This window comes from Streptomyces sp. TAA040 (genome assembly GCF_000424845.1).
Genome location: NZ_AUKR01000025.1, coordinates 1 through 56303 on the forward strand (window position 1 = coordinate 1; position 56303 = coordinate 56303).

The following is a 56303-nucleotide window of genomic DNA, read 5'->3' on the forward strand; positions in this document are numbered from 1 at the left end:
GGCCATCGAACGCGTCGACCAGTGCGAATCACCCGTCGGCGGCGTCTGGCCGAGCGTCCTGGCGACCAGGGCTTCGACCTGCTCGTCCGTGATCTTCCGCGGTGGCCCCGAGCGTGGCCGGTCCACCAGGCCCTCCAGTCGGTCCGCGGCGAACCGGGACCGCCACTTGCGCACCGTCTCCCGTGAAACGCCCAGGTCGTCCGCGACCCGCGCGTTCGGCAGGCCCCCCGCACACGCCAGCACGATCCGCGAACGCAGCACCAGCGCCTGCGACGCGGTCGGCCACGGCAGCTGTAGTTCTTGATCACGGTTGGTCGTGACGGTGGTGTCGTTGCTGGTGGCAGGCGGTCGCTACGGCTTGGTGATGGCGTCGCCAGGCGATCCAGTGCAGGACGTGCTCGCGGTCGCGGACGGGTGGCGGCAGCACGAGGGCTCGCAGGAGCCGGATGAGCTCGGGGCAGCTCAGCGGGACGAGCGCGGGCTCGTCCTCGGCGGCGTCGTGGACGGCGGTGGCCGTGAGGGCGAGGACGGCGGCGGCGATCAGGCAGAACAGTGACCAGCGCATCCAGGAGTTCCAGCAGGTCACCTGGCCCTGGTCGAGTCCGGTGAAGCCCTTGGCGAGTTGGAAGGTTTCCTCGATCCGCCACCTGCGACAGATGACTTCCACCAGCGTGCCGAGCGAGACGTCGCCGGGTGCCCAGCAGCGGAAGTAGGACACCTCACCGGTGTAGCGGTGCCGCCGCGCGACCAGCACACTCGTCCCGGGCTCCTTCTCGTTCCGGTTCTCGTCGGGAGCGTCGTCGGGGCGGACATCGAGCCAGGCCCAGTCGTACTCGCGGGTGCCCTTGGTGCCGTGTCCGGTCTGCCGGCGCATCCACTGCCCGGGCCGCACCTTATTGATCATTTTGCGGGCCTCCCACCGGCGTCCGGTCCCGTCGACGGGCCTGGTAGGTGGCGGCGATGCCAACGGTGTAGCCGAGCCCCAGCGCCCGGATGCCCCGGCGTAGTTCGCGCCCGCAGTACACCTCGTCGCCCGCGAACCAGCGGGCCTTGAGGCCGGCGGCGACCGCGTCCGTGACCATGGCCAGCGCCTGCTGCGGCTTCGTCGCGAAAGCGATCTCCTCCGGCACTCCGGCGACCTCGCGGCGTTCCTCGTCCGCAGCCCAGTCCGCCGGGAGATACAGGGCCCGATCGATGATCACCTTCGTCGTCGCGGTGACCGCCGCCAGGTGCACCGCCACCTGGCACAGTCCGACACCGCCGATTGCACCGGAGTATTGCCGGCCGGCGCCCACGCAGTCCGTGGACGACTTCGCATCCCCCGTCTCGTCCGCCACCAACACCACATCCTGACCGTCGAGTTCATCGATCACGAGGCAGGCGATCTCCTGCCGGGCCCCCTCATGGTCGAACCGGGCGCGCGAGAGCAGGTGCTGCAGCCGGTGCGGGCCCGGATGTCCCAGAACCTGCGCGAGCGTCCAGCAGTTCCGCGTGTCCACCTCCAGCAACAGCCCCGCGACCAACTCCGCCGCCGTCGCCCGGGCTTCACGTCGCGCGAAGCAGCCCGCGACCGCCCGCATCGCCCTCCCGAACGCCTCGCCCCACGCCCGCTCGGCTATCGTTGCTTCCACGGCCACCGCGCCTTGATACGTCGTCACAAACGTTCATGATCACGGTGGCCGTACTCATGCCCGCACCCACCCCGGCAACACACTGACCAGCACAGACGCTGGAACTACAGCTGCCGTGTCCGAGAGGGCCGGGAGGTGGGATTCCTCCCGGCTACTCGGCAGGTGAACACCTGCGAAGGGGCCTCGGCGACGAGCTCGGGCACGGTTTTGGCGCCGTGGGTGGCGATCCGGCGTCGCTCGCCGTCCTGTCCGGCTTCTTTGAGGATCCGGTACATCGTGCGCTCGGAGCAGTGGTAGCGGCCCTCGTCCAGTTCGCGGGCGTAGATCTGGGCCGGCGGCAGTTCGGCGTACTCGGTCGTGTTCATCAGCGCCAGCACCGCGGCCCGCTCGGCGGCCGACAGTGCGGTGACCGGGGCCGGCCGCGGTCGCTTGACTGCCGGCGGCTTGGGGTGCAGCCGTCGGTGGTGGGTCGCCCGGGAACGTCCGGTGATCCGGCAGGCGTCCACGATGCCCACCAGCGGCCTCAGGTCCTCGACCGCTGCGTGCAGGTGGCCGTCCAGGGCCTGGCTCAGTCCGCGCTCTTGGACAGTGACTGCAAGAGCGCGTGTGTTTTTCCCAGCACCTCCAGTGCTGCGTTCTTCTGGTCCACCTCCGTGCGCAGCCGCTCGTTCTCCCGCCGGAGCTTGGCGTTCTCGGCCTCGGCCGGGTGCTTCCTGGGACGGGCAGGGCTGGTGCGGTGGTCCGCCAGCTGCGCGAGTGCGCCGGTGTCACGGGCAGCACGCCACTCGATCACGTGCGAGTGGAACAGGCGCTCACGGCGCAGGATGGCGCCCTTCTCGCCGGTCGGCGCGGCGTCGTACTCGGCGACGATCCGCAGCTTGTACTCGGCGCTGAAGGTACGGCGCTTCGGCTTCGGCGCCGGATCGGCACCGGGACCGCTGGTGCTGGTCATACGGGTGATCTCCTGCTCGTTCTGTCCACCCAGGCTAACTGATCACGCCGGAACGTCTCACCCAACGATGTCAGGGAGGGGGCCGGGTCGGCATGTCCAGCTCGGCCGCGATGCGGTTGAGGGCGTCGACCAGTCCGTGGTGGCGGGCGCAGGTGGTGTCGTGCCCCCGGCCCGGCCGTACTGGCGAGACCCAGATCGGCCAGCCGTCCGGGGTGGCGATGACCTGCACGTTCCCGCCATGGTGCTTGTGTTTCCCGGACCACCACAGGTCCGCTCCGTTGGGGCCCGGGGCGGCGACGCGGTCGGTGCGGATGACCGTCCCGTCGAGGTTCAGATGCGTCAGCCCGGCTGCCTTCGCACGCTCCAGCGCGGTCGCGAGGTCCGGTGCGCCAGCGGCCAGGACGGCCAGTCCTTCGTGGAGGTAGCGGTAAGAGGTGGAGGCCGATAGACCGTTGTCACGGCCGAGTCTGTGGGCGTAGTAGGTGGAGGAGGCGATACTGCAGTCGTGCATGGTCAGCACACGGCAGATCGGCTCGACACCGCCGAAGCGGTCCCGGTACTCGTCGATGAACGCTACGAGCGCAGGTGTGGCCGGTCGAGCTCGGCCGCGAAGAAAGTCGACGCCGCCTTGAGGATCTCGTTCGCCCTCTTCAGCTCGGCGTTCTCCATCTTCAGACGCTTGATCTGCTCGGACTCCTCTGTGGTCGTCCCGGGCCGCTGACCAGAATCGATCTGGTCCCGGCGCACCCATGTGCGCACGGTTTCGGCGGTACCGATCCCGAGTTTGGAGGCGACCACCTTCATCGCGGCCCACTCGGTGTCGTAGTCGGGCCGCACCTCGGCGACCATGCGCACCGCTCGACGGCGCAGCTCAGCGGGATAGGGGGAGGGACGTGCCATGACTCGATCCTCTCAGGGAATCGAGCCTCCACCAACCACGGGGCGGTTCAACGCCCGGCACCGGGACCCGCTCAACAGGAATCGATGCCACCCGCTCGTTCGGCAGGTGACATCGCAGACGGCTGCCGGGACTGCGGGCGTCAACGTCGCGGACGGCAGATTCACCCTGGGCGGGGCCAGCGTATGGGGTTCAACGCGGGCTTTCGGCCATGGCGTCGGCGGGCAGGGGAGAGCTGGGAGGCGTGTGGGGTGGGAGTGGTCTGCGGTGGAGGGCGGAGCGTGACGGTGCGGCAAGGAATCCCCAGGGCGGTTCCGCAAACCTGCTCCTCAGGATTGACCGATCACACCCAATCATCACTGTACGAGATGCAAAGGATGCGTTGAGCTACCTAGGTGTTCGGCTCCGCCACGGCGCGCAGAGGTGCGGCCGGTCGGCGGTGCATTCCAGCAGCGTCGACTCCAAGGGGAAGAACCATGACCACACCCTCTGCCGCTCCGCTCCGCGTAGCCCTGGCCAACGGCAGCTTCGAGCAGCCCCCCGTGACCGGCTATGAGGTCCTGCCGGATGCCTCGCAGACGCAGGCGTCCAAGCGGGTCCCGGGCTGGCTCACCACCGCCTCCGACCACAAGATCGAGCTGTGGCAGTCTGGCTTCCAGGGTGTGCAGGCAGCCGACGGCGTCCAGTTCGCCGAGCTCAACGCGAACGAGGTATCCACGCTCTACCAGGACCTGCCGACCACCCCCGGCGCGAAGCTGTACTGGCGGCTGTACCATCGCGGCCGCGATGGGGACGACACCATGGCACTGGACATCGGTGCGCCGGGCTCCGAGGTGGAGCAGAGGCGCTTCACCGACGGCACCACCGCCTGGGGCTACTACACCGGCACCTACACCGTCCCGGCAGGCCAGACCCTGACGCGTTTCGCTTTCCGCTCCATCTCCGCCGCCGGCCGCAACGGCGCCATCGGCAACTTCCTGGACGGCATCTTCTTCGGCACCGCCCCCTACGTGGAACTCGCCAAAACCGTCATTCCCGCAGGGCCGGTGGAGGTGGGCGACGTCGTCACCTACCGCATCACCACCAAGAACGAAGGCGGCGGCGGGGCCGAGAACCTCATCCTGAGCGACGTCATCCCGCAGGGCGCGACGTACCTGTCCGGTTCCCTGCGCATCGTCGACGGCCCGAACGCCGGAGCGAAGAGCGACGCGCAAGGTGACGACCAAGCGTACTACGACGTCGCGGAGAACAAGGTCGTCTTCCATCTCGGCAACGGCGCTTCCGCCGTGGAGGGCGGCAGCCTGCCCAGCACTGAAACCCTGCCAGCAGGTACCACAGTGGAGTACCGGGCCGTCATCGACCGGGCCAGTGGCGGCAAGCAGATCAGCAACACTGCAACCGCTTCCTACGACAACCGACTCGGCGACACGCCGGAGCCCCTGGCATCCACCTCCAACGAAAAAGTCACACAGGTCAAGCCGGCCTCCGACCTGACCGTGACGAAGGCAGCTGACGCCACCACCGTCGCCGTCGGACAGACCGTGACCTACCGCATCACCGTCCACAACACCGGCCCGAACGACGCCACCGGCGTCACCGTCACCGACCAGCTCCCCGACGGCCTCACTTTCCTGTCCGCCGACGGCACAGGCGGAAGCTACGACCCGGCCACCGGGCAGTGGACCGTCGGTGACCTGGCCGACGGTGCCACGGCCACCCTCGCGCTGCGGGCCAAGGCCACCAAGGTCGGCCTGACCAGCAACACGGCCACCGCCACCAGCAACGAAAAGGACCCCGACACCACCAACAACGCCGACACCGTCACCGTCTGCGTCGAACCGGCCCCCTCCTGCTGCGACCCCTGCGCCACCCAGAAGTAGTCCAACCTTCCGACATCACCCGCCGGGATACCCCGGAAGCACCGCTCGTGCCCTCATGGTCGGGCCCACACGGCCCGACCATGAGGCCGACCGCAGGCCCGGCCGTGCTGCGTTCCCGCCCCGACCACGGTTGGTTAGCGCACCGCTGACGCCCGCAGGGCCGTGAGGCGACCGGTTGCCTCAGTACCGCCTGGGCCTCCTCACCAGCACGCGAAGCCGCCAGCTCATCGACCAACAGTGCAAACTCGGCGGCAAGCCCCTCTTCGGGCGGGCGGGATCGGACACTCGCACAGTCTAGTGTCTCGTGATCCTGTTCATGCCAGTTTGAGTCACTATCGAAGAGTTTCTTCGCGTTGGTCTGAAGGGGGCGCACCTCAGCGAGGACCTCCTCGGCGGGGAGTGTCCAACGACTGCCGGAGCCGGGTCTGGAACGGGTCTGTCCGGTGACCGGACAGACCCGAACGGGACGATGCCGAACAGTTGCCACATCGCCCGGCAGGGCGCCTTCTCAGGAGGGTGCGGATCCTTCTGGGGGAAGGTCGTTGACCAGGCGGCGTCGGCGCTGTCGAGGCCCCAGCGGGCGCCGGGGATGTCGAGGCGGTCGCCCGCGAGGTGGCGGCAGGCTCCCTCGACGGAGCCGGTCACGATCGGCCACCCGTTCTCCAGTGCGATGTCGTAGCGGAGCCGGGCGAGGTGCCCTGTCAGGTAGCGCACACAGGTGTCGACAGCCTCACGTTTGGAGCCGGTGAGCTGTTCTTTCCCGGCCCGTGTGGTCATCTCGCGGGTGATACGGGCGGTGTGTCCGTGCAGGATCGCGGTGAGTCTCTCCGCGGCGAAGGTCTCCGCGTCGTGGCTGCCGATCGGGTGGAAGGCGTGGGCGGCCGTCCAGATGTATTCCGCGACATGCACGAAGTCGATCAGGACGTGGATCGTCGCCTTGCGCCGCCGTGCCTCGGCTTCGATGAGGTCGAGTTGGTGACGGGCGCCGTCGACGAGGACGAGCCAGGGCCGGTGATGTCCCCGATCATGGTCGGCGGCCTGGGTGAACGCCTCAGTGATCACGTCGGCCGGGTCGTGGATGAGCGAGGCGGTGCACCACCGGTTGACGGCCTTCGGGCCGGGACTGGGGGTGCGCAGGCCGCTGCGGCCGCCCGGCGGGTGGATGGTGTCGTGCGGACGACGCTCGGCAGGGACGGTGTGGTGGACGCAGGCGATCGTCGCCATCCGTTTCCTGTTCGGTTTCTCGCCCGGTGCGAGCCGGGCCTGCCGGCCGCGGCGCTGCTTGGCCTCGGCGGCCCGCCGGGTGGCCTCGCGCAACGCTTCGGGCCGCATCACCACGCCCTTGCCGTCGACCTGGATGACCAGGGGCATGTCGCCGGTGCACGCGGGGGCGATCCTGTGGTGGTAGAAGGCGTCGACGTCGACGGCGGCCTCGACGACCAGGGATTCGGCCCGTCGCTTGCCCAGGACCTTCCCGCACCGGTCGGTGATCGCCGAGACGGCCTGCGCGAACGATCCACGGACCGCCTCGCGTGCCGCGAGGCGCTTGATGCCGTGGCTGTGCCGGCCACGCGGCAGCGACAACCGCACATCCGCAGGGTGCACATTGGCCCGCCCGCGGCTCCGCCAGGCGCACCGGGTCACGGTCACCTTGCCGAACAGGCAGGTCAGCTGCCGTTCGTGTCCCCGCTCGCGGTACGGTCGCCTCTCTCCGTCCGCGCCGAGGACCGGCTCCGATGGCGGGTGCCGCTCTTCGCGGACCGCGCGCAGACCGAGGTGGTCCTGGAAGAGACGGCGCAGGATCTCCCTTCCGTCGGCCTCGATCAGACGTTCCACCGCGGCGTGTTCCAGCTCGGCGGTCTCCCGCGCCGACAGCCGTGCTGCCAGCGACTTCACCGCCTCCATCGAGCAGGCGAACGGGTCGAGGACATCGTTGGTGCCGTAGCGTTCCATCCGGGCTCTTCTTCCTGATGTTCGTTTCGGTTCGCACCTACGAATGTAGGAAGAAGAGCCCCTTGAACACCGGGAGTTGCCCTACCTCACCGAGCCGGCCGCCGCCCGGTGGGCCGAGACGGTGAACTGCCCCGGCGCCTGTTCGGCCAGCCAGCCCCGCTCGACCGGCCGCTTCAGCTTCGACCGCGTCGCCTCGATCTTCGAGGTCTGGGCGGGCAGTCCGATCCTGGGCACGATCTGCTTCGCCTGCACCGCCCCCGGCGCGTCGACCACGTCCACGATGTCGCGGTAGACCGGCGGAAGATCCACGCTGGTCATCCCCTTCCGCCAGGCGGTCACGGTCTGCACCCCCACCGCCCGGCCCCCGCCCACCGGCTCGGTCTCCGCCGACGGCCGGGCCGCTTCGAGGGTCACTCCCTCGGCCGCGAGTTCCTCCAGCGTCTCCCGCGTCACCGTCAGCCGATCCAGCCGGCCCTGCTCGGCCTCCAGCCGAACGGTCAACCCGGCGATCCCCCGCTTGAGTTCCCCCACCCGCGACCGCACCGCCGCCTGGCGTTCCTCCAGCTCACCGATCAACGAGCCCATCCGGCACCGCCTCCTCTACCGCTACGGTAGAGAAACCGCCACCCCGCCCACACCCGGACCAGCGAAACCCCAGCTCAACCGTCCCTGGAAAGGATTCGCACCCGGATGAGTTCGGGAACGTCGTGCATACGCTCATGCTCCCGTGACTGCCGCCTCCCGGGCGGGAGGGACCGGTGGCGTGCGGTCGTCGGTCGTCGAACATGGCCGGGCCCCTCTTGGTCGCGTTCCAGGCGCGGCATCCGCGCGCGGGGCTCCCGCGCCTCGACAGCGGTCCAGTCGCCCGCCGTTGCCGGTAGGTGCACCGGCAGCGCGGCGCCGTGTTCCGGCTCCTCCTCCAGGTGCCGGGTCCTCGGCTCGTCCGCACCGTCGCGGTTCACTGCAGGGTCGTGCCGACCGCCTTGTGCGCGAGGTCTGGACAGCTTCCCGGGAGCGCGTTGTCATGCGCCGGCATCGCAACTCCCCCTCGGTGGTCGGCTGGATCGTCTTCAACGAGGGATGAGGCGAGTGGGACCGCGAGGAGGCCGGGCGTATCGCCGACTCGGCCAAGTCCGCGGACCCGCTCCGGGTGGTCAACGCCCACAGCAGTGTGCACTGCTGCAACTCGAAGGGTGGTTCCGGCAGGGGTGACCTCGTCGACCACCACGACTACAACCGCACCGACCCCGCCTGGCCCAACGAGAGGCGAGCGGCCATGGACGGTGAGCACTGCGGCTTCATGCTCCGCACATCGGGGCACATGTGGCCGGGGCTGCCGAACGTGATCTACAGCGGCATCGCCGTCAAGTAGGCGCTGCCCCTCAAGTACTCCGAGAACACGGAGAAGTACTACCTCGGCCAGGACGGCGCCGAGCTGGCCGGCTCGGGTCTGCACGCAGACCACCGCCCTGGAGAACGAGCTCAAACGGCCTCTACACGTACGACTGCCGGGACCTCAAGGTCGATCCGGCCCGGGAGCGCCAGATCGCCGCAAGATCATCACGGCCGGCGAGCGCGGCGATCTGACGGGCGGCGGATTCTGGTCCTTCGACGAGGGGTCCGGCACCACCGCGGAGGATGCCGTCCCGAAACCGCAGCCGTTGAGGCGCACGGCGGAACCACCTGGGTCGACGGCGCCAGCGGCAGCGCGCTGAAGTTCGACGGCCAGGGCCAGTCCGCGGAGACCGGCGGACCGGTGCTCGACACCACCAGCAACTACGCGACCGCGGTCAGCCAGGACATCCGGCGCCAGGCCGGCCCGTTCTACCCCCAGTACGGCCACGGAACCTTCGCCTTCACCACGCCCGGCTAAAACCGGGCCCGGCTGGAGACGACTCCTCGGACGGGCCGCTGGCACCACTTGGTCGGTGTGGGACGCCACGAGCGACGAGATCCGGCTCTACTCCGACGGTGATCCGGCGGCCAGGCCGCGGGCCGTGCCCAGTGGGACGGCGAGGCCACCGATCTACGGCACGGCTCAGTCGACGAGGTCCGCGCCGGCGACAGGGCGCTCACGGGCGAGGAGGTGAGCGCCCTCCACGAGGCCGAGAGGCCGTAATCGGCGTCGGGCACCGGGCGGCCCCGGTGGAAAACCCTTGGGTTCTTCCACCGGGGCCTCTCCGTCGGTCCGCGGCCTCGGGAGTCATCCCAGGAAACTCAACCGCACCTGACGGTGGGGATTGGAGATGTTGGTGTCCACCAGGCACACCGACTGCCAGGTGCCGAGCGCGAGCCGGCCGTCGACCACCGGCAACGTGGCGTGCGGCGGCACCAGAGCGGGCAGGACGTGGTCCCGGCCGTGGCCGGGGGTGCCATGGCGGTGCTGCCAGCGTTCGTCCGCGGGCAGCAAATCGCGGAGTGCCGCGAGCAGGTCGTCGTCGCTGCCGGAGCCGGTTTCCAGAATCGCGATCCCCGCAGTGGCGTGCGGTACGAAGACGTTCAGCAGTCCGTCGTGTCCCGCCGCCGCCTCGGCCAGGAAGGACTCGCAGTCGCGGGTCAGGTCGGCCACCACCTCCTTCGTACCGGTGGTGAGGTCGAGCAGACGGGCCCGGAGACGTTCGCTCATCGTTTTACCCTCTCCGCCGGCGCGCGGGAAGCTTCGCGCGCCGGTTGTGGTTGTGCCGTACATGAACAGTGCGCAGATCGTCATCATCGGTGCCGGGCAGGCCGGGCTGTCGGTCGCGTACCACCTGAGGCGGGTCGGCTACCCTCCCGGGCAGGAATTCGTCGTACTCGACCACGCGCCGGAGCCCGGCGGAGCGTGGCAGTTCCGCTGGCCGACCCTGACCTACGGCAAGGTGCACGGCATGCACGCCCTGCCCGGCATGGAGCTGACCGGAGCGGACCCCGACCGGCCGTCGGCCGAGGTGATCGCAGACTACTTCGCCCGCTACGAGCGGCGGTTCGACCTGCGGGTACGGCGCCCGGTGGCGGTCAGGGCCGTACAGGACGCAGGGGACGGCCTGCTGCGGGTGGAGTCCTCGGCGGGCGACTGGTCGGCGCACGCGGTGGTCAACGCCACGGGCACCTGGGAGCGCCCGTTCTGGCCGGGGGTCTCCGGGCAGGGCACGTTCCGGGGACGGCAGCTGCACACCGCACGGTACGCCGGGCCGTCGGATTTCGCGGGCCGCCGCGTCGCGGTGGTGGGCGGCGGGACGTCGGCAGTGCAGCACCTGCTGGAGATCGCCGAGGTCGCCTCGGACACCCTCTGGGTCACCCGGCGACCGCCGGTCTTCCATGACGGGCCCTTCGGGCCCGACCAGGGCCGTACCGCCGTGGCGAAGGTGGCCGACCGCGTCCGGCGCGGACTGCCACCGCAGAGCGTGGTCTCCGTGACCGGTCTGCCGACCACCGAGGCGATGCGCGCCGCAGAGGCCGGTGGCGTGCTGCGGCGCCACCCGATGTTCGACCGGATCGCCCCCGAGGGGCTCGTGTGGGCCGACGGAACCGAGTGGCCAGCTGACGACATCATCTGGGCCACCGGATTCCGTGCGGCCATCGGCCATCTGGCGCCGCTGCGGCTCCGGGAGCCCGGCGGGGGCGTCCGGCTGGACGGTACCCGGGTGGTGCGGGACCCGCGCGTCCACCTCGTCGGCTACGGCCCCTCGGCCAGCACCATCGGGGCCAGCCGGGCCGGACGCTCGGCGGTGCGGGACCTCCGGCGACTTCTCTCCGCGGAGGGCGGTCCGCCCGCGCGGGAGCGCTCCGGCACCCCCGAGGCGCCACACCCGTCTTCCGCGCACGACGAACGCATGATCGGATATTCGCCCGAAGGAATGGGTGCGCCAGAAGCGGCTGCGGTCTAGCGGCGTGACGTGCGAGCGTTTCGGTGCGCGATCAGCGAGATGCATACCGTGCTCGCGCACTGCTCCATGACCCACCCGTCCGACGGGACGGCGGCGCAGGGCTGTCCCTCGTACGGCGCACCACAAGGAGAACGCACTCCCATGGACCTGCTCACCAACATGCTCGCCGGTGGCATCCACTTCGTGGGCTGGCTGGTCTGACGCACGCCCGACCAGGCGCCGCCGCTTCCCGTCCCAGGGGGCGGCGGCTCCGTCGTGTGCGGGGCCTGGGCTCCATCGCGACCCCTACCCGCCACGGACCCCCGCACGCCGCCACGGTCTCGCACGTCGCGCCGCGGGCCTTCGCACGGCGCCGCCCCGGAAGCGGGGCGGCGGCCGGCGCCTGGGGCGAGCGCCGGGGCCGGCGGAACGCGCTCATGAAGGGCGCAGCGGCAGTTCTACGGTGCGCGGCATGTCCCTGACCCACGCGCGGTACCGCCGCGAGATCATCGCCCAGGCCGAACGGCTGGCCGCAGTAACGGAACCCACCGACCCTGCGCGGACGGTGCGTTGGCCTGCCCGGACTGGCCCCCGGTGCACTGGTCACACACGTGGGCGCGGCACATCGGTGGGTGGCCGAGATCGTGCGCACCCGGGCGACCGGTGAGATCTCCGAGGAGAGGGTACCGGACCGGCAGAGCCCCTGCCCCGACGACCCGGCCACTCTCGCGGCGTGGCTGACCGAGGGGCGGGACAGGTCAGCGCCCTGCTGCTGTCGGCGGCCCGGACGAGCCGGTGTGGTCCTGGCTGCCCGGCGAGGAGAACCACGGCTTCTGGGCCCGCCGGCTCGCGCACGAGACCCTCGTCCACCGTGCCGACGCCTGCCTGACCGCGCGCCTGCCGTTCGAGGCGTCCACAGAAACGGCCACCGACGCGATCCAGGAACGGCTGGAGATCGTCGGCCACCCGCAGGTGCGGGCAGAGGCCCCGGAACTGCGCGCGCTGCGCGACAGGGCCGGGGCGAGCCTGCTGCTGGAGGCCGCTGCGGACAGGAAGGGCGCCGGGACCCGGTGGCTGGTCAGCCTCACGGCCGACGGCATCGTGCAGCGCCGCGCGCCGCACACCGAGGCCGCGCCGGCCGACCTCGTCCTGCGCGCCCCGGTGGCCGAACTGCTGCTGGTCCCCCTCCGGCGCCGTCCGCCCGGTGACAAGGGGGTCGAGGTACGGGGCGACACCACGTTGCTGGACCTCTGGCAGGCCTGCGCCCGTTTCGGCTGACGGCCGTCCGGCGCTGACGGCCACCGACAACGGCCCGCGCCCCTCGCGCTGCCGCTCTGCGCCGCGCTCCTCCCCCGGCGCCACCCGCCGGCCGCTCCGACCCGTGGGCAAGGAATCACCCGCTCGGTTGAGTGAGGTGGCCGCCTTCCGCGTATGCGTCGTCGGAAGGAGCGCGCGGTGTGCTCCCACAGGAGGTCAGTGCATTGAGCCATCGACGAGTGACCAAACGGGCCGGGATCGTCGCTGCGGCCGCCGCCGCGGCCGCCGTTGCCGGAGTGGCGATCGTGCTGCCGCACGCACAGGCGGGCGAGGGTCCGTCGCCGGCGCCTGTCACGTTCAGCCAGTCGGATGCCGCCCTGGTCGGCACCGAACTCGCCGACCGGCTCGGGGACTCGGCCGCCGGCTGGTACTTCGAGGGCGACTCCGGGCAACTGGTGATGAACGTGACGGACGAGCAGGCGGCCGGTGAGGCCAGGGAGCAGGGTGCCCGGCCCAGGATCGTCGAGCACAGCATGGCCGAACTCCGCGCCGCGACCGGCGCGCTCCGGGAGCGGACCCCGCTTCCCGGCACGGCCTGGTCGATTGATCCCCGTACCAACAGGGTGGCGGTGGTGGCCGATCGCACCGTCAGCGGCGGCTCCTGGAACCGGCTGACCCGGCTTGCGGAGCAGTGGGGCGACGCCGTAGCCGTCACCCGCTCGATAGGCGAGTTCACCCCGTTCGCGGACGGCGGCGATGCGGTCTTCGGCGGGGGCGCCCGCTGCTCCCTGGGTTTCAACGTAACGGTCGAGGGCGCGAAGGCGTTCCTCACGGCCGGCCACTGCGGCGCCGTGGGCCAGGGGTGGAGTGCCGATCAGCGCGGAGCGGAACCGCTGGGCTCCACCGTCGTCTCCCAATTCCCCGGCTCCGACTTCTCGCTGGTCGGCTACGACGACCAGAACACCGAGGCGCCCAGCACCGTGGATCTGCAGAACGGCCGGGTGCAACAGATCAACCGGGCCGTCGAGGCCTCCGTCGGCATGCCGGTCGCCCGCAGCGGAAGCACCACAGGGCTCACCGAAGGAACGGTCACCGGGCTCGACGCCACGGTGAACTACGGCAGCGGCGACATCGTGGACGGGCTGATCCAGACCGATGTCTGCGCCGAGCCCGGCGACAGTGGCGGTGCGATGTTCTCCGGCGACGCGGCCGTCGGGCTGACCTCGGGCGGGAGCGGGGACTGTACCCGGGGCGGCATCACCTTCTTCCAGCCGGTCACCACCGCGCTGGAAGCGGTCGGCGGGGAGATCGGGACAGGCACCGACTCCCTGCGGATCGGCTGACTGCGGAGCACAGCGGTCGCTCCCCGCCACCTGCCGCGGTCCTTGTCGGGGAGCGTCCGCCAGGGTACGGCCGGTACGGAAGTGGGACGTGCCGGGCCTCCCGGTTCCGGGCGCCGGGCCGGAGCGGGCCGGCGGCTCGACCGGTCGTCCCGCCTCTCTGCGAGGCTGGTGCCATGGCCGCACTCGCCTCCCGTCTCGCCGAAGTGGCCGGAGCCCGGGTGGTCGAGCTGACCGCCGTCGGCGGCGGATCCATCTGCGCGGCGCACCGCGCGGTGCTGGAGGACAGCCGCCGGGTCTTCGCCGAGACGCTCGACGGCGCATCCGAGGACTTCTTCACCACCGAGTCCGCAGGGCTCCACGCCCTGCGCGCGTCCGGCGCGGTCCCGGTGCCCCGTGTGCTCGCGGTGGAGCCGGAGCTACTGCTCCTGGAGTGGATCGCTCCGGGTCCGGCAACCGCGGCTCGGGCGCCGCGGACTGGCCGAGCTGCACAACCGGCCGGCCGATTCCTGGGGCACACCCGGACGCCCCTGCTACCTCGGACCGGTCGCGCTGGGCAGTCCGTCGGAACCGCTGCCCCGGGCCGCGCAGTGGTCCGCGTTCCACGTGGAGCACCGGCTGCTCCCGCTGCTGCGACGCGCCGTGGACAGCGGCGGCATCGCAGCGGAGGACGCGGCGGCGGTGGAACGGCTCTGCGGCCGGCTCGACCGGTGCGCGGGGCCCGCCCAGGCGCCGGGTCCGACCACGGGGACCTCAGGTCGGGCAACGTGCGCTGGGCCGCGGAGGGCCCCGCCCGGCTGATCGACCCCGCCGCCCAGGGCGGTCATCCGGAGACCGATCTGGCCTTGCTGGAACTCTTCGGCTGCCCGCAGCTGGCCACCGTGCTCGACGCGTACGCGGAGGTCCGGCCGCTGTCCGGGCGGGCGGACCGGGTTCCGCTGCACCAGCTCCAGCACCTCCTGGTGCATGCCGCCCTGTTCGGCGGTGGCCACGGAGCGCTCAACGGCTCGGCCGCACGCGCCGCCGCACGCTGCTGAGACCCCGCGTGCGGCCGGTCGCCCGGACGGCTCGGTGACGACCCGTGTCGAGCCGGCGCGCCGCCGGGGCGGTTGAGTAGGTGTACTCATGCCACCGGGGCCGGGGCGGTGCACCGTGTCCTCATGACCTCACCCGTGCAGCGTCCCGCCACCGCCGCGTACTACGTCCAGTCGGTCCTCTCCTTCGGGCTCGCCTTGGCAGCGGTCGCCTTCGGCGTCGCCTTTCTGCCGCTCGGGCCGTGGGAGCGGGGCTTCCTCGGGCTCGGAATCCTCTTCCTGGTCTCCTCCGCGTTTACCCTGGCCAAGTGCGTCCGGGACCGGCAGGAGAGCGAGTACGTGACCAACCGGGTGGAGCAGGCCCGGGTGGACAAGCTGCTCAGCGAGCACGACACCTTCGACGTCAAGGCACTCTGACTCGGCGGGAGAGCGCTCCGCCGCCGCATGCCCGCGGATCCGTCACGCGGCGCAGACAGAGGGCGGTGCCGGACGAGCGCCGGTAGCATCCGGGCATGGCCGCACGATTCAAGGACCTGGCGCTGGACGCGGTGGACCACCAGACGCTGGCCGACTGGTGGTGCCGCGCCCTGGGCTACACCCGGCGGGCGGTGCCCGAAGGAGTCGTGGAACCCTCCGCCAAGTGGCCGGTACCCATCCACGACCTCCACGGCTCCGGGCCGCTCATCTGGCTCTGCCCGGTGCCGGAGACGAAGGTCGTGAAGAACCGGATGCACCTCGATGTCTGGGGCGAGACGGACGAACTGCTGGCCCTGGGGGCCACCATGGTGCGGCGGCGCAGCGAGCATGCCGCGTGGGACGTCCTCGCGGACCCGGAGGGCAACGAGTTCTGCGTCTTCGATCCGGACCTCCGGGCGGCGCACACGGTGCGCCTCGGCCGCCGTTGACCGCTGCGGGGGGGCGCTGCTCCGCCGGGAACGCGAAGATCCGGTCAGCTGCTGAGGTCGGCGGCGCGCGCACCGTTCCGCTCGGCCCCACCCGTCTCGGGATCCGGCGCCGTCGGATCGCGTCGCAGCAGCGCGGCGTAGCGGCCGTCGGCGGCCACCAGTTCCTCGTGGGTGCCGCGCTCGACGATCCGGCCCTCCTCCAGCACCGCGATCTCGTCGGCGTCGCGGATCGTGGACAGCCGGTGGGCGATCGTCACCGTGGTGCGTTCCGCGGAGAGCGCGTCCAGCGCGCGCTGCACCGCCCCCTCGGTACGGGTGTCGAGGGCACTGGTGGCCTCGTCCAGGATGAGCACCGGCGGGTCGCGCAGGACCGTCCTGGCGATGGCCAGGCGCTGCTTCTCGCCCCCGGAGAAGCGATAGCCGCGCTCCCCCACCATCGTCTCGTAGCCTTCGGGCAGCGAGGCGATGTGGTCGTGGATCTGGGCGGCGCGGGCGGCCTCGCGAATTTCCTCGTCGGTCGCCGCAGGCTTGGCGAACCGCAGGTTCTCGGCGATGGTGGCGTGGAAGAGGTAGGTCTCCTGGGAGACCACGCCGACCGCACGGGAGAGCGAGGCGAAGTCCAGGTCGCGGACGTCCTCTCCATCAAGGGTCACCCGTCCTTCGGTGACGTCGTAGAGGCGCGGCACCAGGTAGCTGAGGGTGCTCTTGCCCGAACCCGTGGCGCCTACCACTGCCAGTGTCCGGCCGGCCGGGAGGGTGAGATCGATGCCGCTGAGCGCCGGCGGGCCGTCCGGCTCGTAGGCGAAGGTGACGTCCTCAAAGCGGATCTCGCCGCGTGCTTCACCGATGCGCACCGGGTCCTCCCTCTCGGTGAGGCCGACCGGGAGGTCCAGGTACTCGAAGATGCGCTGGAACAGTGCCAGCGAGGCCTGGATGTCGACACCGGTGTTCAGCAGGGACACGGCGGGACGCAGCAGTCCCTGCTGGAGGGTGACGAACGCGACCAGGGTACCGGTGGAGAGGCCGGCGCCGCCGAAGTGGAGCAGCAGTCCGGCAGTCCAGTAGAGCAACGCGGGAATGGCGGACATGATCATGCCGATGGTGGCCATCCGCCAGCGTCCGGCCATGCTGGAGCGGATCTCCAGGTCGGCGAGGCGTTCGGACTCGGAGGCGAAGCCGTCCGTCAGTGAGTCGGACCTGCCCATGGTCCGTCCGAGCAGGATGCCGCTGACGGACAGCGACTCGGTGACCATGGCGGCCATGGCCGCCATCTGCTTCTGCCGCTGAGCCGTGATGCGCTTGCGCTCTCGGCCGACCCGGCGGCTGATCCAGACGAAGAGCGGCAGCAGCGCGAGCGAGACCATGGTGAGCCGCCAGTCCAGGGCGAGCATCGCGACCACGGCGGCGACCACGCTGGTCGTGTTGGAGACGAGCGAGGTCGCGGTGGAGGTGACCGTGGCCTGCATGCTGCCGATGTCGTTGGCGATGCGCGACTGGACCTCGCCCGTCCGGGTCCGGGTGAAGAAGGCCAGCGGCATGCGCTGGAGCTTCGCGTAGACGCCCCGGCGGAGGTCGTGCATGACCCGCTGCCCGACGGTGGTGGACAGCCACGTCTGCAGCACGCCGAACACGCTGGTCAGCACGGCGGCGGCCAGCATGCCCAGGACGAGCAGGGAAAGCAGGCCGGTGCGCTGCTCAGGGATGGCCGTGTCGAGGATCTCCCGCAGCAGGAACGGGGAGGCCACGCCGACCAGAGAGGCCGCGCAGACGAGGAGGCCGACCACCGCCAGCCGCCCCCGGTAGGGACGGAAGAGGCGGAGGATCCGGCGCAACTGGGCCTGCTCCACCGTCGCCCCCAGTGGAGTGGCCGGTGCGGACGGCCGGTTGGCTTCGGCGTGCATGGGCTCCTGCGGCTCGGTACGGAGGGGTTTGTGCCACTGAGCCTAGCCTATCGTTACCTGTGCTCATAGTGAATAAGATCCTGGTAGTCTCATCGCATGGAATCCTCGGACTCGTGCGGCAACCTGGCCGAGCAGCTCATCAGGTTGACCCGGCGCCTGCACCGAGCCCAGCGGCGTCATCTGGAGCCGCTGGGGGTCACCCCCTCCCAGGCCAGGCTGCTCCGCGCGGCCTCCTGCTGTCCGTCGCCCCCGAGGATGGCCGACCTCGCACAGCAGCTCGACGTCGTGCCGCGCGCGGTGACCACCCTGGTCGACGGGCTGGAAAGGAACCGTGCAGTGCGCCGGGTTCCCGATCCGGCCAACCGGCGGGTGGTCAGGATCGAGGTCACGCCCCGCGGGGAGGAGTTGCTCGCCCGGCTCCGGCAAGTCCGGCGCCAGGCGGCCGAGGACCTCCTCGCCCCGTTGGACGAGGAGCAGCGGACACTGCTCAGCGCACTCATCGCCTCCCTGGACACTCCTCCTCCGGCCGACTGACCGGCCTCGTCCGGACGGCTCCCGCGGCCGTCGACGGCGGCCGTCCGGGCCCGGTGGCGGCTTCCGTACCCGGACGGCCGGCCCGGACGCCAAGCGGTCGGCATCCGCAACGGGGCCGCCCCGGCGTGCTGTGCTCCCGCCGGGGCGGCACGGGCCCCGGCGGGAGCACGCCGGCGCCGCCGACACGGGACGCGGGCGGGGCTCGAGCGGGGCTCGGCGCCGCACGCCGGCCGGAGAGGTGCCGGTCCCATCGGAAAATGCTTTGCTTTTCCCGGTCCCGGCCGCAAGCCTTGGTGGGCCGATCTGCGCCCGGCCAGGGGCACCGCCGGCCGCCTCCCACCGTTCCCTCCCACGACCGCCCTGGACGTCATGCAGATTCGTGATCTTCCCTTCCCCGACCCCGGCGAGCCCGATGTCCGCTCCGGGACCCGCTTCCTTCTCTGGCTGGGGCGCACCCAGCTCGGCGGCCAGGCCAAGGCCCTCGCCTGGGGGGCGCTGCACATGGCGGCCGTGGCCTCCCTGCCCGTGGTGGTCGGCCTCGCGGTGGAGGCGGTGGTCGCCGGTTCCGGCGACCGGCTCGCCACCGTCGGCCTGCTCATCGTCCTCGTCGGCTGCACCGTGACGGTCGGGGACACGATGCTGCACCGGTCCGCCGTGACCAACTGGATCACCGCCGCCGCACGGGTGCAGCAACTGCTCGCCCGCCGCACCGCGGAGCTGGGCGCCACCCTGACCCGGCGGGTCGCCGCGGGCGAGGTCGTGGCCGTGTCCACCGGCGACATCGAGAAGATCGGCTGGTGCGTGGAATCGGCCTCCCGGTTCGGTGCCGCGCTGCTGGCCACCGTGGGCGTCTGCGTCGGGCTGTCCTTCTACGAACCGCAACTGGGCCTCATCGTGTCGGCCGGTGTGATCGCCCTCGCCGCCACCGTGCTGCCCATGCTGCCGCGGGCCACCCGCCGGGCCGACCACCAGCGCGCCAAGGCCGGACGCGCCACCGAACTGGCCGCGGACACCGTCACCGGACTGCGGGTGCTGCGCGGTGTCGGCGGCGAGGAGCTGTTCCTCGGCCGGTACCGCAGGGCCTCACAGGAGGTACGCACTGCAGCCGTGCGGACCGCCCGCATGTGGGCGCTGATCGACGCGGTCCAGGTGGCCATCCCGGGATTGCTGCTCATCGCCGTCGTCTGGCGGGGCGCCGTCCTCGCCCAGGACGGCCGGATCGCCGTCGGCGAGCTGGTGACGGTCTACGGCGCGGTGGTCTTCCTACTCTTCCCCCTGCGCGGACTGCAGGAGTTCGCCATGGCCTGGTCCTTCTCCCGCCCCTCCGCGCGCCGTACGGCGCGGGTCCTGGCACTGCGCCGCTCCGAGGCGGACGGCGATGCGCCGCCCGGTCGCGCCACGTCCCCCGAGGGCGACCTGTACGACCCGGGCAGCGGGCTTCTCGCACCCGCCGGACTGCTCACCGCCGTCGTCTGCGGCGACCCCGACGCCGCCGGTCGGCTCGCGGACCGTCTCGGCGGCCACTTGGCGGACCCGGACGGCGCGCCCCCGGCACTGCTCGGCGGCACCGCACTCGACTCCCTGCCACTGGACACCGCGCGCACCGCGGTACTCGTCCAGGACAAGGACCCGGTACTGCTCTCCGGCACTCTGGAGGAACTGCTCGACGTCCCCGCCTCGGGGTCCGTGACCCCGCAGGAGGCCCTGCGCGCGGCGGTGTGCGAGGACGTGCTCGAAGCCCTCACCCGCACCGGCACGCCGAGCGGCGGCGACCCGATGCGGACGCGCATCACCGAGCGGGGGCGTTCGCTCTCCGGCGGCCAGCGGCAGCGTCTGGCCCTGGCCCGGTCCCTGGTCACCGACCCGGCGGTGCTGGTCCTCGACGAGCCGACCTCCGCGGTCGACTCGCACACCGAGGCCCGGATCGCCACCGGCCTGGCCGACGTGCGCAGGAACCGCACCACCGTGGTGCTCACCTCCTCGCCGCTACTGCTCGACCGCGCCGACCGGGTGGTCCTGGTGCAGGACGGCACCGTCACGGCGACCGGCCGCCACCGCACGCTGCTGCGCACCGAGCCCCGGTACCGGTCCGTGGTCACCCGCGACACCGCCGACGCGTCGGGCTCCTCCGGCGCCGCCGACGCCGTGATCGACGCCGCGGGCGCCCGTACCGTCGGCTCCGCCGCGACCGGCGCGGCCCTCACCGAAGGGAGGGGCCCGGCATGATCGGGATCGCGCCCCCCGAGTACGATCCGGCCGCCCCGGAGTCCGCCACCACTCTGCCGGTGGGCTCCCCCTCGACCGTCCGGTCCTACGTGCGCACCCTGGTGCGGCGGCACCGGCGGGCGTTCCTGCTGCTCGTGACGGTCAACACGGTGGCCGTGGTGGCCTCCATGGTCGGTCCCCACCTGCTGGGCGGGGTCGTCGAGGACCTCGCCGACAGCACCCGCGAGGTCCGTCCCGAGCGGGTCGTCGCCCTGTTCGTCGCGGCGCTGGTCGTGCAGACCCTGTTCACCCGGCTCGTCCGGCTGCGCGGGGCGATGCTCGGCGAGCAGATGCTCGCCGACCTCCGCGAGGACTTCCTGGTGCGCTCGGTCGGACTGCCCCCGGGCGTGCTGGAGCGGGCCGGCACCGGTGATCTGCTGTCCCGGATCACCACGGACATCGACCGGCTGGCGAGCGCCATGCGGGAGGCGGTGCCGCAGCTCTCCATCGGTGTCGTGTGGGCCGGACTGCTGCTGGGTGCGCTCACGCTCACCGCGCCGCCGCTGGCACTCGCGGTGGCGATCGCTGCCCCGGTGCTGATCGTCGGCTGCCGCTGGTACTACCGCCGGGCGCCGGGCGCCTACCGGTCGGAAGCTGCCGGCTACGCCGCCGTCGCGGCCGCGCTGGCCGAGACGGTGGACTCGGGCCGGACCGTCGAGGCCCACCGGCTCGGCGCGCGTCGGGTGCGCCTCTCCGAGCAGCGGGTACGGGAGTGGACCGCCTGGGAGCGGCGGACCCTGTGGCTGCGAACCATCCTGTTCCCGACGGTCAACCTCACCCATGTGATGATCCTCGGCTCCGTGCTGATCTGCGGCGGGTGGTTCGCGCTGCGGGGGTGGATCTCCGTCGGCGAGCTGACCACCGGTGCCCTACTGGCCCAGATGCTGGTGGAACCGATCGGCATGATCCTCCGCTGGTACGACGAACTGCAGGTCGCCCAGGTGTCGCTGGCCCGGTTGGTGGGTGTGCAGGAGATCGAGGCGGAGAACGCAGACGACCGTCCCTCCGTCCCCGAAGGGCGGGAGATGCGGGCCCGCACCGTGCGCTTCGGCTACCACGAGGGCGCCGACGTCCTGCACGGAGTAACCCTGGCGATCGCCCCCGGCTCCCGGGTGGCGCTGGTGGGTCCCTCCGGAGCGGGCAAGTCGACGCTCGGCCGGCTGCTCGCCGGGATCTACCGGCCCCGGGCGGGGCTGGTCGAGCTCGGCGGCGCCGAGCTGGGTGCGATGCCGGCCGAGCAGGTCCGACGGTACGTGGCGCTCGTCAACCAGGAGCACCACGTCTTCGTGGGGTCGCTTCGGGACAACCTGCTGCTCGCCCGCGACACCGGGTCCGACACGGAACTGTGGGCGGCGCTGGCGGCTGTGGACGCCGACGACTGGGCACGGGCGCTGGACGCCGGGCTCGACAGCGAGGTCGGCTCCGGCGGACTGCCGGTCAGCCCGGCGCAGGCCCAGCAGATCGCCCTGGCCCGGCTGGTGCTCGCCGACCCGCACACCCTGGTGCTCGACGAGGCGACCTCACTGCTCGACCCGCGGGCAGCACGCCACCTGGAACGGTCACTCGCCCGGGTGACGTCGGGGCGGACAGTGGTGGCCATCGCGCACCGGCTGCACACCGCGCACGACGCCGACGTCATCGCCGTGGTCGAGGAGGGCCGGATCACCGAGCTCGGCAGCCACGACGAGCTGGTGGCGGCCGACGGCGCGTACGCCGCCCTCTGGCGCTCATGGCACGGCTGAACCGCCGACCGTGGCTGGGCGCCCGGCGTCCACCGCGCCAGAAAAGGGGCACGGAGAGCGCAGCCTCGCGATCGGCGGCCATCGCTTCGTCGACGCCCTCATGGCGACTCTCACGGACCCGGCGCTCCGCTCGCTGCCGCCCGTCGGGGCGATCGACCAATCCGTGGACAGCACCGACGTGACCCCAGTTCGCCGATCGCCGCACGCCCTGCATCAGGCCGCCTGCGCCGGCCGCCCCGCAGCAGCAGGTGCAGGTGCAGGCCGGGCCACCGGTCCCCGGGCCAGTCGGGCTGTCAGCCGAAAACGCCCAGGGCGAACAGGGCACTCGCGGTCCCGGCCAGGGCGAAGAACGGCATCAGGACGTTGCTCTCGACCCAGGCGCCCGCCCGGAACCTCATGAACCGCGGGGTGCCGAGCGGGTACCACCGCTTGCCCCCGATCGGAAGCGGCCAGAGGATGGGGCAGCCGGAGATGGTCAGGGCGTCGCCGATGTTGTGCACCATCGCGCCGAGGACGATCGGCAGGCCCAGCCAGAGGTACTCGTAGCCGGCTCCGGTGAGCAGCCAGTCGGAGCCGTTTCCCGGCTTGTCGAGTATCCCCGCCAGGATCCAGGCACTGGTCGCCCCCAGCAGCCAGACGAGCACGTCGCTGGACACCCGGGCCATCCGCCAGAGGAGTCCCTCCACGGCGAGCACCATGTGCACGAAGAGGATGCCCAGCACCGCCCAGCGTCCGCCTGCGACAGCAGCAGCGGAGAACCCGGCCCCCGTGACCAGGGCCCAGAGCCAGGTGTGCGTGAGGGTGCGGTGACCGCCCGAGCGCTTGCGCTCGCCCTTCCCCCGCGTGGCGTTGAACACCGCGGTCGAGGTCACGTCGATGACCCCGCACAGCGCCTTGGAGAAGGGCCCGAAGGCGCGCGAGATCGTGGCGCTCTTGGTGTCCAGGTCGGGAGCGAGAGCGGCCCCGGAGCAGATCAGGGCTCCGGCCAGGAGGACGGGCCAGGGCATCGGGTGATCCAGCACGGCAGCCACCGCGCCCACCCCCAGCCAGGCCGCACCCCCCGAAAGTGAGTGTGCCGGTCCCATCATGTGTGCCCCACCCCATCGCTGTGCAGTTCGAACCGCGCCCGTTGCCACCGGCCCCCGAGGGAAGCCCTCTTGGCGCCACAGCGTAGTGCCACGTGATCTTGCCTCTTCGGCCGGTTCCCCCGTTCCGGCCGGGGGAGGGCAGTATGGGGGCGTGACGCTTACCGATCAGATCCCGACCGACGCCGACCCCGACGCGCTTTTCGACGTGTTCACCTCCTGGACCCAGGAGCGGGGCATCACCCTCTACCCGGCGCAGGAGGAAGCACTGATCGAAGTGGTGTCCGGGGCGAACGTGATCCTGTCGACTCCGACGGGCTCGGGGAAGTCGCTGGTCGCGACCGGCGCGCACTTCGCCGCCCTGGCCCAGGACAAGGTGACGTTCTACACCGCACCGATCAAGGCTCTCGTCTCGGAGAAGTTCTTCGACCTGTGCAAGATCTTCGGGACCGAGAACGTCGGCATGCTGACCGGAGACGCGTCCGTGAACGCCGACGCGCCGGTGATCTGCTGCACCGCCGAAGTGCTCGCCTCGATCGCGCTGCGCGACGGGCGGGCCGCCGACGTCGGGCAGGTGGTGATGGACGAGTTCCACTTCTACGCCGAGCCGGACCGGGGCTGGGCGTGGCAGATCCCGCTCCTGGAACTCCCGGACGCGCAGTTCGTACTGATGTCCGCGACGCTGGGGGACATGGCGAGGTTCGAGGAGGACCTCACGCGTCGCACCGGGCGGCCTACCGCGGTGGTCCGGTCGGCCAGCCGACCCGTCCCGCTGAGCTACGAGTACCGGACCAGCACCCTCACCGAGACGCTGACCGAGCTGCTCTCGACCCATCAGGCGCCTGTCTACATCGTGCACTTCACCCAGGCGCAGGCGGTGGAACGGGCGCAGGCGCTCATGAGCATCAACATGTGCACCCGGGCCGAGAAGGACCAGATCGCCAAGCTGATCGGCAACTTCCGGTTCACCACCTCGTTCGGCCGCAACCTCTCGCGCTACGTCCGGCACGGCATCGGCGTGCACCACGCGGGAATGCTGCCCAAGTACCGCCGTCTGGTGGAGCGCTTGGCGCAGGCGGGGCTGCTGAAGGTGATCTGCGGGACCGACACCCTGGGGGTGGGGGTGAACGTCCCGATCCGGACGGTGCTGTTCACCGCACTCACGAAGTACGACGGGACCCGGGTCCGCACCCTGCGGGCCCGGGAGTTCCACCAGATCGCCGGGCGGGCGGGGCGGGCCGGGTTCGACACGGCCGGCCTGGTGGTGGCGCAGGCGCCGGAACACGTGGTGGAGAACGAGAAGGCGCTCGCCAAAGCCGGCGACGACCCGAAGAAGCGCCGCAAGGTGGTGCGCAAGAAGGCTCCGGAAGGGTTCGTGAGCTGGGGGGAGAACTCCTTCGAGAAGCTGATCGCCTCCGAGCCGGAGCCGCTGAACTCGCGCTTTCGGGTCACCCACGCGATGCTGCTCGCCGTGATCGCCCGGCCCGGTGACGCGTTCGGTGCGATGCGCAGGCTGCTGGAGGACAACCACGAGGACCGGAGGTCGCAGCTGCGGCACATCCGCCGGGCGATCGCGATCTACCGTTCGCTGCTGGACGGCGGCATCGTGGAGCAGCTGGCCGAACCGGACGCGCAGGGCAGGAGCATCCGGCTCACGGTCGATCTCCAGGAGAACTTCGCCCTCAACCAGCCGCTGTCGACCTTCGCGCTCGCCGCGTTCGACCTGTTGGACCAGGAGTCCCCCTCGTACGCGCTGGACATGGTCTCGGTGGTGGAGTCGACGCTCGACGACCCGCGACAGATCCTCGCCGCCCAGCAGAACAAGGCGCGCGGCGAGGCGGTCGCCGAGATGAAGGCCGACGGCGTCGAATACGAGGAGCGGATGGAGCGGCTGATGGACGTCGGCTACCCCAAGCCGCTGGAGGAGCTGCTCTTCCACGCCTACGGGCTCTACCGCACCTCGCACCCCTGGGTGGGCGACCACGCGCTCTCGCCGAAGTCGGTGATCCGGGACATGTACGAGCGGGCGATGACCTTCGGGGAGTTCGTCTCGTACTACGAGCTGGCCCGCACCGAGGGCATCGTCCTTCGCTACCTGGCCGGCGCCTACAAGGCGCTGGAGCACACCGTGCCGGACGACCTGAAGTCGGAGGACTTCCAGGACATCATCGAGTGGCTCGGGGAGATGGTCCGCCAGGTGGACTCCAGCCTGCTCGACGAGTGGGAGCAGCTGGCCAACCCGGCCGAGGAAACCGCCGAGGAGGCTCAGGAACGGGCGGACCACGTCCGGCCGGTGACGGCCAACGGGCGCGCGTTCCGGGTCCTGGTCCGGAACGCGATGTTCCGGCGGGTGGAGCTGGCGGCCCTGGACCGCTTCCACGAGCTGGGCGAGCTGGACGCCGAAGCGGGTTGGGACGCTGACGCCTGGTCCGCGGCGATGGAGGGCTACTGGGCGGAGTACGAGGAGCTGGGCACCGGCCCGGACGCGCGCGGTCCGAAGCTGCTGCGCATCGAGGAGGTGCCGTCGGACCGGCTGTGGCGGGCCCGGCAGACCTTCGCCGACCCGGAGGGCGACCACGACTGGGGGATCTCCGCCGAGGTGGACCTCACCGCCTCGGACGCGGAGGGGCGTGCCGTTCTGAAGATCACCGAGGTCGGCCAGCTTTGACGACCGTGACGAAGGAGTACCACTGATGTCGGAGAGTCCGGCCGAGCGGCTCGTGGACCTGCTCGACCTCGAACAGATCGAGGTCAACTTCTTCCGCGGCGAGAGCCCCCAGGAACATCTGCAACGGGTCTTCGGCGGCCAGGTGGCCGGCCAGGCACTCGTCGCGGCGGGGCGCACCACGGACGGGGAACGGCCCGTGCACTCGCTGCATGCGTACTTCCTGCGACCCGGGGTGCCCGGCATCCCGATCCTGTACGAGGTGGAGCGGGTCCGCGACGGGCGTTCCTTCACCACCCGGCGGGTGGTGGCGGTGCAACAGGGAAAGACGATCTTCAATCTCACCGCCTCCTTCCATTCGCCCGAGCCGGGCATCGAACACCAGTTGCCGATGAGGGAGATGCCGGAGCCCGAGTCGCTGCCCCGGCTGGCCGACGAGATCCGCGGCCATCTGGGGGCGCTGCCCGAGTCGCTGGAGCGAATGGCCCGTCGTCAGCCCTTCGACATCCGCTACGTCGAACGGCTGCGCTGGACGGAGGACGAAGTGCGGGACGCGGAGCCGCGCAGCGCGGTGTGGATGCGTGCGGTGGGTCCGTTGGGGGACGATCCCCTGGTCCATACCTGTGCCCTCGCCTACGCCAGCGACATGATGCTGCTCGACGCGGTGCGGGTCCCGGTCGAGCCACTCTGGGGCCGCAGAGGTTTCGACATGGCCTCGCTCGACCACGCGATGTGGTTCCACCGGCCGTTCCGCACCGACGAGTGGTTCCTCTACGACCAGGAGTCGCCGATCGCCACGGGCGGGCGCGGCCTGGCCCGGGGCCGGATCTACGATCGGGCCGGGCGACTGCTGGTCTCGGTCGTACAGGAGGGGCTCTTCCGCCCGCATCCGGACTGATCGGTTCCGAAGCCGACTTGCCCCGATCGGGCGGGTCAGGGCGGGGACGGGGACTCGACGGAAGGGACGCGGAGGACGGGGAACCGCAGAGCGGACGGACCACGTGACGGCGGGGCCGGGGCGAGGACGGGTGGTCCCGGCCGGACGGGTCGGGGCGTGGATACCGCCTGACCGCCACCGCGTCCGTGGCTTCGAGCAGCACGCGCGCCCGCCACCATGCGGTGTGGGCCGGGGGCGTCCCGGTCGGCGACCTCCCCGCCGCGGGTGTGCGGGCCGGCACGGCCCACCGCGCGGTGCCGGCCTCGATTCCGCCATCTGCTGCGAACGGCACAGCTCGGCCCCCCGTCACGGTTGCTCCCGTCAGCAGTCGACTTCCGACTGCTGTGCAAGGACCGTAACGCGCTGTCGCCGCCTCCGCGGAGGCTGTGGACAACTCGGAGAAACCGCAGTTCAGCTTGGGTCCGTCCGCCGTGCTGCACACCGGGACGCTCACTCGCCCGGCGTGGGACCAGGCGATCGGCTCCGCCGGTCAGCCCCGCTCGGCGAAGGAGTCGGCGTGGCTGCCGGGCTCCCGGGTGGCGACGGCCAGATGCTCACCCACCCGCCTCACCAGCAGCGTCATCTCGTAGGCGACCTGCTCGACGTCGGCCTCCCGGGCCGTGAGCACGGCGAGGCAGCTTCCCTCCCCGGCAGCGGTGACGAACAGGGCCCCCTCGTCGAACTCGATCATGGTCTGCCGTACCGGCCCCGCCGTGAAGCGCTTCCCCGAGCCCTTCGCGAGACTGTGCAGCCCGGAACTCACCACCGCCAGTCGCTCGGCGTCCGACGGTACGAGTCCCTCGCTCGCACCGGTCACCAACCCGTCGGTCGAGAGCACGAGGGCGTGCCGGACACTGGGCATGCGATGTATCAGATCGTCGAGCAGCCAGTCGAGGCGGGCGCTCAATGCCATGGCCTTTCCCCCTCCGTCTGCGCCGCGGTCAGGCGCCACATTCCCCCTACCCGCCGTCACCCCCCGGCCACACCTCGTCAGCCGCCCGATACTGCGTGATTGCTTCCGGGGCCTGCGGCCGCACCCGGCCGGGCGGAGCCCGGGAATACTCACGCGGCAGGTACTGTTGCCGAGATATTATTGAACGTTCAACTTTGCGGAGGGCGGTTTCGATGCAGTTCGGAATCTTCACTGTCGGAGACGTCACCCCGGACCCCACCACAGGACGCGCACCGAGTGAGCACGAGCGCATCAAGGCGATGGTGACCATCGCGCTGAAGGCCGAGGAGGTCGGGCTGGACGTGTTCGCCACGGGTGAGCACCACAACCCGCCGTTCGTGCCCTCCTCCCCCACGACCATGCTCGGCCACATCGCCGCCCGCACTTGGCGTTTGATCCTCTCCACGTCCACCACGCTGATCACCACCAACGACCCGGTGAAGATCGCCGAGGACTACGCCATGCTCCAGCACCTCGCGGACGGCCGGGTCGACCTGATGATGGGCCGCGGCAACACGGGGCCGGTCTACCCCTGGTTCGGCCAGGACATCAGGCAGGGCATCCCGCTGGCGATCGAGAACTACGCCCTGCTGCACAAGCTGTGGCGCGAGGACGTGGTGCACTGGGAAGGCCGGTTCCGCACCCCGCTCCAGGGCTTCACCGCCACGCCCAGGCCACTGGACGGCGTTCCGCCCTTCGTCTGGCACGGCTCGATCCGCAGCCCGGAGATCGCCGAGCAGGCCGCCTACTACGGCGACGGCTTCTTCGCGAACAACATCTTCTGGCCGAAGGATCACTTCAAGCGGCTGATCGGGATCTACCGCGAACGGTACGCCTACTACGGCCACGGCACCGCCGAGCAGGCGATCGTCGGACTCGGCGGGCAGGTGTTCATGCGGCGCAACTCCCAGGACGCAGTGCGCGAGTTCCGCCCGTATTTCGACAACGCCCCCGTCTACGGGCACGGCCCGTCGCTGGAAGAGTTCACCGAGCAGACACCACTGACCGTCGGGAGCCCCCAGGAGGTCGTCGACAAGACCCTGACCTTCCGGGAGTCCTTCGGCGACTACCAGCGCCAACTGTTCCTGATGGACCACGCGGGGCTTCCGCTCAAGACAGTCCTCGAACAGCTCGACCTGCTCGGCGAGGAAGTGGTGCCGGTGCTGCGTGCGGAGTTCGCCCGCAACCGGCCGGCGGAGGCGCCCTCGGCACCGGTGCACCCGTCCACCCGCGACGTCCTCGCCGACGCCGCCCTGCCGGGCTGACCCGCGCCGACCGTACGCGCCCGTTGCAGCTTCGCGCTCAGGCGCCGCGGCGGACACCGACGACGAGAGCCGACCCGAAGAGTCAAGGAGCTCGACCGATGAGGACCTGCACCATCGCCGTGGTGGCAGCCGGCCTGGGCACCCCCTCCTCCACGCGTTTGCCCGCCGACCACCTCGCCACGGCCGTCCGGGACCGGCTGACCGGAGCTACAGACGCCGAAGTCACCGGTACGGCGGTCGAGGTGCTGGAGCTGCACGACCTCGCCACCGAGACCGCCCAGCGCCTAATCAGCGGTCACACCTGTCTGCCACGCGTCCTACGGCGGCCCGTCCAAATCGTTCCTGGACGCGTTCGAACCCCGGGCACTGGAGGGGAAGCCGGTACTGCTCGGGGCGACCGGGGGGCAGCAGCCCCCCGGCACTCTCTGGTGCTGGAGCACGCCCTGCGGACGGCCTTCTCCTTTTTGCGGGCGCGCGCTGCTCCGACCGCGGTTTACCCGGCGGCGGAGGACCGGGGCGGCGGCGCCGGCGCCGATCCGCTCGCCGACCGCATCGGACGGGCTGCGGAGGAACTCGCCACACTCGTCGGATCGGAGGAACGCGCCGGAGACGGGCGCTCCCCCGCGACTGCCGAGCTGCCGGGCGATGCCGTCGTGCCCATCACCGAGCAACTGGCCGCCGTCGCAGCCGGAGGCGCGCCCCGCCGCGCCCCGGAAGCGGCTGCGCACCACTGAACGAGCGAATCTCCACGAGGGCTTCGGCCGTCCGCCGGGGCGTGCCGGCCGGTGGCCGCTGCCGCCCTCAGCGGCCCAGTTCCTTGCGGGACACCCGACGCAACCGCCTGCGCTGCGAGGGGTCCAGCGTGAGATACGCGACTGCGGGGACCCCGACGACGATCAGTAGTACGGCCCAGAACGGCAGCCAGATCAGCAGCAGCAGGCTCACCGCCACGCCGCCCACGACGGCCTTCCCCTGAGTACTCATTCCCATGCGCCTCCTCCGCGTCAGCGACGAGTGCCGCTTCCCTCCATTGAACGCCCCGAAGGCGTCGGCCGTTCCGTCCCGCGTCCCGGGCCCCACAGCCGCCGACCGTACGACCCGTTTCCGGTCCGGGACCCCTCTACGGTACTCTCGGCGCCTCCCGCAGCAAGTAGTCGAATTTGCGGAGTACCCGACGGCAGTGTCCCGGACCACCACCGCAACACCTGGCATGAGCACCTGGCCCCGCGCACCGACGCCGTCCGTGGGCGCGGACGCCCTGCGGCTGCCCGCGGCGGGAGTGCCCTGGCCGGTGGCCGAGCGGTTGCGGATCGGCTGCGGCGACGACCCGGAGCAGTGGGACCGCGATCGCCGCCCGGAGGCCCGGCAGGGGACAGCAGTCCAAAGGGGACTCCTCCTGAAGTCCCGGCCACGGGGCGGGGTGGAGGCGCGCGCAGGGCACGGCAGGTGGCGGCCGGCCGACGCGGTGCGCGCCGGTCGGCCGCGTGTCCGGGTACGGACGGCTCAGGCCGCGGCCTCCATCACCGGGTAGTAGCCGCCCGACTGGCCCGCAGCGGTCGGGTGGTAGGAGTCGGTGATCGGCCAGGTGATGCTGTGCAGCCAGGCGGAGCCGGAGCACAGCTCGTGTCCGGAGAAGGTGTCGCGCACGTCGCCGAAGGTGTAGCCGTGATCGGCGGCCCGCTTGGCAGTGATCTCGTTGAGCTGGTCGGAGGCACCGTTCAGGGCCGCCCTCGACCGCTCGCTGATGCCCAGGCAGGCGGTACCGAGCTGGTACATCCGGGGGTATCCCAGCACCACGACGTCGGCGTTGGGCGCGCGGGCGCCGATCTCCCCGTACACGGTGTCCAGTCGGCCGGGCAGCGAGTTCTCGATGTACGTCGTGGCCTGCGCGACGCGGGAGAGGCAGGCGCTCTCGCCCTGCAGCACGCAGGTCAGCATGACGTCGGCGAATCCGGCGTCGTTCCCTCCGACGCTGACGCTGACCAAGGTGGTGGAGGAGTTGACGGGACCGAGCTGGCCGGCCAGGACGTCGTCCGTGGTGGCTCCGGAACAGGCCGTGAAGTGGAAGGACGAGGGCGAGTTGGCATCCGCCCAGAGCCGCGGATAGGCCCGGGTGCTGCGCTTGCAGTCGCCACTGCCGCTCTCGTAGCTCCCCGCACCTACCCCGGAGGAGTACGAGTCGCCCAGCGCGACGTAGCTGTCCGCGGCCTGTTCCGCTGCGCTCGCGCTGCCGCTCAGTGCGGGTAGTGCCAACAGGGCCGCGAGCGCGGCCGGGACGGTCAGCAGTCTGGACAGTTGCACGGAACCTCCCGAGTGGGGGGACATGGAGGATTGCCTGTGCACTCCGTGGTATCAGGGGGACGCACCGGCGAGAAGTGTCCATGCCAAAGTTTTCGTTCATGGTCGGACCTGGAGAACGAAAAAGACAGGTTCCGGTCAGCGAATCGACCCGGACGAGTGACGGTATGTCACCCGGCTCAGCGCAGCGGCTCGTCCAGCTTCGCGTCCACGTCGGCCGTCAGACTGCAGGTGACCGTCCTGATCCCCCTCAGGTAGCCGCTCAGCTTGGGGAACTGGGTCAGGGTCCGCAGCCGCAGGTCCGACGGCTGCTCGCGCCCCTTCTCCGCCAACTCGCCCGTGCAGATGGCGTCCGCCTCGCCCTTGAGCTCGTCGTCGGTGTCGAACTCGCCGCTCAGCTTCTCCTGGTGGACGACCTCGCCGTCGTGTGCCACGTCGCAGGACAGCTTCTCGTTGTACCCGCTCTCCTCCTCCGTCAGATCGAAGCAGTCACCGGGCCGGAGCTGGTATGCGGGCCGGGCCCCGCTCGTGGGTGTCGCCATGCTCGATTCCAGGTCGCCCGACGGGCTTTCCGTCGGGTCGTCCCCGTAGAGGTCGTCCTCGGCACGGTCCTGGGCCGTCTCCTCCGGGGAGGGGGAGCCGCCGGGGTCGGCGGAATCCGAGGAGCCGGGCTCCGAGGTGCTGCCGGTGGGTGCGGGCGAAGCGACGGCCGCCTCGTCCTCGGAGCCGCCGGTGAGCAGCAGCGCTCCCCCGACGATGAGCGAGGCGGCCACGGCGACCGCCGCCAGGGTGAGCACGAGCCGCCTGCGGCCCCCGCCGGACGGCGGAGGCGGGGGGCCGAAGCCGTAGCCGTAGCCGTAGCCGCCGGGCGGGCCGTACCCGCCGTATCCGCCGAGGGGCGGCGGGCCGGGGAGCCCCCGGGCGGGAGACCCGTGGCTTCCGCCGCCGGAGGGGGGTGGCGGCGGGTGTCCGGGCGGCGGCGGCATCGTCATGTGCGAAGCCTTTCACGGACGTTCGGCGGTTCCGGCCGCCGGTGGGGCCCGCAGGCCACGCCCCGAGGGTCTGGCCCGCGGGGCGTGGCCTCGGAGGGACGTGGGTCTCGGCTGCCGCCGGGTCGGCGGGGCAGCCCCGGCGGCGGAACAAAACAGCGGTCCTCGGATGTTGTATCCGCATCGACTGAACAGGAGGTGCCATGAGCGGTCTGCGACCCGCTTCGTTCGGCGCACAACCGGCCGGTGAGCGACTGAGCCGCATCGAGAGATCACCGCACTTCGACACCGTGGCCGGGATCTTCCGCAATCCGCCGGCTCCCCGCACGGAACCGGCGCCCGCACCGGGCCGGGGCACGATGCTCCGCAGCCTGCTGCGGCGCGAGGGCCGTCGTCCGGAGTTCCCCATTCCCGTCCAGCGGCCCAGCCTCGGTGCTCCGCCGGACTCGGGCCTTCGGCTGACCTGGCTCGGGCACGCAACCGTGCTGGCCGAGATCGACGGGCAGCGTGTCCTGTTCGACCCGGTGTGGGGCGAGCGCTGCTCCCCCTTCGGTTTCGCCGGGCCCCGGCGCTTCCACCCGGTGCCGCTGCCGCTCGCGGAGCTGGGCCCCGTCGACGCGGTGATGATCTCGCACGACCACTACGACCACCTGGACATGCCGACCGTGCAGGCGCTGGCCGCCGCCCGGGTGCCCTTCGTCGTTCCGCTCGGTGTGGGTGCCCACCTGGAGCACTGGGGCGTGCCCACGGAGCTCGTCTCCGAGCTCGACTGGCACGAGCACGTCCGGATCGGCGGACTGACCCTCACCTGCTCCCCCGCCCACCACTTCTGTGGCCGCGGCCTGCGCAACAAGCAGCACACCCTGTGGTCCTCCTGGGCGGTGGCCGGCCCGGAGCACCGGATCTTCCACAGCGGCGACACCGGTTACTTCCCCGGCTTCGCCGACATCGGGGCCGAACACGGGCCGTTCGACGCGACCATGATCCAGGTGGGCGCCTACAGCGAGTTCTGGCCCGACATCCACATGACTCCCGAGGAGGGCCTGCGCGCCCACCAGGATCTGGAGGGCGGCACTCTGCTGCCGATCCACTGGGGGACTTTCAACCTCGCTCCGCACCTGTGGGCGGAACCCGCGGAACGCACTCTCGCCGCCGCGTCGTCAGCGGGCGTCCGGACGGCCGTACCGATGCCCGGTGCGCCCTTCGAGCCCGCGTCCGCCACCCTGCCCGTGATGCCCTGGTGGCAGGGGAAACCGGCCTCCGCGGCGGGGAGCGCTGCGGCAGGCTCGGCCGTGCCGACACCGCCTCCCGGGCCGGGCCCGGTCGCCTGAGGACCAGGCCTGCCCGGCCGGCGCGGGAACATCGGTGCACTCCAAAACGTTCGGGGGGTACGAAGCCGTATCGGCGGACGGAGGCTGATCGTGGGCACCGAGCCACAGGGCCAGGGCGACGACCGGGGGCGCAGCGGGGGCGGACGCGAGGGCGAGGAGTGGGACGACCTCGTGCTGGACGAGACCTTCATACGCGAGGCCGAGGTCAACGAACCGGCCGCGCGCACCCGGATGCTCCAGGAGCGGTGGCGGGACGCGCCCCCGGAGCCGCAGCCCTGGCGCGCGGACGCCCCGCCGGCCGGCTGGTTCTGGAGCAAGAGCCGCCGCAAGGCCCGTAGGCGCAACCGCCGGAAGGACGACTGACCGGGCGCCCGAACTGGGCAGTCCCGTCCGCACTGGACCCCGCAGCAGCGGGGGCCACCGTGCGGACGGGAGGCACGGACACGCCGTCGGGCGGGTCCGTCAGCCGCGGGCACCCAGCAGGTGGTCCATCGCGAGCTGGTCGAGCCGCTCGAAACCCGTGCCGCGGGCGGCGTGGACCGACACGTCGTACTCCTCGAAGGCCGAACGGTCGGCGAGGAGCGCGGCGGGCGTTTCCGAGGGGTCGAGCGTGGGCACCGCGAGTTCGTCCAGCTTGGACTCGCGCAGCGCTTCGGCCACCTCGGGGTCGGCGCGGAAAGCCGCGGCCCGGTCCTTGAGGATCAGGTAGTTGCGCATGCAACCGGCCGCCGACTCCCAGACGCCTTCCATGTCCTCAGTGCGCGGCGGCTTGAAGTCGAAGTGCCGCGAGCCCTCGTACCCGGCCGTCTCCAGCAGGTCGACCAGCCAGAACGCCGCCCGCAGGTCGCCGCCGCCGAAACGGAGGTCCTGGTCGTACTTGATGCCGGACTGGCCGTTGAGGTCGATGTGGAAGAGCTTGCCGGCCCACAACGCCTGAGCGACGCCGTGTGGGAAGTTCAGACCCGCCATCTGCTCGTGCCCGACCTCGGGGTTGACGCCGAACAGTTCGGGCCGCTCAAGCTGGTCGATGAAGGCCAGGGCGTGGCCGAGCGTCGGCAGCAGGATGTCGCCGCGCGGCTCGTTCGGTTTCGGCTCGATGGCGAAGCGCAGGTCGTAGCCCTGCTCGGTGACGTACTCGCCGAGCAGGTCGAAGGCCTCCTTCATCCGGTCCAGCGCCGCCCGTACGTCCTTGGCCGCGCCCGACTCCGCGCCTTCCCGGCCGCCCCAGGCGACGTAGGTGCGCGCGCCGAGCTCGGCCGCGAGGTCGATGTTGCGCAGCGTCTTGCGGAGCGCGAAGCGCCGTACGGAGCGGTCGTTCGCGGTGAACGCACCGTCCTTGAACACCGGATGGGTGAAGAGGTTGGTGGTGGCCATCGGGACGGCCATCCCGGTCTCGTCCAGTGCGGCGCGGAACCGCTTCACGTGTCCCTGGCGTTCCGCGTCGGAGGAACCGAACGGGATGAGGTCGTCGTCGTGGAAGGTCACCCCGTGCGCGCCGAGCCCGGCGAGCCGGCGGACCGACTCGGCCGGGTCGAGCGCGGGCCGGGTGGCGTCCCCGAACGGGTCGCGCCCCTGCCAACCCACGGTCCACAGACCGAAGCTGAACTTGTCCCGCGGTGTCGGCGCATAGTTCACTGTGCGGCCCTCCCAGCATTTCGTCATTGTCGTTAACAAATTAGTATGCCCTAGCAGTCAAGGGAAGCCCGGCGAGCCCGCCGATGAGGTATCAACGAAATGAGGACATGCCATGGCCGCACCGGATGGTCCGCTCGTCGTCGGCATCGACAGTTCGACGCAGTCCACCAAGGCGCTCGTGGTGGATACGGGGACCGGTGACGTCGTAGCCCGAGGGCAGGCGTCGCACACGGTGAACGCACAGCACGAGAGCGACCCTGCCCAGTGGTGGCAGGCGCTGAGCGAGGCGCTGGAGCAGTGCGGAGCCGCGGCCCGCGAGGCCGCCGCGGTGTCGGTGGGTGGTCAGCAGCACGGCCTGGTCACCCTGGACGCCGCCGGCGACCCGGTCCGGCCCGCGCTGCTGTGGAACGACACCCGGTCCGCCCCGCAGCGGGACCGCCTGGTGGAGATGCTCGGCGGACCCGAGGCGTGGGCCGCGCGGATCGGCAGCGTGCCCGCGCCCTCGTTCACGGCCACCAAGTGGATGTGGCTGGCGGAGAACGAGCCGCGGTCCGCGGCGGCCACCGCGGCCGTGCGCCTGCCGCACGACTACCTGACCGGCCGGCTCACGGGCGAGGGCACCACGGACCGCGGCGACGCCTCGGGCACCGGCTGGTGGGCCTCCTCCTCGGAGGCGTACGACGTGGACATCCTCGGCCGCATCGGCCTCAACCCGGCGCTGCTGCCCCGTGTCCTGCCGCACGGCGAGGCGGCGGGCACCGTACAGGACCTTCCGGGACTCCCGCTGGCCAGGGGAACCCTGGTAGCCGCAGGCACCGGGGACAATATGGCGGCCGCACTCGGGCTGGGAGTCCAACCCGGCCAACCGGTGCTCAGCCTCGGCACCTCCGGAACCGTCTACGCCGTCTCCCGGGGGCGGCCGAACGACCCGACCGGGATCGTGGCCGGATTCGCCGACGCGCTGGACTCCTGGCTGCCGCTGGCCTGCACGCTCAACTGCACGCTCGCGGTGGACCGGATCGCCGCGCTGCTCGGCCTGGGCCGGGAGGATGTCGAACCGGGCGGCGAGGCGGTCGTCCTGCCGTTCCTCGACGGCGAGCGCACCCCGGACCTGCCGTACGCCTCCGGATTCCTGCACGGGCTGCGGCACGACACGACCGGCGGTCAGGTGCTGCAGGCCGCCTACGACGGCGCCGTCTTCGCCCTCCTGCGGGCGCTGGAACTGGTCCTGGAGGCCGACAGCGACCCGCGGACACCGATCCTGCTGATCGGCGGCGGTGCCAAGGGCACCGCCTGGCGGGAGACGGTGCGGCGGTTGTCCGGCCGACCGGTCCAGGTGCCCCGCGCGCAGGAGCTGGTGGCACTGGGCGCCGCCGCTCAGGCGACCGGTCTGCTGCTGGGCGAGGACGCCGGCGCGGTGGCCAGGCGCTGGGGCACCGTCGCCGGCCCCGCGTACGAGGCGGTGCCCAGGGACGAAGTCGCGCTGGCACGGCTGGAGCAGGCCCTGGCCGATGCCGACACGCTGCTGCGCAGGCACTGACCGCCGAGAGGGGCGAGCACGTCCATGACTGCCACCGCCCCTCGGGCGCGCAGACAGCAGGACATCCGGCGGCGGAACCTCGCCGCCGCCCTGCACGCCGTGGCCGACGGCGGCCCGCTGTCCCGGGCCGCCGTCGCCGGTCGGATCGGGTTGACCCGGGCCGCCGTGTCCACCCTCGTGGACGAGTTGCTCTCCGCCGGACTGCTGGTGGAGCAGGGTCCGGGCCGCTCGGGCGCGGTGGGCCGGCCCGGTTCGGCGCTGGCCCTCAGCGACCGGGGGCTCTGCGGGATCGGCGCCGAGATCGGCGTGGACCACCTCGCGGTCTGTGCGGTGGATCTGCGCGGCACCGTCCGGGCCCGGGCGTCGGTGGGGGCGGCCAACCGCGGCAGCACCCCGGAGCCGGTGGCCGACGCGCTCTCGGCGCTGGTGGCGCAGGTGACCCGGGAGGCCGGGGGCCAGGGACTGGAGGCGGCGGGCGTCTGCGTCACGGTCCCCGGCCTGGTGCGGAGGGAGAGCACCACCGTGGTGCGGGCCCCCAACCTCGGTTGGGAGGACGTGGATCTGGCACCGCTGCTGCCCGCTCCGCGACTCGGGCTCCGCGCCGACAACGAGGCCAACCTCGGTGCGCTGGCGGAGATGTGGCTGGGCGTGCACCGACCGGCCCCCCGGGACGTCCTGCACGTGTCGGCGGAGATCGGTATCGGTGCGGCGGTCCTGGTGAACGGTGGACTGCTGCGCGGCGTGCGGGGCTTCGCCGGCGAGCTGGGACACGTGCCGGTCCGCCCCGACGGCCGGCTCTGCGAGTGCGGGGGACGGGGCTGCCTGGAGCAGTACGCGGGCGAGGAAGCGGTGCTGCGCGCCTCGGGGCTCGACCCGGACCGGGTGGCGCGGGACCACCGGGGCCCAGGCGCCCGTACCGAACTACTGGCCTCGCTGGCGGCGGCCGGGGACGCCGCGACGCGCCGGGCCCTGCACGACGCGGGGGCAGCGCTCGGCATCGCACTGGCCGGTGCGGTCAGCCTGCTGGACCCCTCGGCCGTGGTGCTGGGCGGTGCACTGGCCCGGCTCGCGCCGTGGCTGCTGCCCACCGCGCAGGCAGAGCTGGCCCGGCGGATGACCGGTGAACCGCCGCTGACGGTCTCCGCACTGGGCCGGGACGGCCCGTTGCTGGGCGCGGCGCACTCCGTGGTGCGGTCGGTGCTCGACGACCCGCTGCTGCACCGCTGCTGAGCGGGCGCGCCGTCGCCGCGGCGCACACCGCACCCCCTCGGCACGGTGGTGCGATGGAACGATTGTCACGCTGTTCACTCGAACCAGGGAAAATGTGCCGCTCGTGGCGGTTCCGGGCCTCCGGTGCGCCAGGATCTGGGCTATGAGGACAGGTCGGTTGCTGGGCGCGACAGCGGTCTCGGTGTTCGCGCTCGGCACCCCCGGGGCGGTCGCAGCGGTGCCCGCGGACGCCTGCGCCTTCGCCGGTTCGGAGGGTCTCGTCCGCGAGGTGACGGAACGGCTGGCCGCGGGTGAACTGATCGGCGACGTCTGCCCGAGCCCCTCCCCCACGCCACCGCCCACGCCGCCCCCCAGCGCACCGTCTTCCCCGGCACCGCCGGATCCCGCTCCCCCGTCGCCCGGGCCCTCGGAGCTGCCGCCACCGCTGTCCAGTGACGCCCCCGCGCCCCCGGCGCCGCCGACCGGGACACCCGACCCGACCGTGCCGGAGCCGGCGCCGGACGGCTCCGCTCCCGCGCCGAGCCCGGAACCAGCGGTCGCGCCGCGGCAGCCCGCCGACGAGCCCTTGGCGCCCCCCGGCGGGCCCGCCCGGCCCCCGGCGCTGACAGCTCCGCTCACAGCTCCGGCCGACGGCCGGCACCCGCAACGGCGCACCTCAATGGTCGGCCGCATGCTGCTCGTCGTCACTCCGGCAGTGCTCGCCACCGCCGCCCTGCGTCCGCGCGCCAGCGCCGCCTCCCGGTCGCGCGCCGCACGTCCTTCCTAGGAGAACCGTTGTCCACTTGGCTGGTACTGGCCCTCGCCATGCTCGCGTCCTGTGCCGTGGTGCTGACCGTGGCCGTACTGCGGGAACGGCGGACGGGTGGGGACGAGGACACCTCGCAGACGCCGGACGTCATCGAGTACATCATCATGATGATCGGGGTGGTCTACGCGATCGTGCTGGGTCTCGCCATCGCCGGTGTCTGGGAGCAGCGCAACGCGGCGACCGACTGGGTGAACCAGGAGGCCCGGGCCCTGCACGAGGTGCACACCCGGGTGTCCGTCTACCCGGACGAGACCCGCGAGCGGATCCGCTCCGACATCGAGGCCTACGCGGCCCACGCGGTGGACGACGAGTGGGCCGAGGCCGACAGCGCGGGCGAACTCACCCCGCGGGGCGACGCCCTGCTGGCGAGGCTGCGGGCGGACGTCGCCCGGTTCGAACCGGGCACGACGCTGGAGTCGCACGCCTACCAGGGGGTCGTGGACCAGGCGATGGTCGCGGACCGCGCACGTGCCGAACGCGGGGACAGCGCGGGCACCACCATGCCCGCCGTGGTCTGGTTCGGGCTGATCATCGGCGCGCTCGTGGTCGTCGGCATGATCTTCGTCCTGCAGATCAGGAGATCGGCACGGGAGTTGCTCCTCGCCGGGCTGTTCAGTGCCCTGATCGCGTTCCTGCTCTTCCTCATCTGGCACTTCGACGCGCCGTACGCCCGCGGTCTGTCGGACGCCGCGGCGGCGTACGAGGCACTGCTCCCGAAGGCCGCGGGCGACTGACCGAGAGGCCACCGGCCCGGCGGGCCGCTGGGCCGGTGGCGTGGAGCCGGCCCGGCAGCGGAGCTCGTCCCCGGACGCCGTCGTGGATCCAGGCGCCGGCTTCGTTGGGGTCGCCGGTGTCGCTCCACTGGCCGGAGACGCAGATGCCCTGCCGGAACACCGCGCCCGACCGGTGGTCGTCGCAGAAGTTCCCGTTCGTCCAGGAGATCTGCTTCCGGGCCGTCAGGGGTGTCACCGAGATACGGGGCAAAAGGGGCAATGAGGGGATCTTAAAGCCCTGGTGACTGCTCAGCTATCCGGTTCGTCCTTGACGAGGATGCGGTAGACAGTGGCGGCCGAAGGGAGCAGGGGGTCGAGCTGGATGTCGTGCTGGCGGAGGCCCTCGGCGATGGCCGGCAGCTCGGCGACGCTGCGGCCCAGGGGCTTCCTCTCGTGCACGGTGAAGATGACCCGTTGATGCGGGACGGCGTTCTCGATGGTGCGGGCGAGCTCCATCGCCTTCACGAACTCGGCCGTACCGTGACGCGAGTGCTGATCTCCTCCGAGACGACCGGATCGCATCCGGCCTCGGCCAGCGCGTCGAGTTCGCCCTGAAGCTCCTGCTGGGCGGTGCTGCACCTCGCGCAAAGAAGGCCGAGCCCGGCTCCCACGCGCGGCAGGGGCCGCGGTCGGCCGAGGTGCGGACTCGGGCCTCAGTCCACACGTGTCACTGATCCATCACGGGTGACGATCTGCGCTGCCGGGCGGGGAAGTGCCCGGACCGTCCCTCGCTACGGTCCGAGGGCGTGTGCGAGCGCCTCGTCGAGTAGCTCCCGCAGGACGGAGGAAGTCGGTGCGAGGGCGGTGGCGAGTAGCGCCGGGCCGGCGGCCAGAGGTGCAAGGACGGCGCAGCCGTCCTTGGTCCCTGCACGGAGCAGGACGGGGTCGCGATGACCCTCTATCCCCGGGTGCACGATGAGGAGTTGGCCGACGGCGCGATGTCCGCCCAGAACTGCGGGGCCGTCCCATCCGGGCTCGGGGTTCCCGTATGCGGTGTGCTGGTCGAGCAGCGGGCGTCCGGCGCGGCGGACCCGGATGCGGCTGACGAGGTGGCCCGGCCTCTCGTTGGCTCTGCCCAGGAGCTGCTCCTCGCGCAGCAGCAGTCGTGAGGTGGCGGCCAGGTTGACTGTGCAGGTCTGGTGCAGGTTGCTGCCGGCGGCGCTGATCAGCGGCTGGGGCAGCCAGCGCAGGCCAGCGTGTTCCCCGGCGGTCAGCCGTACGTCGTAGGTGGCCGGGGCGGTGGTGGGGCCGCGGAGGGCGAGTGTGGCGGCGGCCGTGGTGACTTCAAGTTCTGCCCGGTCTTCGGCAGTGATGTCGAGGCTGAGCCGGTCGCCGCCGAGCGGGGCGCTCATCGCACCGATGATTCCGACCTTGGCGGCCGTGCCGCTGGTGCGCATGCGCCGTAGGTGGAAGGGGCCGTCGCTGTGCAGTTGGGGGAGCGTGGTGGCGCGTCCGTTGTAGGCGGCACGGATGCGGGCGGTGGCGTGCACGCCGTGCAGGTGTCCGTGGGGTCCCTCCCCAGTGCAGGCCGTCTGGGCGTCCGTTTCGGAGGGTCCCTTGGGCCGGGCGAGATGGGCGCCGGTGCTCATGCGTCAGCCTGCGCGCGCCACCGGGTGAGGTGGCTGGTGAGCCAGTCGGCGACTTCGTGGATGCCGTCGTCCGAGGCGAGGCTGGTGAAGGTGACCGGAAGCTCGCCGCGTTGCCGTTTGGCGTCGGCGGCCATGGTGGCGAGGTCGGCGCCCACGTACGGGGCGAGGTCGGTCTTGTTGACGACGAGGAGGTCGGCGGTGGTGATCCCGGGGCCGCCCTTGCGGGGGATGTCATCGCCGCTGGCCACGTCGATGACGAAGATCTGCACGTCGACGAGGCCCTTCGAGAAGGTGGCGGTGAGGTTGTCACCGCCGGACTCGATGAGCACGAGGTCGAGGGGGTGGAGGGTCTCCTCCAGGTGATCGACGGCTTCGAGGTTGGCCGAGATGTCATCGCGGATCGCGGTGTGCGGGCAGGCGCCGGTCTCCACCGCGGTGATCCGTTCGGGCGGCAGTACGGCCTCGCGCCGCAGGTATTCGGCGTCCTCACGGGTGTAGATGTCGTTGGTGACGACGGCGATGCACCAGTGGGCGCGCAAGGTGCGGCAGAGCGCGGCGACGCTGGCGGTCTTGCCGGAGCCGACGGGTCCGCCCACCCCAACGCGGAGGGCGCGGCGGCTGCCGTCGGCGTGGAGCGGCTCTGCGCTGTGGGTGTGGTGATGGGGCATGGTCACGGGGTGGTCGAGGTGCACGAAGAACTCCAGGTGGGAGAGTTTCAGGAGGCGAAGAGCCGGACGGTCCATGCGGCGTGCTGTTCGCCGGTGATGTCCAGCAGTGGCGAGGACGCCGACGGCAGAGCGTCGATGTCCTCGGCCGTGACGCGGTCCGCGGACTGGGTGGCAGCTGCGGCGACGGCGTCGATGTCGGTGCTGAGGCGGGCCAGCAGTCCCGAGGCGTCGAGCGGGTCGAGGCTGAGCAGGCGCACGGCCGCGGTGGCCGGGCCGCTGGCGTTTTCGTACGCGGCGGCGTGGGCGGCGTCCAGCGAGGTGAGTCCGGCGGCCCGGGCGGCGAGGCCCAGCACGAGCGGCTGGTGGGCGCCCCGGGGACGTTCGGACGCCAGCCGTTCCAGGTCTTCGGACGGGTAGGTGGCACGGGCGGCGCGCATCATCTGCCGACCGAGCCGCCGGGCGACGGCGCGCAGGGCGGGGACGGGGGTGCGTGCGTCGGCGGCGTCATCCAGCAGCAGCGGGTCGACTCCGGCGGCGGCCGCAGCGGCCAGGCCGGCCATGGTCAGGCCGGTGGTGTGCAGACGGCCGCGGCAGAATGCCTCCAGGCTGTCGGTGTCGTGTACGGCGCCGTGGGCGATGGCGGCTTCGACACCGCCGGAGTGGGCGTGCCCGCCGGCGGGGAAGCGGCCGTCGGCCAGCAGGAGCAGGGCTGCACGGCTCATGGGTGAGCGGCTGCCTTTCGCGGGGTCGGAAGGCGTGCCCTCCGGCGGGCACGGCGTGTCTGCCGGAGGGCATGGCCGTCGTGCTGTTGCGGACGGCCGGGCAGGTACCGGTTCTAGAAGAGGAAGTACCGCTGTGCCAGGGGCACTTCGGTGACATACGAGCGTGGCACGGTCGCCCCGTTGAGTTCGGTGCGGGCGTCGGCCGTGGTCGCACCGCCGATGGTGACCTCGAAGCTGTTGTGGTCGACTTCGAGGCTGTCGGGAACCGTGTCGTTCAGTCTCATGTCGGCCTTCGTGACCTGCCGGGTGCTTGTGATGTCCACGAAGTCCTTGTCAAGACCGAGACCCGGATCATCGCTGGTGCCGTCTCCGTTCAGGTGGCCGGCCACGCCCGGAGCCACGAAGTACACCGAGTTGCGTCCGGGGGAGCGGCCGGTGGAGCCCCAGACCGGGCGCGGCAGGTAGGGCTGCGGTGTGGGGATCGACGCGTTGGCGTCGCCGACCTGCGCGTACGCGAGCTGGCCGCCCTTGAGGAGCATGTGCGGTCTGACACCGAAGAACTTCGGCTCCCACAGCACCAGGTCGGCGAGCTTCCCGGTCTCCACGGAACCGGTGTGGCCGTCGATGCCATGTGTGATCGCCGGGTTGATCGTGTACTTGGCGATGTACCGGCGCGCCCGGAAGTTGTCGTTCGGCTGCAACTGCTGGTCGTTGAAGGAGTGGCCCGTGTCGTCGGTGATCGGGCGGACCCTCGCGGCCTCGAGGTCCTCCTTCAGCGCCCCGTAGCGGCACTTCATGACGTGCGCGGTCTGCCAGGTACGCATGATCATTTCGCCGATGCGGCCCATCGCCTGTGCGTCGGAGGACATCATCGAGATGGCGCCCATGTCGTGGAGGAGGTCCTCCGCGGCCATCGTGGACGGCCGGATCCGGGAGTCGGCGAAGGCCATGTCCGCCTCGATCTCCGGGTTGAGGTGATGGCACACGATCATCATGTCGACGTGCTCCTTGACGGTGTTGATCGTCAGGGGACGCGTCGGGTTGGTCGAGGCCGGCAGGACGTTCGGGTCCTTGACCAGCTCGATCATGTCGGGCGCGTGACCGCCGCCGGCGCCCTCGACATGGAAGATGTGGAGTGAGCGTGCCTTCTTCGCCGTGAACCTCCCCTCCGCGTCCCTGGCGTCGCCCGTGAAGGCTGCCCGGGTGCTCTCCAGGAACCCGGACTCGTTCAGTGAGTCGGCGTGCAGGGCAAGCTGGACGCCGCGCTCTTCACAGATGTCCAGGGCCCGGTCGATCACCGCGGGCGTGGCGCCCCAGTCCTCGTGGATCTTGAGGCCACAGACACCGGCGTCGACCTGCGCGTTGAGCTCGTGCTTGTTCATCGTGCTGCCCTTGCCGAGCAGGCCGATATTGACGGGGAACTCATCCAGTGCCTCGAAGAGCCGCCTGATGTGCCATGCGCCGGGTGTCACGGTGGTGGCCGTACTGCCCTCGGCCGGTCCCGTGCCGCCGCCGATCAGGGTGGTCACACCCGAGGCCAGAGCTTCGTGGATCTCCCCGGGGCAGATGAAGTGGACATGGGTGTCCACGCCACCCGCGGTGAGGATCCGCCCGTTGCCGGAGACGACCTCGGTGCTCGGCCCGATCACGAAACTCACCGGCGTCACCGAGGCCGGCACCCCGTCGCCGGCCGTCGCACGGTTCGGCGTCTCGAACCTGTTGCTCGGAATCGAGTCCATTGTCTCGGGGTTGTACGCCTTGCCGATGGCCGCGATTCTGCCGTCGCGGATGCCGATGTCGGCCTTGACCACGCCCCACCAGTCGAGGATCAGCGCGCCGGTGATGACGGTGTCCACGGGCCTGTGGTCCGTGGCGTCGCCTTTGCTGTTCTTCCCGTCCCTGGCGAGGTGCGACATCCCCATGGACTCGCGAATCACCTTGCCCCCGCCGAAGAGCATCTCATTGCCGCTGTACGAGGGGCCGCCGCTCCAGTCGGCCTCGACCTCCAGCGTGAGGTCGGTGTCGGCGAGCCGGACCCGGTCCCGCGTGGTCGGTCCGTACAGCGCGGTGTATTCCGCCCGCGTCAGCTCATTGCTCGGCTTCGGCCTGCGCGTCACAGGCTTCGGCGCCTGACCGTGGCCTGGTACCTGCGGGTTACTCATCGGACGATTCCTTCCCGCAGCCCCTGGATCTTGGTGAGGTCGCTGGTGTTGTCGCCGCCGGCCGTGACACCACCCTGGATCTGCACCAGTTCCACACAGCACTCGTCGCCCGGTTCGAAACGCACGGACGTGCCCGCGGCAATGTTGAGCCGCCGGCCCCTCGCCGCATCGCAGTTCCGGAGACTGCGGTCGTCGGGAACGGTCTGGCCGGCAGGGACCTCGACACTCACGACCTTGAGCCCCGGGTTAGCTTCAGCGAAGTGATAGTGGGAGCCGACCTGAACGGGACGGTCCGACTCGTTCCTCACCTTGATCTTCGTCCTGCCCGGCCCCGGCAGGGCGGTGGCGTCCACCTGCAGGCTGACGCCCTGTGTGTCCCCGTCGAGACGCACGTTGAAGTAGATCGCGTCATACCGGGAGGCCGTGTCGTCCTCGTCGCGACCCGCGTATGGGGCGCCGCTGTTGTCACAGTCGACCTGTGAGTCCGGCTTGCGGGGCGGCTGGGGGTGCTCGACCTTGCCCGGGTAGACCCCGGGCTCCTCTGCGGCCTCCGGAACGGGGTCGTGGATGGTGACCAGTTTGGTGCCGTCCGGGAAGGTCGCCTCCACCTGGACGTTCCTGATCATCTCCGGGACGCCGTCCATCACCTCATCCCTGGTGAGCAGATGCCGACCCGAGTCCATGATGTCGCTGACCGTCTTGCCGGCGCGCGCCTGCTCGAAGACGTACACGGTCAACAGCGCCATGACCTCGGGATAGTTGAGAAGCAGCCCGGAGCTGCGGCGGCGCTGCGCCACGTCGGCAGCCACATGGATGAGCAACCGCTCCTGCTCATGCGGAGTCAAATGCACAATGCATCATTTCCCTTGATCGGACAGTGGGCGCGACCGGGCATGCCGAAGGCCGGGGAAGACGTCCTACGGATGGCTCCCAACGCTCTTGGAGCATCACGCAGAGAAGCCGGGGACCTACCCGGAACGCTGATCACTCACTCGATCAGGTGAAGCCGGTTCGCAGGTGCTGCCCCGCCTGCTGCGTGTCAGCACTCTCGCCCTGGTCGATGATCCGGCTGGCCAGATCCGAGAAGCCCCGGGAACGGTCGCGTAGCCGCCCGCCCTCCTGCACATGGGTGGACACACCCGCAGGACGTCGGCGCCCCACTCGCCGGTCAGCACGTCCAGCGACCCGCCGGTGAGGCGCTGGACGTACCACTGCGTCCCGTGGGTGCTCATCCCGCGCCGTTGCGACGGCGGACCAGACGCGTTGCACAGCTTGGTGCCGCACACCCGCAGCTGCCCGTGGACGGCCGCAGCGCCCTCGGGCCCGCTCGGTGTGTCGGAGGCGGGACCGGCGCACGGGGCCGCCTGCATGCCCAGCAGCAGGGCGAGGCGAGGGTCACGAGCACCGCGAACAGCAGGATTCTGCGGCGCCCGAGGGTGTGTTGGTTCACAGCGCGTCGCTCTCTGGGGAAGGGATGAGGTGGGGAATCTGCATGGGGACGGGGACGTGTCGCCGACGCCCGGCCACGGCGCCCGCTCGGCGGGCAGGAGCCTTCCCCTACTTCCGTACGGTGGCGGAACCCGTCCCCGACCGGAGGTCGCCTCCCCCTCGGCGGGCCGTCCCCTTGCACCTCGGGCGCCCCTGCTGATGAGATCGTGATCCGAGGACCACGCAGAAGGAGTTCGGGTGTCACCACTCATCCCCGCCCTGGAGACCGAGTCGTCGAGAATCGCCGTCCGCTTCGGCGACGACGAGCTGAGCTACGCAGAACTAGCCTCGGCCGCCAGGCAACTGACCGAGACACTCGCCCCCCAGGGGCGGGTGGCGGTGTGGGCGACACCGACGACGGAGACCGCGGTGGCTGTGGCGGCCGCGGTGCTCTCCGGCGTGCCCGTCGTGCCGCTGAACCCGCGGTCGGGCGAGCGCGAACTCGCGCACATCGTCGCCGACAGCCAGCCGGGGCTGCTCCTCGCAGGCCCCGGGGACGAGCTGCCGGACACGGTGTCCGGCGTCCCCCGCGCGGACGTCGCCGCGCACGTCGAGCCGCGATCGGGCGCAGGTTATCCGGAGCCGGTACCGGACTCCGCCCCGGGCCTGATCGTCTACACCTCCGGCACCACCGGCTCCCCGAAGGGCGTGGTGCTCTCCCGGCGGGCCCTGGCCGCCAACCTCGACGCCCTCGCCGAAGCGTGGCACTGGACGGAGGACGACACGGTCGTCCACGCCCTGCCGCTGTTCCACGTGCACGGCCTGGTGCTCGGTCTGCTCGGCCCCCTGCGACTGGGCGGCACCCTCCACCACCTGAGGCACTTCAGTGCGGAGGCGGTCGCCCGGGCGCTCCCCGGCGGCACCGTCCTCTTCGGCGTGCCGACGATGTACCACCGCCTCGCGGACGCCGTCGAGGCGGGCGACCAGCCGCTGAACGACGCGCTCAGCGGCGCCCGCCTGCTCGTCTCCGGGTCCGCGCCGATGTCGCTGCACGACCACGAGCGGCTCACCAGGGCCACCGGCGCCCGTGTGATCGAGCGCTACGGCATGACGGAGACCCTGATGAACACCGCGGTGCGCCCGGACGGCCCGCACCGTCCGGGAACCGTCGGCACGCCGCTGCCCGGGGTGGACGTCCGGCTGGTCGACGACGACGAGCAGCGGATCGAGGCGAGCGACGGGGAAACGGTGGGCGAGATCCAGGTCCGCGGCCGGAACCTGTTCACCGAGTACCTCGGTCGGCCGGACGCCACCACCGAGGCCTTCGCGGGCGGCTGGTTCCGCACCGGGGACATGGCTGTCCGGGACTCCGAGGGGGCCTACCGCATCGTCGGCAGGCGCTCGACCGATCTGATCAAGTCCGGTGGCCACCGGATCGGGGCCGGCGAGATCGAGAACGCGCTGCGGGAACTACCCGGCGTCGCCGACGCCGCGGTGACCGGGGAGCCCGACCCCGACCTGGGCGAGCGGATCGTCGCCTGGGTCGTCCGCACCCCCGGCGGCGCCGAGCCCGCCGAGGAGCAGATCGTCGAGCACGTCGCCCGACAGCTTTCCGAGCACAAGCGCCCCCGGGCGGTCCGCTTCCTGGACACCCTCCCGCGGAACGACATGGGCAAGGTCCTCAAGCGCGAACTGCGCTGAGTGCACGCGGGACCGGCCCCGGCGACGTGCGGCATGGCCGCGTGCGGGGCGCGCGGCCGGGGGCGGCGCTCGTGGCCGGTCATGGAAGGGGCGGCGGATCCACGGCGCCCGGGACGAGGAAGGGCGCCAGCCCACGGTAGGAGGCGAGGCGGTCGAGCGGGTCATGGGTGTGCAGGGTGAGCAGCACCTCGTCCGCGCCGACGCGCTCCGCGCGTCCCGCGAGCGCCGCCGCGACCTGTTCCCCGGTTCCGTGCACCTGGGAGCTGCGGACGGCGTCGTAGTGCCTGCGCTCGGAAGCGGTCATGGCACCCACCGGGACCTCGTCCGGCCGGCTCAGCCCGGGAAAGGTGCCCCGGGTGCGGCTGCGCGCCACCGACCAGGCCTCGGGAGCCTGGAGCAGGGCGGCCCGCTCCGGCGTGACGGCCGCGGCCGCGTTGGCCGCCACGACCACGTACGGTGCCGACGTTTCCCGGGCGGCGAGCCACCGGGAGGGGCGGAAGGCCGCGCGGTACCGGTCGGCGAGCGCGCTCACGCGCTCTTCGGGCCCGCCCAGGACGACCGGCAGCCCCTGGTGGGCGGCGATCTCGGCGCCGCCGCCGGTGGCCAGGACGAACGCGGGGACGGGCAGCCCTTCGGCGGGCACCGCCCGCACCGGCGAGTGGCCCTCGAAGTGGCCCAGCAGCTCCACCAGCCGCGCCTCGAAGTCCTCGGCGTCCTCCTGCCCGGCACCGAGTGCCCGGCGCACGGCGGGGGTGAAGCCGATCGAGCGTCCGAGTCCCATGTCCACCCGTCCGGGGTGCAGCGAGGCGAGCACCCCGAACTGCTCCGCCACCACCAGCGGCGGATGGTTGGGGAGCATCACTCCCCCGGTGCCGACTCGGATCCGACCGGTGGTGGCGGCCACCGCCGCCGCCAGCACCGTGGGGGCCGCACCGGCCACACCGGGGAGGGCGTGGTGCTCGGACACCCAGAAGCGGTGGTATCCGAGCCGGTCCGCCTCGGCGGCCAGCGCGACGGTGTCCCGCAACGCCTCGCCGGGGCTCCGCCCGGCAGCGGTCAGCGAGCGGTCGAGTATCGAGAAGCGGGTCGCGCGGCGTTCGTCCACACCGTGTGCAACACCGCTCGCGCCCGGGGATTCCCGCCGCGGGGCCGGGCCCCGGGGACACCCCGGGACGCGTCTGGGACGTCACCTCGGGCGCGCTCCGGGCATGTGGGGCGCGGTTTCGGGCATCCTCGACCGCTCACGGGTGCCCGGTCGGGCACCTCACACCGCATCCCGGTCCGTGCCAAAGCGGGTGAACCTCTTGATCCTCATTGGTCTATGCCAATTGACAGCTCCCCCACTCGCCTGTGCGCAGCAGTCGATCAGGCATGCGAGCAGGGGAGCAGGATGCGCAACCGCGGACGACTCGGACCGGTGGCCCTGGCGCTCGGGGCTCTGCTGGCCACCGGAGCCTGCGGCACGGCGGACGACGGCGCGGACGGGGTGGAACTCGACGTCTGGCTGACGCAGTACAGCCTTGGCGAGAAGTTGGTCGAGGACTTCGTGCGGGACTTCGAGAGCCGCAATCCCGGTGTCGAGGCGAGGGTCACGGTGCAGGAGTGGGACGGCATCGGCGAGAAGGTCACCGCGGCACTCGCCGCCGACGACGCTATTCGCCGAGGGGGGACATCGCCCAGCTCATCGCAGTTCCGGGGCATGCGCGGCTGACCGTCGAGGCCAACCCGGAACTCGCCGACGAGCTCGGGTACTTCCCGATCCCGGGCGACGCGCCGGGCGAACCGGGCGCGGCGTTCACCGGTGGCTCGGTGCTGATCCAGCCGGAGCGGTCCGCGCATCCCCAGGAGGCCTACGAGTTCGTCAAGCTGCTCGCCGGCGACGAGTGGCAGCAAGAGATCGCGGTCGCCATGAGCTACGTGCCCGACAAGACCACCCTGGTCGACGTGCTGGACGGCGATCCGGGCGCCGCCGCGATGGCCGCGGGCGCCGAGAACGGCCACGCCACCCCGAACTCGCCCTCCTGGGCGGCACTCGAAGCGGCGAACCCGATCAAGGACTACCAGACCGAGGTGATCAACGGCGCGGATACCGAGGCTGCGGCCGCCCGCCGCGCCTCGGACGCGATCACCGAGCTGCTCGCCGCGGGCCGCTGACCCGGTCCGGGCCGGAACCGGCCCACGAAGATCTGACAGCTCGGTGACGGCTGCCGCGTCGTCACCACCCGGCGACCTGCGGAGGCCTACCGTGACCGGGTGAGTTCTACCGAAAACCCCCGGCGGTACCGCCGTCGCCTCGACCTCCTCGTCGCCGCCGCGGCCGTCGCCCTGTTCACCGTGGCCGCACTCGTCGGCCACGCGGTGGAGAACCGCGACGGAACGCTGCGCCTGCGCTGGCCCCCGCTCTACGCCTACTGGGAGCCGCACCTCGGTCCGGGCACCCCGGCCGCCCTGGTGGTGGCCGCACTCATCGTGGTGTACGGCCCGTCCGCCGCCCGACGGCTGCGCTGGCGGCAGTTGCTCTGGGGCTCCTGGGTCGCCTCACTTGCCTGGGTCTGGTCACTGGCGCTCGTCGACGGCTGGGACCGCGGGGTCGCCCGGCGGCTGACCACCAAGTACGAGTACCTCCAGTCGGTCGGCGAGGTCGACGACATCGGGGCGATGCTGCGCGGCTTCACCGGCCGCATCCTGATGGACTCCCCGGACAACTGGCCGGCGCACGTCGCCGGGCACCCGCCCGGAGCGCTGCTGACCTTCGTGGGCCTGGACCGCGTCGGGCTGGGCGGCGGAGCGTGGGCGGCGGTGCTGTGCATCCTGGTGGGCGCCTCGGCGGCCACCGCCGTCCTGGTCACCGTCCGGGCCCTGGGCGACGAGGAGAACGCCCGGCGTGCCGCGCCGTTCCTCGTTCTGGCCCCGGCCGCGGTGTGGATCGGGGTCTCCGCGGACGGCTACTTCGCCGGGGTGGGCGCCTGGGCCACGGCACTGCTCGCACTCGCCGCGACCCGCCGATGCGCTCGGTGGCAGCTCGCAGCCGTGGGCTCCGGCGTGCTCTTCGGCTGGACGATGTACCTCTCCTACGGACTCGGCCTGCTGGTGGTCCTCGCACTCGCCGTCCTGTTCGCGGCCCGGGAGTGGCGGCCGATCCCCTGGGTGCTGCTGGGCGCCCTGCCCTGGGTGGCCGTGTTCACCGCAGCCGGGTTCTGGTGGTACGAGGGCTACTCGACGCTCGTCGAGCGCTACTACCAGGGCGCGGCCGGGGTGCGGCCCTACGTCTACTACGTCTGGGCCAACCTGGCCGCCCAGGTCGCCGTGCTGGGCCTGGCGACCGTCGCCGGGCTGCGCCGGGCGACCGGACGCGAGGCCCGGCGCGGCCCGCTGGTGGTGCTGCTGGCCGCCGGGCTGCTGATGGTGCTGGCAGCGGACCTGTCAGGCATGAGCAAGGCGGAGACCGAGCGGATCTGGCTGCCGTTCGCCATGTGGCTGATTCCGGCCGCCGCGCTCCTGCCGTCCCGCGACCACCGCTGGTGGTTGGGCGCACAGGCTGTTCTCGCACTCACCGTCAACCATCTCTTCGTCACCGGGTGGTGAGCGCCGTGCTGATCGAGTTCCGCGGGAGGCTGCACGACCCGAGGACCGCGACCGCCGTCGGACGGTGGCTGGGAGCCGCCTTCGCGGTGTGCTTCCTCACCGGCCTGCTCAGCCACGTGCTCCAGGAGCCGGCCGACTGGCCGGCCACGGCGCTGCCCTCCCGGCCTGTCCAGGGATACCGCCTCACCCAGGGCCTGCACGTGACCACCGGCATCGCGGCCGTGCCGCTGCTGCTCGTAAAGCTCTGGACGGTCTATCCCCGGCTGTTCGTCTCCCCACCGGTGCGCTCGGTACGGCACGCGCTGGAGCGGCTGTCGATCGCCGTCCTGGTGGCGGCCTCGGTACTGGAGCTGTTCCTCGGCCTGCTCAACATCGCGCAGTGGTACGTCTGGCCGTTCTCCTTCCGGCAGGTCCACTGGGCCCTCGCCTGGGTGATCATCGGCTCGCTGCTGCTGCACATCGCAGTCAAGACCCCGCAGATCGCCGCCCACTGGCGGCGCGACCGGTCGGATCCGGACGACGGCGACCGGCGGGCGCTGCTGCTCGGCACGGCAGCGGCCACCGGGGCCGTCACGCTCGTGACGGCCGGGCAGACCTTCCCTCCGCTGCGCCCGCTGACGCTGCTGGCGCCGCGCCATCCCGACTACGGTTCGCAGGGGCTGCCCGTCAACCGGACCGCCGCCGCAGCCGGGATCGACGCCGACCTACCGGACGACTGGCGGCTGGAGGTGCGCGGGCCGCGCCCGTTCTCGCTGACCCTGGCGGAACTGCGCGGCCTGCCGCAGCACGAGGCCGAACTGCCGATCACCTGCGTGGAGGGCTGGAGCGCCTCGGCGCACTGGGGCGGGGTACGGGTCCGGGACCTGCTGGAGCGGGCGGGCGCCCCGCCCGGAGCCCTGGTGCGGGCCGTCTCACTGCAGGAGCGCGGCGCCTTCGCCTCCGCCGTGCTGACGCCCGCGTACGCGACCGACCCGCTGACCCTGCTGGCGCTGCGGCTCAACGGTGAGGTGCTCGACGCCGATCACGGGTACCCCACCCGGATCATCGCGCCGAACCGGCCCGGCGTGCTGCAGACCAAATGGGTGACACGACTGGAGGTACTCGGATGAGCACGACGGGCGTACTGCGGGTGCTGCTCGGCACGGCCGGCTGCGCGCTCATCGCGGTGGGCGGCCTGAACCTGCTGTTCGAGACCCGGTCAGGCACTCCGGCCCAGGTGGCCGTGTGGCTGGCCGGATCGGTGGCCCTGCACGACTTCGTCGCCGTCCCCCTGGTGCTGCTGGCAGGTCTGGGACTGCGTCGGCTTCCGGAGCGGCGACTGTGGCGAGGGGCTCTGCTGGTCGCCGGCGTCCTCACGCTGACCGCCCTGCCGGTGCTGCTGCGTCCGGAACCCGCGAACCCCTCGCTGCTGCCGTTGGACTACCCCCGGAACTGGGCCCTGCTGCTGGCGGCCGTCGCATGCGCGGCCGCCGGGTGGGCGCTCGCCCGCAGGCTGAGGAACCGCCGGTCGTAGGCGGACCATTGCTCGGCGACCTCCCAGCCGGACGACTCGGCCCGGACCCGCAGCGCGGCCGCGCCGATCCGGGCCCAGGGGAACGCCGGCCCGCGGCCGCCGCTGCCGTCGTCCAGCCGTACCTCGACGCACTCCTCCACCTCGGTCGGCGCCGCTTCGACGAGCAGCACGCCGCCCGGGGCCAGCAGCTCGCCCACCCGGGCGAGCAGGGCCCCCGGATCACCGCCGATGCCGACGTTGCCGTCCAGCAGGAGCGCGCTGTCCCAGCGGCCCTCTCCCGGCAGCGGCTCGAACACCGAGCGGCACAGGGCCGCGGCGCCCAGAGCGCGGGTGCGGTGGACGGCGTCCGGGGTGGTGTCGATGCCCAGCGCCGGGTGGCCGCGCCGCCGCAGCGCCGCGACCATCCGGCCGGGGCCGCAGCCGATGTCCACCACCGCTCCGGAGCAGCGGCCGAGGACGGTGCCGTCCGCCTCGTCCGCGCCGGCGCACCAGCGCTCCACCTCCAGCGGCAGCAGCCAGCCGTCCGGGCGGCGCAGGAACAGCGGCCCACGGCCGGTGCGCAGGGCGTCGGCGTACGGGTCGGCGTGCCAGGGGATACGGTCTCCCGGCGGGGGCGAGGTCGTGGTCACCGTACCTCCACCGGGCCGGTCGCCGCGCGGTGCGCGGCGGCGAAGCGTCCGTCGGTGGCTGCCGCGACCGCGGCCGCGTCCTCCGCGGTGTCGACGTCCCGCAGCACGGGGAGGTCGCAGACGGCCAGACCGGCGTCCAGCAGGCGGCGGCGCTGCACCTCCCCCGTGGTGGGACGCGACATCGGCACACCGCGCAGCAGGTCCGGGTCGGGGCTGCGGAGTCCCAGTGCCCAGAAGCCGCCATCGGCGGCCGGGCCGAACCAGGCGTCGCAGTCGCGCCAGCCCTCGGGAGCGAGCACCGGGGCCAGGAGCCCGGCAGTGAGCTGCGGGGTGTCCATGCCCACCAGCAGCGCCGGACCGCGGCAGTGGCCGAAGGCGCCGGCGAGGCGGGCGTCGAGCCCTCCCGCGCACTGCGGCACCACCTCGAAGCCTGCGGGCAGCCACGCGCCCGGCTGTCCGTCGAGCACCAGTACGCGCCGCTGCGCCGGGAGGGCGGCTACCGTCTCCAGGGTGTCGGTGAGGGCCGCCTCGGCGAGACGCGCCGCCTCGTCGGGTGCGAAAGGGGGTGTCAGCCGGGTCTTCACCCGGCCGGGCACCGGTTCCTTGGCGATCACCAGGATCGTGGTCCGCGACTGAGCCTTCACCGCAGCACTCCCCGCATGTCCTTCACTGCCTGGGCCGTTCCGAGCCAGGTGCCGGTCACCTTCGACCGGCCCGTCCGGGGCGCGTAGCCGACGGACGTCTCCAGGATCCGCCAGCCCGCGTCGGCCGCCCGGACGACCATTTCCAGCGGGTAGCCGCTGCGGCGGTCGGTCAAACCGAGGTCGAGCAGCGGCCGGCGGCGGGCGGCGCGCAGCGGCCCGAGGTCGTGGAGCCGCACACCCGTCCTGCGGTGCACCATCCGGGCCAGCGCCATGTTCCCGGCTCTGGCGTGGAGCGGCCAGGCACCGCGGGCGGTCGGGCGGCGCCGGGCGAGGACCAGGTCGGCACCACCGTCCTCGACCGGCGCCGCGACGCCGTCCACCGCGGACGGGTCGAGCGAGCCGTCGCAGTCGCAGAAGGCGACCAGTTCGGCCTCGGCGGCGAGCAGCCCGGCGTGGCAGGCGGAGCCGAAACCCTTACGAGGCTCGTGCACCACCGTCGCCCCCAGCTCAGCGGCGATCTCGGCCGATCCGTCGGTGGACCCGTTGTCGACCACGATGGGGTGCCAGCCGGCCGGGACCCGGCCGAGCACCCAGGGCAGCGCCCCGGCCTCGTCCAGGCAGGGCAGCACCAGGTTCCCTCGTGGCGTTGGCTTTCTGTTCATCTCTTTCACCCTACGAGGACAAACCGCGCTCAAGGGGCTGCTGACCTTACGAAACGCGGACGTCCCACCGACGAACGTCTCCCGGACCGCTGCACGGCCCCCCGCAGTGCCAGACTCGACGGCATGACGGACAGCCCGACGCCGCGCCGCGTCCTGGTCGTGGACGACGACCCGACGGTGACCGAGGTCGTCGCCGGTTACCTGCACCGGGCCGGTTTCGCGGTCGAGAGCGCCGCGGACGGCACCTCCGCCCTGCACCGTGCCCGCAGCCATCCGCCCGACCTCGTGGTGCTCGATCTGATGCTGCCCGGGACGGACGGTCTCCAGGTCTGCCGGCAGCTCCGGGAGGCAGGATCGGTCCCGGTGGTGATGCTCACCGCGCGCGGCGCCGAGGAGGACCGGATCACCGGGCTCGAACTGGGCGCCGACGACTACGTCACCAAACCGTTCAGCCCGCGCGAACTCGTGCTGCGGATCGAGTCGGTGCTCCGCCGTGCCGGTGCCCGCCCGGCCGCCGGGCCGCTGCTGCGGGGCGGCGGCATCACCCTCGACCCGGGCGCGAGGACGGCGCGGAACGCCGGCGGCGACCTCGCCCTCACACTGCGGGAGTTCGATCTTCTTACTCACCTGCTGCGCCACCCGGGGCGGGCGTTCACCCGGGAGGAACTGATGTCGACGGTGTGGGGCTGGGACTTCGGGGACCTGTCGACCGTCACCGTCCACGTCCGCCGGCTGCGGCACAAGATCGAGGCCGATCCCGCCGCCCCGCAGCTGATCCGCACGGTCTGGGGCGTCGGCTACCGCTTCGACAGCGGCGTCACCGCGCACACGGCGCCCGGCGACGGACCGGGCAGCGCGCCACGGCCCGCCGCCGCCCCGGGCCACGGGACGGGGCACGGCACGGAGGGCGGCACGGAGGGCGGGACGGAGAGTGGCACCCGGTGAAGGACTTCGCGCTCATCGCGCTCTACGCGGCGCTCGGGGCGGCCGGGACCGGTCTGCTGGGCGCGGTGGCGCTACGGGTGCTGCGCCGGCGGTCGGTCGCGGTCTCGCTGGCGCTGCTCATCGCCGTGACTGTGGGAGCGATGCTCGCCGGCACCCTCTCGGTCGCCTGGGCCATGTTCCTCAACCGGCACGACCTGGCAGTGGTGACGACGGTGTGCGCGGTGGCCGCCGTGGCCGCGACGCTCACCGCCCTGCTGCTGGGCCGCTGGGTGAGCGCCGGCCACCGGGCGCTGGAGCAGTCCGCCCGCACACTCGGTGACGGGGCGGGCTTCACTCCGCCCGACCGCGCCATGCCATCGGAACTGGCCTCCCTGGCCGGTCAGTTGACGGACGCGGGTGAGCGTCTGGCG

51 protein-coding genes and 9 pseudogenes (1 of these 60 running past the window's edge) are annotated in these 56303 nt (G+C 71.9%); 32 read left to right on the forward strand and 28 right to left on the reverse strand.

All coding sequences use genetic code 11. The features are described from left to right. From H300_RS27770 to H300_RS0118700, 6 genes and pseudogenes are all read right to left on the reverse strand, one after another. Positions 1 to 261: helix-turn-helix domain-containing protein (locus H300_RS27770; protein ID WP_037980985.1), on the reverse strand; the 261-nt coding region annotated here is incomplete at its 3' end. A gap of 43 nt (positions 262 to 304) precedes the next feature. Continuing rightward, a pseudogene (locus H300_RS32580) lies at positions 305 to 1658 on the reverse strand (IS701 family transposase). Positions 1659 to 1735: 77 nt separating this feature from the next. Next, a complete protein-coding gene (locus tag H300_RS0118685) occupies positions 1736 to 2146 on the reverse strand; it encodes a helix-turn-helix domain-containing protein (RefSeq protein WP_028428640.1) in 411 nt (136 codons plus the stop codon). Positions 2147 to 2199: 53 nt separating this feature from the next. Further along, complete coding sequence (locus H300_RS0118690; RefSeq protein ID WP_028428641.1) at positions 2200 to 2583, reverse strand: transposase; 384 nt, start codon at positions 2581 to 2583, stop codon at positions 2200 to 2202. Positions 2584 to 2668: 85 nt separating this feature from the next. Then, a pseudogene (locus tag H300_RS27780) lies at positions 2669 to 3052 on the reverse strand (transposase family protein); the annotation flags it as partial. A gap of 6 nt (positions 3053 to 3058) precedes the next feature. Continuing rightward, positions 3059 to 3483 (reverse strand): annotated as a pseudogene (locus H300_RS0118700) (IS3-like element ISMyma3 family transposase); the annotation flags it as partial. 474 nt (positions 3484 to 3957) lie between these two features. On the opposite strand from H300_RS0118700, the gene H300_RS0118705 reads away from it, so the two are divergent. Then, entirely contained in the window at positions 3958 to 5361 is a 1404-nt protein-coding gene (locus H300_RS0118705; protein WP_028428643.1) for an isopeptide-forming domain-containing fimbrial protein, read from the forward strand. Positions 5362 to 5913: 552 nt separating this feature from the next. Here the strand turns inward: H300_RS0118705 and H300_RS27785 are convergent. Both H300_RS27785 and H300_RS0118715 read right to left on the reverse strand, forming a co-directional pair. Continuing rightward, a pseudogene (locus tag H300_RS27785) lies at positions 5914 to 7314 on the reverse strand (ISKra4 family transposase); the annotation flags it as partial. 81 nt (positions 7315 to 7395) lie between these two features. Continuing rightward, a complete protein-coding gene (locus H300_RS0118715) occupies positions 7396 to 7899 on the reverse strand; it encodes a hypothetical protein (RefSeq protein ID WP_028428644.1) in 504 nt (167 codons plus the stop codon). A 436-nt stretch (positions 7900 to 8335) separates the two neighbouring features. On the opposite strand from H300_RS0118715, the pseudogene H300_RS32585 reads away from it, so the two are divergent. Continuing rightward, a pseudogene (locus tag H300_RS32585) lies at positions 8336 to 9433 on the forward strand (LamG-like jellyroll fold domain-containing protein); the annotation flags it as partial. Positions 9434 to 9517: 84 nt separating this feature from the next. On the opposite strand, the gene H300_RS0118730 reads toward H300_RS32585, so the two are convergent. Next, positions 9518 to 9940 (reverse strand): secondary thiamine-phosphate synthase enzyme YjbQ, encoded by a 423-nt coding sequence (locus tag H300_RS0118730; protein WP_028428646.1) that lies wholly within the window; start codon positions 9938 to 9940, stop codon positions 9518 to 9520. 61 nt (positions 9941 to 10001) lie between these two features. Here H300_RS0118730 and H300_RS27795 point away from each other — a divergent pair, with 61 nt between their 5' ends. The 8 genes and pseudogenes from H300_RS27795 to H300_RS27810 all read left to right on the forward strand — a co-directional run bounded on the left by H300_RS27795 (position 10002) and on the right by H300_RS27810 (position 15695). Continuing rightward, positions 10002 to 11180 (forward strand): flavin-containing monooxygenase, encoded by a 1179-nt coding sequence (locus H300_RS27795; protein ID WP_051270207.1) that lies wholly within the window; start codon positions 10002 to 10004, stop codon positions 11178 to 11180. 39 nt (positions 11181 to 11219) lie between these two features. Beyond that, positions 11220 to 11381: a hypothetical protein gene (locus H300_RS31580; RefSeq protein WP_158678393.1), complete on the forward strand. Its 162-nt coding sequence runs from the start codon at positions 11220 to 11222 to the stop codon at positions 11379 to 11381. A 570-nt stretch (positions 11382 to 11951) separates the two neighbouring features. Next, positions 11952 to 12437 (forward strand): annotated as a pseudogene (locus tag H300_RS29435) (hypothetical protein); the annotation flags it as partial. A 203-nt stretch (positions 12438 to 12640) separates the two neighbouring features. Beyond that, positions 12641 to 13759, forward strand: a complete 1119-nt coding sequence (locus H300_RS0118750; RefSeq protein WP_028428647.1) for an alpha-lytic protease prodomain-containing protein — start codon at positions 12641 to 12643, stop codon at positions 13757 to 13759. Positions 13760 to 13932: 173 nt separating this feature from the next. After that, positions 13933 to 14193 (forward strand): annotated as a pseudogene (locus tag H300_RS32590) (fructosamine kinase family protein); the annotation flags it as partial. A 330-nt stretch (positions 14194 to 14523) separates the two neighbouring features. Continuing rightward, complete coding sequence (locus tag H300_RS32595; protein ID WP_028428649.1) at positions 14524 to 14793, forward strand: fructosamine kinase family protein; 270 nt, start codon at positions 14524 to 14526, stop codon at positions 14791 to 14793. Positions 14794 to 14916: 123 nt separating this feature from the next. Then, positions 14917 to 15207, forward strand: coding sequence for a YiaA/YiaB family inner membrane protein (locus H300_RS0118765; protein ID WP_028428650.1), 291 nt, complete (start codon positions 14917 to 14919; stop codon positions 15205 to 15207). Positions 15208 to 15302: 95 nt separating this feature from the next. Next, positions 15303 to 15695 (forward strand): VOC family protein, encoded by a 393-nt coding sequence (locus H300_RS27810; protein ID WP_051270194.1) that lies wholly within the window; start codon positions 15303 to 15305, stop codon positions 15693 to 15695. 44 nt (positions 15696 to 15739) lie between these two features. Here the strand turns inward: H300_RS27810 and H300_RS0118775 are convergent, their stop codons facing one another. Beyond that, positions 15740 to 17596 carry an ABC transporter ATP-binding protein gene (locus H300_RS0118775; RefSeq protein ID WP_051270195.1) on the reverse strand — a complete coding sequence of 619 codons (1857 nt, stop codon included), beginning with the start codon at positions 17594 to 17596 and terminating at the stop codon, positions 15740 to 15742. A 96-nt stretch (positions 17597 to 17692) separates the two neighbouring features. Between H300_RS0118775 and H300_RS0118780 the strand changes: the two genes are divergently transcribed. From H300_RS0118780 to H300_RS0118790, 3 genes are all read left to right on the forward strand, one after another. Then, a complete protein-coding gene (locus H300_RS0118780; protein ID WP_028428652.1) occupies positions 17693 to 18130 on the forward strand; it encodes a MarR family transcriptional regulator in 438 nt (145 codons plus the stop codon). 369 nt (positions 18131 to 18499) lie between these two features. Continuing rightward, the gene (locus H300_RS27815) at positions 18500 to 20356 is read left to right on the forward strand and encodes an ABC transporter ATP-binding protein (RefSeq protein ID WP_051270196.1); all 1857 of its coding nucleotides are present in this window, start codon (positions 18500 to 18502) and stop codon (positions 20354 to 20356) included. Next, positions 20353 to 22137, forward strand: coding sequence for an ABC transporter ATP-binding protein (locus H300_RS0118790; protein ID WP_028428653.1), 1785 nt, complete (start codon positions 20353 to 20355; stop codon positions 22135 to 22137). Before H300_RS27815 ends, H300_RS0118790 begins: the two co-directional genes overlap by 4 nt. Before the next feature lie 293 nt (positions 22138 to 22430). Here the strand turns inward: H300_RS0118790 and H300_RS0118795 are convergent, their stop codons facing one another. After that, positions 22431 to 23225: a metal-dependent hydrolase gene (locus tag H300_RS0118795; protein WP_078516129.1), complete on the reverse strand. Its 795-nt coding sequence runs from the start codon at positions 23223 to 23225 to the stop codon at positions 22431 to 22433. A gap of 151 nt (positions 23226 to 23376) precedes the next feature. Here H300_RS0118795 and H300_RS0118800 point away from each other — a divergent pair, with 151 nt between their 5' ends. Then, entirely contained in the window at positions 23377 to 25890 is a 2514-nt protein-coding gene (locus H300_RS0118800) for a DEAD/DEAH box helicase (RefSeq protein ID WP_028428655.1), read from the forward strand. 25 nt (positions 25891 to 25915) lie between these two features. Beyond that, positions 25916 to 26785: an acyl-CoA thioesterase gene (locus H300_RS0118805; RefSeq protein WP_028428656.1), complete on the forward strand. Its 870-nt coding sequence runs from the start codon at positions 25916 to 25918 to the stop codon at positions 26783 to 26785. Between the two features lie 529 nt (positions 26786 to 27314). Here the strand turns inward: H300_RS0118805 and H300_RS0118810 are convergent. After that, positions 27315 to 27737 (reverse strand): roadblock/LC7 domain-containing protein, encoded by a 423-nt coding sequence (locus H300_RS0118810; protein WP_028428657.1) that lies wholly within the window; start codon positions 27735 to 27737, stop codon positions 27315 to 27317. 212 nt (positions 27738 to 27949) lie between these two features. Between H300_RS0118810 and H300_RS0118815 the strand changes: the two genes are divergently transcribed. Next, positions 27950 to 29041, forward strand: a complete 1092-nt coding sequence (locus tag H300_RS0118815; protein WP_028428658.1) for an LLM class flavin-dependent oxidoreductase — start codon at positions 27950 to 27952, stop codon at positions 29039 to 29041. 98 nt (positions 29042 to 29139) lie between these two features. After that, positions 29140 to 29775, forward strand: a pseudogene (locus H300_RS27820) (NAD(P)H-dependent oxidoreductase). Positions 29776 to 29842: 67 nt separating this feature from the next. On the opposite strand, the gene H300_RS0118825 reads toward H300_RS27820, so the two are convergent. Continuing rightward, complete coding sequence (locus H300_RS0118825) at positions 29843 to 30025, reverse strand: hypothetical protein (RefSeq protein WP_028428659.1); 183 nt, start codon at positions 30023 to 30025, stop codon at positions 29843 to 29845. A 226-nt stretch (positions 30026 to 30251) separates the two neighbouring features. On the opposite strand from H300_RS0118825, the gene H300_RS0118830 reads away from it, so the two are divergent. Continuing rightward, positions 30252 to 30572: a hypothetical protein gene (locus tag H300_RS0118830; protein WP_028428660.1), complete on the forward strand. Its 321-nt coding sequence runs from the start codon at positions 30252 to 30254 to the stop codon at positions 30570 to 30572. Here the strand turns inward: H300_RS0118830 and H300_RS0118835 are convergent. Both H300_RS0118835 and H300_RS29440 read right to left on the reverse strand, forming a co-directional pair. Then, complete coding sequence (locus tag H300_RS0118835) at positions 30545 to 31342, reverse strand: SGNH/GDSL hydrolase family protein (protein ID WP_028428661.1); 798 nt, start codon at positions 31340 to 31342, stop codon at positions 30545 to 30547. The two genes, H300_RS0118830 and H300_RS0118835, sit on opposite strands and share 28 nt — an antisense overlap. A 176-nt stretch (positions 31343 to 31518) precedes the next feature. Continuing rightward, on the reverse strand, positions 31519 to 32331 hold the full coding sequence (locus tag H300_RS29440) for a hypothetical protein (RefSeq protein WP_051270199.1): 813 nt from the start codon (positions 32329 to 32331) through the stop codon (positions 31519 to 31521). Positions 32332 to 32531: 200 nt separating this feature from the next. Between H300_RS29440 and H300_RS27830 the strand changes: the two genes are divergently transcribed. Further along, positions 32532 to 33659: an MBL fold metallo-hydrolase gene (locus tag H300_RS27830; RefSeq protein ID WP_037980987.1), complete on the forward strand. Its 1128-nt coding sequence runs from the start codon at positions 32532 to 32534 to the stop codon at positions 33657 to 33659. Positions 33660 to 33749: 90 nt separating this feature from the next. After that, positions 33750 to 34022, forward strand: coding sequence for an SGM_3592 family protein (locus tag H300_RS30515; RefSeq protein ID WP_199779210.1), 273 nt, complete (start codon positions 33750 to 33752; stop codon positions 34020 to 34022). A 99-nt stretch (positions 34023 to 34121) separates the two neighbouring features. On the opposite strand, the gene xylA is transcribed toward H300_RS30515, so the two are convergent. Then, complete coding sequence (gene xylA, locus H300_RS0118855) at positions 34122 to 35294, reverse strand: xylose isomerase (RefSeq protein WP_028428663.1); 1173 nt, start codon at positions 35292 to 35294, stop codon at positions 34122 to 34124. 112 nt (positions 35295 to 35406) lie between these two features. Between xylA and xylB the strand changes: the two genes are divergently transcribed. The 4 genes from xylB to H300_RS0118875 all read left to right on the forward strand — a co-directional run bounded on the left by xylB (position 35407) and on the right by H300_RS0118875 (position 39606). Continuing rightward, a complete protein-coding gene (xylB, locus tag H300_RS0118860; RefSeq protein ID WP_028428664.1) occupies positions 35407 to 36834 on the forward strand; it encodes a xylulokinase in 1428 nt (475 codons plus the stop codon). 24 nt (positions 36835 to 36858) lie between these two features. Continuing rightward, the gene (locus H300_RS0118865; RefSeq protein ID WP_028428665.1) at positions 36859 to 38064 is read left to right on the forward strand and encodes an ROK family protein; all 1206 of its coding nucleotides are present in this window, start codon (positions 36859 to 36861) and stop codon (positions 38062 to 38064) included. A gap of 142 nt (positions 38065 to 38206) precedes the next feature. Further along, the gene (locus tag H300_RS31585) at positions 38207 to 38830 is read left to right on the forward strand and encodes a cell wall-binding repeat-containing protein (RefSeq protein WP_158678394.1); all 624 of its coding nucleotides are present in this window, start codon (positions 38207 to 38209) and stop codon (positions 38828 to 38830) included. Positions 38831 to 38838: 8 nt separating this feature from the next. Further along, positions 38839 to 39606: a bestrophin-like domain gene (locus H300_RS0118875; protein ID WP_028428666.1), complete on the forward strand. Its 768-nt coding sequence runs from the start codon at positions 38839 to 38841 to the stop codon at positions 39604 to 39606. A 288-nt stretch (positions 39607 to 39894) separates the two neighbouring features. On the opposite strand, the gene H300_RS31590 is transcribed toward H300_RS0118875, so the two are convergent. The 8 genes and pseudogenes from H300_RS31590 to H300_RS31595 all read right to left on the reverse strand — a co-directional run bounded on the left by H300_RS31590 (position 39895) and on the right by H300_RS31595 (position 45923). After that, complete coding sequence (locus tag H300_RS31590; protein WP_028428667.1) at positions 39895 to 40110, reverse strand: hypothetical protein; 216 nt, start codon at positions 40108 to 40110, stop codon at positions 39895 to 39897. A 266-nt stretch (positions 40111 to 40376) separates the two neighbouring features. Next, positions 40377 to 41234 (reverse strand): urease accessory protein UreD, encoded by an 858-nt coding sequence (locus tag H300_RS0118895; protein ID WP_078516130.1) that lies wholly within the window; start codon positions 41232 to 41234, stop codon positions 40377 to 40379. Next, positions 41231 to 41926: an urease accessory protein UreG gene (gene ureG, locus H300_RS0118900; RefSeq protein ID WP_028428669.1), complete on the reverse strand. Its 696-nt coding sequence runs from the start codon at positions 41924 to 41926 to the stop codon at positions 41231 to 41233. The genes H300_RS0118895 and ureG overlap by 4 nt, the downstream gene beginning before the upstream one ends. A 23-nt stretch (positions 41927 to 41949) precedes the next feature. Next, on the reverse strand, positions 41950 to 42624 hold the full coding sequence (locus H300_RS0118905) for an urease accessory UreF family protein (protein ID WP_028428670.1): 675 nt from the start codon (positions 42622 to 42624) through the stop codon (positions 41950 to 41952). Positions 42625 to 42737: 113 nt separating this feature from the next. Further along, positions 42738 to 44786 carry an urease subunit alpha gene (locus H300_RS0118910; protein WP_078516131.1) on the reverse strand — a complete coding sequence of 683 codons (2049 nt, stop codon included), beginning with the start codon at positions 44784 to 44786 and terminating at the stop codon, positions 42738 to 42740. After that, positions 44783 to 45178, reverse strand: a complete 396-nt coding sequence (locus H300_RS32600; RefSeq protein WP_486583944.1) for an urease subunit beta — start codon at positions 45176 to 45178, stop codon at positions 44783 to 44785. The genes H300_RS0118910 and H300_RS32600 overlap by 4 nt, the downstream gene beginning before the upstream one ends. 162 nt (positions 45179 to 45340) lie before the next feature. Then, positions 45341 to 45637: pseudogene (locus tag H300_RS32605) on the reverse strand (urease subunit gamma); the annotation flags it as partial. A gap of 145 nt (positions 45638 to 45782) precedes the next feature. Then, positions 45783 to 45923: a hypothetical protein gene (locus tag H300_RS31595; RefSeq protein ID WP_158678395.1), complete on the reverse strand. Its 141-nt coding sequence runs from the start codon at positions 45921 to 45923 to the stop codon at positions 45783 to 45785. Between the two features lie 549 nt (positions 45924 to 46472). Here H300_RS31595 and H300_RS0118925 point away from each other — a divergent pair. Next, positions 46473 to 47915: an AMP-binding protein gene (locus tag H300_RS0118925; RefSeq protein ID WP_028428672.1), complete on the forward strand. Its 1443-nt coding sequence runs from the start codon at positions 46473 to 46475 to the stop codon at positions 47913 to 47915. A 79-nt stretch (positions 47916 to 47994) separates the two neighbouring features. On the opposite strand, the gene H300_RS0118930 is transcribed toward H300_RS0118925, so the two are convergent. Beyond that, positions 47995 to 49020: an MsnO8 family LLM class oxidoreductase gene (locus H300_RS0118930; RefSeq protein ID WP_028428673.1), complete on the reverse strand. Its 1026-nt coding sequence runs from the start codon at positions 49018 to 49020 to the stop codon at positions 47995 to 47997. Positions 49021 to 49305: 285 nt separating this feature from the next. Between H300_RS0118930 and H300_RS32610 the strand changes: the two genes are divergently transcribed. From H300_RS32610 to H300_RS0118955, 5 genes are all read left to right on the forward strand, one after another. Continuing rightward, positions 49306 to 49626, forward strand: coding sequence for a type 2 periplasmic-binding domain-containing protein (locus tag H300_RS32610; RefSeq protein WP_028428674.1), 321 nt, complete (start codon positions 49306 to 49308; stop codon positions 49624 to 49626). Then, on the forward strand, positions 49518 to 50069 hold the full coding sequence (locus H300_RS30525) for an extracellular solute-binding protein (protein WP_486583941.1): 552 nt from the start codon (positions 49518 to 49520) through the stop codon (positions 50067 to 50069). The genes H300_RS32610 and H300_RS30525 overlap by 109 nt, the downstream gene beginning before the upstream one ends. A 99-nt stretch (positions 50070 to 50168) precedes the next feature. Beyond that, complete coding sequence (locus H300_RS31200) at positions 50169 to 51500, forward strand: hypothetical protein (protein ID WP_028428676.1); 1332 nt, start codon at positions 50169 to 50171, stop codon at positions 51498 to 51500. Continuing rightward, positions 51494 to 52609 (forward strand): molybdopterin-dependent oxidoreductase, encoded by a 1116-nt coding sequence (locus tag H300_RS0118950; protein WP_486583942.1) that lies wholly within the window; start codon positions 51494 to 51496, stop codon positions 52607 to 52609. The genes H300_RS31200 and H300_RS0118950 overlap by 7 nt, the downstream gene beginning before the upstream one ends. After that, positions 52606 to 53013 (forward strand): hypothetical protein, encoded by a 408-nt coding sequence (locus H300_RS0118955; RefSeq protein ID WP_028428678.1) that lies wholly within the window; start codon positions 52606 to 52608, stop codon positions 53011 to 53013. The genes H300_RS0118950 and H300_RS0118955 overlap by 4 nt, the downstream gene beginning before the upstream one ends. Here the strand turns inward: H300_RS0118955 and H300_RS27855 are convergent. The 3 genes from H300_RS27855 to H300_RS0118970 are packed head-to-tail and all read right to left on the reverse strand — an operon-like array spanning position 52920 to position 54948. Further along, positions 52920 to 53642 (reverse strand): methyltransferase domain-containing protein, encoded by a 723-nt coding sequence (locus H300_RS27855; RefSeq protein WP_051270202.1) that lies wholly within the window; start codon positions 53640 to 53642, stop codon positions 52920 to 52922. The two genes, H300_RS0118955 and H300_RS27855, sit on opposite strands and share 94 nt — an antisense overlap. Next, positions 53639 to 54286: a DUF2064 domain-containing protein gene (locus tag H300_RS0118965; protein ID WP_028428679.1), complete on the reverse strand. Its 648-nt coding sequence runs from the start codon at positions 54284 to 54286 to the stop codon at positions 53639 to 53641. Before H300_RS0118965 ends, H300_RS27855 begins: the two co-directional genes overlap by 4 nt. Further along, entirely contained in the window at positions 54283 to 54948 is a 666-nt protein-coding gene (locus H300_RS0118970; protein ID WP_028428680.1) for a glycosyltransferase family 2 protein, read from the reverse strand. The genes H300_RS0118965 and H300_RS0118970 overlap by 4 nt, the downstream gene beginning before the upstream one ends. A 123-nt stretch (positions 54949 to 55071) precedes the next feature. On the opposite strand from H300_RS0118970, the gene H300_RS27860 reads away from it, so the two are divergent. Further along, the gene (locus tag H300_RS27860) at positions 55072 to 55893 is read left to right on the forward strand and encodes a response regulator transcription factor (protein WP_051270203.1); all 822 of its coding nucleotides are present in this window, start codon (positions 55072 to 55074) and stop codon (positions 55891 to 55893) included. Continuing rightward, a protein-coding gene (locus H300_RS27865; protein ID WP_051270204.1) for a sensor histidine kinase crosses the window boundary here: on the forward strand, positions 55890 to 56303 show its 5' portion. 738 nt of this gene lie beyond the right edge of the window; 414 of the gene's 1152 nt are visible here — the first part of the coding sequence; it begins with the start codon at positions 55890 to 55892; its stop codon lies off the right edge, out of view. The genes H300_RS27860 and H300_RS27865 overlap by 4 nt, the downstream gene beginning before the upstream one ends.

Bases quoted from the DNA above. Each gene is read 5' to 3' on its own strand.
- H300_RS0118690 (WP_028428641.1), bottom strand. From the start codon at position 2,583: ATGACCAGCACCAGCGGTCCCGGTGCCGATCCGGCGCCGAAGCCGAAG.
- H300_RS0118705 (WP_028428643.1), top strand. From the start codon at position 3,958: ATGACCACACCCTCTGCCGCTCCGCTCCGCGTAGCCCTGGCCAACGGC.
- H300_RS0118715 (WP_028428644.1), bottom strand. From the start codon at position 7,899: ATGGGCTCGTTGATCGGTGAGCTGGAGGAACGCCAGGCGGCGGTGCGG.
- H300_RS0118730 (WP_028428646.1), bottom strand. From the start codon at position 9,940: ATGAGCGAACGTCTCCGGGCCCGTCTGCTCGACCTCACCACCGGTACG.
- H300_RS27795 (WP_051270207.1), top strand. From the start codon at position 10,002: ATGAACAGTGCGCAGATCGTCATCATCGGTGCCGGGCAGGCCGGGCTG.
- H300_RS31580 (WP_158678393.1), top strand. From the start codon at position 11,220: ATGCATACCGTGCTCGCGCACTGCTCCATGACCCACCCGTCCGACGGG.
- H300_RS0118765 (WP_028428650.1), top strand. From the start codon at position 14,917: ATGACCTCACCCGTGCAGCGTCCCGCCACCGCCGCGTACTACGTCCAG.
- H300_RS27810 (WP_051270194.1), top strand. From the start codon at position 15,303: ATGGCCGCACGATTCAAGGACCTGGCGCTGGACGCGGTGGACCACCAG.
- H300_RS0118775 (WP_051270195.1), bottom strand. From the start codon at position 17,596: ATGCACGCCGAAGCCAACCGGCCGTCCGCACCGGCCACTCCACTGGGG.
- H300_RS0118780 (WP_028428652.1), top strand. From the start codon at position 17,693: ATGGAATCCTCGGACTCGTGCGGCAACCTGGCCGAGCAGCTCATCAGG.
- H300_RS27815 (WP_051270196.1), top strand. From the start codon at position 18,500: ATGCAGATTCGTGATCTTCCCTTCCCCGACCCCGGCGAGCCCGATGTC.
- H300_RS0118790 (WP_028428653.1), top strand. From the start codon at position 20,353: ATGATCGGGATCGCGCCCCCCGAGTACGATCCGGCCGCCCCGGAGTCC.
- H300_RS0118795 (WP_078516129.1), bottom strand. From the start codon at position 23,225: ATGATGGGACCGGCACACTCACTTTCGGGGGGTGCGGCCTGGCTGGGG.
- H300_RS0118805 (WP_028428656.1), top strand. From the start codon at position 25,916: ATGTCGGAGAGTCCGGCCGAGCGGCTCGTGGACCTGCTCGACCTCGAA.
- H300_RS0118810 (WP_028428657.1), bottom strand. From the start codon at position 27,737: ATGGCATTGAGCGCCCGCCTCGACTGGCTGCTCGACGATCTGATACAT.
- H300_RS0118815 (WP_028428658.1), top strand. From the start codon at position 27,950: ATGCAGTTCGGAATCTTCACTGTCGGAGACGTCACCCCGGACCCCACC.
- H300_RS0118825 (WP_028428659.1), bottom strand. From the start codon at position 30,025: ATGAGTACTCAGGGGAAGGCCGTCGTGGGCGGCGTGGCGGTGAGCCTG.
- H300_RS0118830 (WP_028428660.1), top strand. From the start codon at position 30,252: ATGAGCACCTGGCCCCGCGCACCGACGCCGTCCGTGGGCGCGGACGCC.
- H300_RS29440 (WP_051270199.1), bottom strand. From the start codon at position 32,331: ATGACGATGCCGCCGCCGCCCGGACACCCGCCGCCACCCCCCTCCGGC.
- H300_RS27830 (WP_037980987.1), top strand. From the start codon at position 32,532: ATGAGCGGTCTGCGACCCGCTTCGTTCGGCGCACAACCGGCCGGTGAG.
- xylB (WP_028428664.1), top strand. From the start codon at position 35,407: ATGGCCGCACCGGATGGTCCGCTCGTCGTCGGCATCGACAGTTCGACG.
- H300_RS0118865 (WP_028428665.1), top strand. From the start codon at position 36,859: ATGACTGCCACCGCCCCTCGGGCGCGCAGACAGCAGGACATCCGGCGG.
- H300_RS31585 (WP_158678394.1), top strand. From the start codon at position 38,207: ATGAGGACAGGTCGGTTGCTGGGCGCGACAGCGGTCTCGGTGTTCGCG.
- H300_RS0118895 (WP_078516130.1), bottom strand. From the start codon at position 41,234: ATGAGCACCGGCGCCCATCTCGCCCGGCCCAAGGGACCCTCCGAAACG.
- H300_RS0118905 (WP_028428670.1), bottom strand. From the start codon at position 42,624: ATGAGCCGTGCAGCCCTGCTCCTGCTGGCCGACGGCCGCTTCCCCGCC.
- H300_RS0118910 (WP_078516131.1), bottom strand. From the start codon at position 44,786: ATGAGTAACCCGCAGGTACCAGGCCACGGTCAGGCGCCGAAGCCTGTG.
- H300_RS32610 (WP_028428674.1), top strand. From the start codon at position 49,306: ATGCGCAACCGCGGACGACTCGGACCGGTGGCCCTGGCGCTCGGGGCT.
- H300_RS0118955 (WP_028428678.1), top strand. From the start codon at position 52,606: ATGAGCACGACGGGCGTACTGCGGGTGCTGCTCGGCACGGCCGGCTGC.
- H300_RS0118970 (WP_028428680.1), bottom strand. From the start codon at position 54,948: ATGAACAGAAAGCCAACGCCACGAGGGAACCTGGTGCTGCCCTGCCTG.
- H300_RS27860 (WP_051270203.1), top strand. From the start codon at position 55,072: ATGACGGACAGCCCGACGCCGCGCCGCGTCCTGGTCGTGGACGACGAC.